At 59.5% G+C, this 57,671-nt stretch carries 50 protein-coding genes (1 of these 50 running past the window's edge); 36 read left to right on the forward strand and 14 right to left on the reverse strand.

The genetic code is table 11. From position 1 onward, the window contains the following. Positions 1–176: 176 nt before the first annotated feature. The 5 genes from rpmB to purM all read right to left on the reverse strand — a co-directional run bounded on the left by rpmB (position 177) and on the right by purM (position 3,873). Positions 177–368, reverse strand: a complete 192-nt coding sequence (gene rpmB, locus B5V00_RS00005) for a 50S ribosomal protein L28 (protein WP_085008226.1) — start codon at positions 366–368, stop codon at positions 177–179. An 87-nt stretch (positions 369–455) separates the two neighbouring features. Continuing rightward, positions 456–1,676, reverse strand: coding sequence for a hypothetical protein (locus B5V00_RS00010; protein WP_085008228.1), 1,221 nt, complete (start codon positions 1,674–1,676; stop codon positions 456–458). A 3-nt stretch (positions 1,677–1,679) separates the two neighbouring features. Then, the gene (locus tag B5V00_RS00015) at positions 1,680–2,150 is read right to left on the reverse strand and encodes a 2-thiouracil desulfurase family protein (RefSeq protein ID WP_085008230.1); all 471 of its coding nucleotides are present in this window, start codon (positions 2,148–2,150) and stop codon (positions 1,680–1,682) included. 10 nt (positions 2,151–2,160) lie between these two features. Further along, positions 2,161–2,823, reverse strand: a complete 663-nt coding sequence (gene purN, locus B5V00_RS00020; RefSeq protein ID WP_085008232.1) for a phosphoribosylglycinamide formyltransferase — start codon at positions 2,821–2,823, stop codon at positions 2,161–2,163. A 6-nt stretch (positions 2,824–2,829) separates the two neighbouring features. Beyond that, positions 2,830–3,873 (reverse strand): phosphoribosylformylglycinamidine cyclo-ligase, encoded by a 1,044-nt coding sequence (gene purM / locus B5V00_RS00025; protein ID WP_085008932.1) that lies wholly within the window; start codon positions 3,871–3,873, stop codon positions 2,830–2,832. A gap of 266 nt (positions 3,874–4,139) precedes the next feature. On the opposite strand from purM, the gene rimI reads away from it, so the two are divergent. The 18 genes from rimI to B5V00_RS00115 all read left to right on the forward strand — a co-directional run bounded on the left by rimI (position 4,140) and on the right by B5V00_RS00115 (position 23,894). Then, the gene (rimI, locus tag B5V00_RS00030) at positions 4,140–4,586 is read left to right on the forward strand and encodes a ribosomal protein S18-alanine N-acetyltransferase (protein ID WP_085008234.1); all 447 of its coding nucleotides are present in this window, start codon (positions 4,140–4,142) and stop codon (positions 4,584–4,586) included. A 182-nt stretch (positions 4,587–4,768) separates the two neighbouring features. Beyond that, positions 4,769–5,623, forward strand: coding sequence for a dihydroorotate dehydrogenase electron transfer subunit (locus tag B5V00_RS00035; protein ID WP_085008236.1), 855 nt, complete (start codon positions 4,769–4,771; stop codon positions 5,621–5,623). Then, on the forward strand, positions 5,623–6,555 hold the full coding sequence (locus B5V00_RS00040; protein ID WP_085008238.1) for a dihydroorotate dehydrogenase: 933 nt from the start codon (positions 5,623–5,625) through the stop codon (positions 6,553–6,555). Before B5V00_RS00035 ends, B5V00_RS00040 begins: the two co-directional genes overlap by 1 nt. A gap of 294 nt (positions 6,556–6,849) precedes the next feature. After that, positions 6,850–9,525 carry a CBS domain-containing protein gene (locus B5V00_RS00045; protein WP_085008240.1) on the forward strand — a complete coding sequence of 892 codons (2,676 nt, stop codon included), beginning with the start codon at positions 6,850–6,852 and terminating at the stop codon, positions 9,523–9,525. Positions 9,526–9,761: 236 nt separating this feature from the next. Continuing rightward, positions 9,762–10,445: a site-2 protease family protein gene (locus B5V00_RS00050; RefSeq protein WP_245803876.1), complete on the forward strand. Its 684-nt coding sequence runs from the start codon at positions 9,762–9,764 to the stop codon at positions 10,443–10,445. 2 nt (positions 10,446–10,447) lie between these two features. Continuing rightward, a complete protein-coding gene (locus B5V00_RS00055) occupies positions 10,448–11,218 on the forward strand; it encodes a segregation and condensation protein A (RefSeq protein WP_085008242.1) in 771 nt (256 codons plus the stop codon). Continuing rightward, complete coding sequence (scpB, locus tag B5V00_RS00060) at positions 11,205–11,798, forward strand: SMC-Scp complex subunit ScpB (protein WP_139800598.1); 594 nt, start codon at positions 11,205–11,207, stop codon at positions 11,796–11,798. The genes B5V00_RS00055 and scpB overlap by 14 nt, the downstream gene beginning before the upstream one ends. Positions 11,799–11,816: 18 nt before the next feature. Then, positions 11,817–12,527: a pseudouridine synthase gene (locus B5V00_RS00065; RefSeq protein ID WP_085008246.1), complete on the forward strand. Its 711-nt coding sequence runs from the start codon at positions 11,817–11,819 to the stop codon at positions 12,525–12,527. Positions 12,528–12,755: 228 nt separating this feature from the next. Continuing rightward, positions 12,756–14,150, forward strand: a complete 1,395-nt coding sequence (locus tag B5V00_RS00070; protein WP_085008248.1) for a glucose-6-phosphate isomerase — start codon at positions 12,756–12,758, stop codon at positions 14,148–14,150. 92 nt (positions 14,151–14,242) lie between these two features. Further along, complete coding sequence (locus tag B5V00_RS00075) at positions 14,243–16,711, forward strand: tetratricopeptide repeat protein (protein WP_085008250.1); 2,469 nt, start codon at positions 14,243–14,245, stop codon at positions 16,709–16,711. Between the two features lie 8 nt (positions 16,712–16,719). Continuing rightward, a complete protein-coding gene (locus tag B5V00_RS00080) occupies positions 16,720–17,619 on the forward strand; it encodes an ExeA family protein (RefSeq protein WP_085008252.1) in 900 nt (299 codons plus the stop codon). A 52-nt stretch (positions 17,620–17,671) separates the two neighbouring features. Next, entirely contained in the window at positions 17,672–19,477 is a 1,806-nt protein-coding gene (gene mutL, locus B5V00_RS00085) for a DNA mismatch repair endonuclease MutL (RefSeq protein WP_085008254.1), read from the forward strand. Positions 19,478–19,479: 2 nt separating this feature from the next. Continuing rightward, on the forward strand, positions 19,480–20,412 hold the full coding sequence (gene miaA, locus B5V00_RS00090; RefSeq protein ID WP_085008256.1) for a tRNA (adenosine(37)-N6)-dimethylallyltransferase MiaA: 933 nt from the start codon (positions 19,480–19,482) through the stop codon (positions 20,410–20,412). 12 nt (positions 20,413–20,424) lie between these two features. Further along, positions 20,425–20,658: an RNA chaperone Hfq gene (hfq, locus tag B5V00_RS00095; RefSeq protein ID WP_085008258.1), complete on the forward strand. Its 234-nt coding sequence runs from the start codon at positions 20,425–20,427 to the stop codon at positions 20,656–20,658. Positions 20,659–20,767: 109 nt separating this feature from the next. Further along, a complete protein-coding gene (locus B5V00_RS00100; RefSeq protein WP_245803877.1) occupies positions 20,768–22,066 on the forward strand; it encodes a DUF512 domain-containing protein in 1,299 nt (432 codons plus the stop codon). Next, the gene (locus B5V00_RS00105; RefSeq protein ID WP_085008262.1) at positions 22,063–22,845 is read left to right on the forward strand and encodes a tetratricopeptide repeat protein; all 783 of its coding nucleotides are present in this window, start codon (positions 22,063–22,065) and stop codon (positions 22,843–22,845) included. The genes B5V00_RS00100 and B5V00_RS00105 overlap by 4 nt, the downstream gene beginning before the upstream one ends. A 10-nt stretch (positions 22,846–22,855) precedes the next feature. Then, positions 22,856–23,209, forward strand: a complete 354-nt coding sequence (locus B5V00_RS00110) for a CidA/LrgA family protein (RefSeq protein WP_085008264.1) — start codon at positions 22,856–22,858, stop codon at positions 23,207–23,209. Next, complete coding sequence (locus B5V00_RS00115; protein WP_085008266.1) at positions 23,199–23,894, forward strand: LrgB family protein; 696 nt, start codon at positions 23,199–23,201, stop codon at positions 23,892–23,894. Before B5V00_RS00110 ends, B5V00_RS00115 begins: the two co-directional genes overlap by 11 nt. Before the next feature lie 110 nt (positions 23,895–24,004). Here B5V00_RS00115 and B5V00_RS00120 read toward each other — a convergent pair whose 3' ends face one another. Beyond that, entirely contained in the window at positions 24,005–24,283 is a 279-nt protein-coding gene (locus B5V00_RS00120) for a PxxKW family cysteine-rich protein (RefSeq protein WP_085008267.1), read from the reverse strand. Between the two features lie 371 nt (positions 24,284–24,654). Between B5V00_RS00120 and B5V00_RS00125 the strand changes: the two genes are divergently transcribed. Both B5V00_RS00125 and B5V00_RS00130 read left to right on the forward strand, forming a co-directional pair. Beyond that, positions 24,655–24,951, forward strand: coding sequence for a CxxCxxCC domain-containing protein (locus B5V00_RS00125; RefSeq protein ID WP_085008269.1), 297 nt, complete (start codon positions 24,655–24,657; stop codon positions 24,949–24,951). Between the two features lie 94 nt (positions 24,952–25,045). Further along, complete coding sequence (locus tag B5V00_RS00130; protein WP_085008271.1) at positions 25,046–26,467, forward strand: phosphoglucomutase/phosphomannomutase family protein; 1,422 nt, start codon at positions 25,046–25,048, stop codon at positions 26,465–26,467. Between the two features lie 100 nt (positions 26,468–26,567). On the opposite strand, the gene B5V00_RS00135 is transcribed toward B5V00_RS00130, so the two are convergent. Beyond that, the gene (locus B5V00_RS00135) at positions 26,568–26,774 is read right to left on the reverse strand and encodes a zinc ribbon domain-containing protein (protein WP_085008273.1); all 207 of its coding nucleotides are present in this window, start codon (positions 26,772–26,774) and stop codon (positions 26,568–26,570) included. A 133-nt stretch (positions 26,775–26,907) separates the two neighbouring features. Here B5V00_RS00135 and B5V00_RS00140 point away from each other — a divergent pair, with 133 nt between their 5' ends. From B5V00_RS00140 to B5V00_RS00170, 7 genes are all read left to right on the forward strand, one after another. Further along, positions 26,908–27,624, forward strand: a complete 717-nt coding sequence (locus B5V00_RS00140; protein ID WP_085008274.1) for a PTS sugar transporter subunit IIA — start codon at positions 26,908–26,910, stop codon at positions 27,622–27,624. Between the two features lie 2 nt (positions 27,625–27,626). Further along, positions 27,627–29,639, forward strand: coding sequence for a hydrogenase 4 subunit B (gene hyfB, locus B5V00_RS00145; RefSeq protein WP_085008276.1), 2,013 nt, complete (start codon positions 27,627–27,629; stop codon positions 29,637–29,639). Beyond that, the gene (locus B5V00_RS00150) at positions 29,636–30,580 is read left to right on the forward strand and encodes a respiratory chain complex I subunit 1 family protein (protein WP_085008278.1); all 945 of its coding nucleotides are present in this window, start codon (positions 29,636–29,638) and stop codon (positions 30,578–30,580) included. Before hyfB ends, B5V00_RS00150 begins: the two co-directional genes overlap by 4 nt. Positions 30,581–30,582: 2 nt before the next feature. Next, positions 30,583–31,260 (forward strand): formate hydrogenlyase, encoded by a 678-nt coding sequence (locus tag B5V00_RS00155; RefSeq protein ID WP_085008280.1) that lies wholly within the window; start codon positions 30,583–30,585, stop codon positions 31,258–31,260. Next, entirely contained in the window at positions 31,257–32,723 is a 1,467-nt protein-coding gene (locus tag B5V00_RS00160; protein ID WP_085008282.1) for a hydrogenase 4 subunit F, read from the forward strand. The genes B5V00_RS00155 and B5V00_RS00160 overlap by 4 nt, the downstream gene beginning before the upstream one ends. Then, on the forward strand, positions 32,720–34,321 hold the full coding sequence (locus B5V00_RS00165) for a hydrogenase large subunit (RefSeq protein ID WP_085008284.1): 1,602 nt from the start codon (positions 32,720–32,722) through the stop codon (positions 34,319–34,321). The genes B5V00_RS00160 and B5V00_RS00165 overlap by 4 nt, the downstream gene beginning before the upstream one ends. A gap of 217 nt (positions 34,322–34,538) precedes the next feature. Beyond that, the gene (locus tag B5V00_RS00170; RefSeq protein WP_085008286.1) at positions 34,539–35,048 is read left to right on the forward strand and encodes an NADH-quinone oxidoreductase subunit B family protein; all 510 of its coding nucleotides are present in this window, start codon (positions 34,539–34,541) and stop codon (positions 35,046–35,048) included. Here B5V00_RS00170 and B5V00_RS00175 read toward each other — a convergent pair. After that, positions 34,978–38,040: an ATP-binding protein gene (locus B5V00_RS00175; protein ID WP_172399552.1), complete on the reverse strand. Its 3,063-nt coding sequence runs from the start codon at positions 38,038–38,040 to the stop codon at positions 34,978–34,980. The genes B5V00_RS00170 and B5V00_RS00175 overlap by 71 nt on opposite strands. A gap of 483 nt (positions 38,041–38,523) precedes the next feature. Between B5V00_RS00175 and B5V00_RS00185 the strand changes: the two genes are divergently transcribed. From B5V00_RS00185 to B5V00_RS00200, 4 genes are all read left to right on the forward strand, one after another. Then, entirely contained in the window at positions 38,524–40,827 is a 2,304-nt protein-coding gene (locus B5V00_RS00185; protein WP_085008292.1) for an HD-GYP domain-containing protein, read from the forward strand. A 30-nt stretch (positions 40,828–40,857) separates the two neighbouring features. Beyond that, the gene (locus B5V00_RS00190; RefSeq protein ID WP_085008294.1) at positions 40,858–41,658 is read left to right on the forward strand and encodes a class I SAM-dependent methyltransferase; all 801 of its coding nucleotides are present in this window, start codon (positions 40,858–40,860) and stop codon (positions 41,656–41,658) included. A 338-nt stretch (positions 41,659–41,996) separates the two neighbouring features. After that, on the forward strand, positions 41,997–44,027 hold the full coding sequence (locus B5V00_RS00195; RefSeq protein ID WP_085008296.1) for a PilZ domain-containing protein: 2,031 nt from the start codon (positions 41,997–41,999) through the stop codon (positions 44,025–44,027). Between the two features lie 31 nt (positions 44,028–44,058). Next, complete coding sequence (locus B5V00_RS00200; RefSeq protein ID WP_085008298.1) at positions 44,059–45,333, forward strand: OmpP1/FadL family transporter; 1,275 nt, start codon at positions 44,059–44,061, stop codon at positions 45,331–45,333. Positions 45,334–45,413: 80 nt separating this feature from the next. On the opposite strand, the gene hcp is transcribed toward B5V00_RS00200, so the two are convergent. After that, the gene (gene hcp, locus B5V00_RS00205; protein ID WP_085008300.1) at positions 45,414–47,045 is read right to left on the reverse strand and encodes a hydroxylamine reductase; all 1,632 of its coding nucleotides are present in this window, start codon (positions 47,043–47,045) and stop codon (positions 45,414–45,416) included. A 239-nt stretch (positions 47,046–47,284) separates the two neighbouring features. Between hcp and B5V00_RS00210 the strand changes: the two genes are divergently transcribed. The 4 genes from B5V00_RS00210 (at position 47,285) to B5V00_RS00225 (ending at position 51,485) form a co-directional block, all read left to right on the forward strand. Continuing rightward, on the forward strand, positions 47,285–47,764 hold the full coding sequence (locus tag B5V00_RS00210; protein ID WP_085008936.1) for an EVE domain-containing protein: 480 nt from the start codon (positions 47,285–47,287) through the stop codon (positions 47,762–47,764). Further along, complete coding sequence (locus B5V00_RS00215; protein ID WP_085008301.1) at positions 47,761–50,184, forward strand: AsmA family protein; 2,424 nt, start codon at positions 47,761–47,763, stop codon at positions 50,182–50,184. Before B5V00_RS00210 ends, B5V00_RS00215 begins: the two co-directional genes overlap by 4 nt. 122 nt (positions 50,185–50,306) lie before the next feature. Next, complete coding sequence (locus tag B5V00_RS00220) at positions 50,307–50,648, forward strand: PilZ domain-containing protein (protein WP_085008303.1); 342 nt, start codon at positions 50,307–50,309, stop codon at positions 50,646–50,648. 159 nt (positions 50,649–50,807) lie between these two features. After that, complete coding sequence (locus tag B5V00_RS00225) at positions 50,808–51,485, forward strand: response regulator (RefSeq protein WP_085008305.1); 678 nt, start codon at positions 50,808–50,810, stop codon at positions 51,483–51,485. 17 nt (positions 51,486–51,502) lie between these two features. Here the strand turns inward: B5V00_RS00225 and B5V00_RS00230 are convergent, their stop codons facing one another. The 5 genes from B5V00_RS00230 to tmk all read right to left on the reverse strand — a co-directional run bounded on the left by B5V00_RS00230 (position 51,503) and on the right by tmk (position 57,355). Beyond that, positions 51,503–52,885 (reverse strand): TatD family hydrolase, encoded by a 1,383-nt coding sequence (locus tag B5V00_RS00230; protein ID WP_085008307.1) that lies wholly within the window; start codon positions 52,883–52,885, stop codon positions 51,503–51,505. An 83-nt stretch (positions 52,886–52,968) separates the two neighbouring features. Next, entirely contained in the window at positions 52,969–54,504 is a 1,536-nt protein-coding gene (gene metG, locus B5V00_RS00235; protein WP_085008309.1) for a methionine--tRNA ligase, read from the reverse strand. 11 nt (positions 54,505–54,515) lie between these two features. Further along, the gene (locus tag B5V00_RS00240; protein WP_139800599.1) at positions 54,516–55,685 is read right to left on the reverse strand and encodes a PSP1 domain-containing protein; all 1,170 of its coding nucleotides are present in this window, start codon (positions 55,683–55,685) and stop codon (positions 54,516–54,518) included. Positions 55,686–55,733: 48 nt separating this feature from the next. Next, positions 55,734–56,705, reverse strand: coding sequence for a DNA polymerase III subunit delta' (gene holB / locus B5V00_RS00245; RefSeq protein WP_085008311.1), 972 nt, complete (start codon positions 56,703–56,705; stop codon positions 55,734–55,736). Continuing rightward, positions 56,702–57,355, reverse strand: a complete 654-nt coding sequence (tmk, locus tag B5V00_RS00250; protein WP_085008313.1) for a dTMP kinase — start codon at positions 57,353–57,355, stop codon at positions 56,702–56,704. Before tmk ends, holB begins: the two co-directional genes overlap by 4 nt. Before the next feature lie 241 nt (positions 57,356–57,596). Between tmk and rnc the strand changes: the two genes are divergently transcribed. After that, positions 57,597–57,671 carry the 5' end (the start) of a ribonuclease III gene (gene rnc / locus B5V00_RS00255; RefSeq protein ID WP_085008315.1) on the forward strand. It continues 606 nt past the right edge of the window, so only the first 75 of its 681 coding nucleotides appear in the window; it begins with the start codon at positions 57,597–57,599; its stop codon lies off the right edge, out of view.

Genomic DNA, 57,671 nt, shown 5'->3' on the forward strand with positions numbered 1-57,671 from the left:
GAGATGTGAGATGTGAGATGTGAGATGTGAGATGTGAGATGTGAGATGTGAGATGACGCGCAAGGCAACGGGGCCAGTCCCCCTTGATGAAGGGGACTGGCCCCGTTGCCGGTGCACAAAAAAGGCGGTTCACCCCGAGGGCGAACCGCCTTTTTCAGTTTCAGCTGCCGGTTGCGTCAGCCGGCCTTGACCACCGCTCCGGAACGGATGCAGCGGGTACAGACCTTGATCGCCCGGACCTGACCGTTCCGCAGGGCCCTGACCTTCTGCAGATTCGGATTCCAGACTTTACGGGTTTTGTTATGTGCATGACTGACATTGTTGCCGGTCGTCGGTTTTTTTCCGCAGATTTCACATACCTTGGCCATCGATCGATACCTCCTCAAGATTCAGAACGCAATTTTCTAGCATGCTTCGGAAAAGAATGCAAGGGACTTTTTCAACTCACAGGACGGCTATGGTCCTTTTTTCTTCATGCCGGTCAAGGTCAGGGCGACCAGGGCTTCGCCAAGCAGCCCGAGAGCGGGATAGAGCTGTTCGGCACAGGCCTGGTAGAGAGCCCTGGCGGGCCGGAGCGCCCCGCGCTCGCCGCATGGACCGGAGGATGCGGGGGCCTGGCCGTTCTGCAGCCGGTTGAATGCGGGCTGATCTCCGGGGAACAGACAACTCAGTTCGACCGCCAGGTCCGTTGCCGGATCGATCTCCGCCGGGCAACGCAGGTAGATTTCCGGCCGGTTCTGGTTGCGTCCCAGGGCAAGTTGAAACGCTGCCGCCGGAGAATGGATCAACAATCGCGGCGCCAGCAGCTTCGATGGTTGCGTAGTTGGTCTCTGCAACTCCCATAGTGCCGGACCGCCCTGTGACTCCGGCCAACCCGGGACCGGGGGAGTCGGTCGGGCCGCCAGCAGCAGTCGATCGCAGGAGACCGTTTCCGCGCCGAGGTGACATTGGACAGTTCCCGAACGGAGGGAATTCAGACCGCTGAGCTGCTCCAGGGGGCGCCGGGTCGCACCGGTATCGGCCAGGCGCTGTTCGAGCAGTTTGTCGAGAACAGCGCCGGCCACGGACTGCCGGCCGAGCAGTTGGTCCCAGGCCAGAGCGGCTTCGGCCAGGCTCAGGTTGGTGGCTGGAATCAGGCAGACAGCGGCCAGCAGGGAGCGGCACAGCTGACGGCCTTCGGCACAGATCGGTTGCCGGGCGCACCAGTCGGCAAAGGACTGGCGCAGAAGACCGCCAGGCAGCCCCTTGCGGCGGCATGCCAGGGGCCAGCGAACCTTGTGACGAAGGTTGAAGACGGGGCTGCCGCCGATTTCGCGCAGGGTGTGTTGCAGCGTCTGCCCCCAGCGCTGCAGCTGGTCGAGCAGGGCGATGATCTGCGGGTAGGATTGCGGCAACTCCCGGCGGATCTCATCCTGCCAGGGGCTGCTGCCGTGGATTTCGATACAGGTTGTCTCGAAATGCAGTTGGATCGGGACCGTTGCGGTCAGGCAGTGACGGGCCTGCAGCTGATCGAGCAGATCGTCAAGCAGAATCGAGCTGTTCCGGAGCAGGTATTGCGGCCAGCCCCGGCCATGCAGGTGCAGGACGCGCAGTCCCCTGCGGCCGAGCAGGATTCCGGCGATGCGTGCCCCGGGGGCATCGCCGGCGATGATCAGGTCGTAATGCTGATTGGCCATGATTCATCCTTCCGGCAGGTTCTCTTCCGACCAGAGCTCGATTCCGTGCTGTTCGAGAAGGGCCGCGGCAACGCCCATTCCGGGGACAACCCGTTCTTCCAGGTAAATGTGGCGGCTGCCGCAGGAGGGGCTGCGTTCCTTGAAAATAGCGCGCCGGCAGCCGCACAGCCGGGCAATCGCCAGCGTCTGTCCGGCTCCCTTGAGGAAGAGGCTGCTGACCGGTTGCTGCAATTCGTTGCGGACCTCGCCGTCACCGTTGAGCAGTGACCGCCCGTCACCGCGGGTAAAACGGGTTTGGGGGCGCGGCGTGGGCAGACCGGCGAGCTGTTCCGGGCAGACCGGTATCGGAATCAGGTTGTGCCGCTGTAGAAAGACGCGAACGGCGCTGTTGGCTTTGCATCTGCCGTCGTAGCGGGTCGGCAGACCGAGGAGACAGCTGCTGACAAGAATCGGTTCCGCCTTGCGCTCGCTCATGGCCGTTTGGTCAGTCGTCCAGCGGGGGGTTGATCAGGCTCGCCCGCAGGGGGGAGACCGATGGGGTGATGCGGACCCTGCGGCCCTCGATCCGCAGTCGCCCTTCGGCGAACAGTTGAATGGCGCGGGGGTAGATACGGTGTTCCTCGACCAGAATGCGGGCGGCGAGGCTCTCCTCGTCGTCATCTTCCAGGACCGGAACCACAGCCTGCAGGATGATCGGCCCGGTGTCGACACCGCCGTCGACGAAATGAACCGTGCAGCCGGAAAAACGGGCGCCGTATTCAATCGCTTTGCGCTGCACGTGCAGGCCGGGAAAGGCCGGCAACAGGGCGGGGTGAATGTTGATGATGCGTCCGGGAAAGGCTTCGAGGAAGACGTCGCTGATCAACCGCATGAAACCGGCCAGGACCACCAGTTCAACCCCTGCCTGCTGCAGTGCGGAGACGACCCGGTGATCGAAGTCGGCGCGACTGCTGAACTGTCGATGATCGATGCAGAGGGTGGTGATGTCGGCGGCCGCGGCACGTTCCAGGCAACCGGCGCCGGGGTTGTTGCTGATCACCAGCGCGATGGAGGCATCCAGGCTGCCGTCCCGGCAACGGTCGATGATCGCCTGCAGATTGGTGCCGCTTCCTGAGGCCAGGACGCCGATTTTCAGTTTGCCGGACATGGCCCGTTAATCTCCGACACCATGCAGGATGACCTGTTCTTCGCCGTCTTTACAGAGGGAGACGGTACCGATCTGCCAGGCCTGTTCCTCCAGGCCGCCGAGCCGGACCAGGATGTCGTCGGCCTGCGCGGCGGGAACGATCAGCACCATGCCGATACCGTAGTTGAAGGTCCGGTACATCTCCTGCGGGGCGATGTTGCCGCCTTCGCGCAGTCGTTCAAAAATAGCCGGTTTGGGCCAGACGGTGGTGTCGATGTCGACCCGGCAGTGGCGCGGCAGCACCCGCGGGACATTTTCCAGCAGGCCGCCGCCGGTGATATGGGCCATCCCCTTGATTTCGAAATCCCGCAGCAGGTTGAGGATCGATTTGACGTAGATCCGGGTCGGGGTGATCAGTTCTTCACCGAGGGTGCCTTCCAGGCCGTCAAGGCGGGCATCGAGGGAGAGCCCCATGGTTTCGAGAAAAACCTTGCGGGCCAGGGAGTAACCGTTGGAGTGCAGACCGCTCGAGCCGATGCCGATGACCAGATCTCCGTCGGTAATGGCTGACCCGTCGATGATGCTGTTGTTGTCGACCACGCCGACCGTGAAGCCGGCCAGATCGTATTCCCCGTTGCCGTACATGCCCGGCATTTCCGCTGTTTCGCCGCCGATCAGGGCACAGCCGGACTGCACACAACCTTCGGAGATGCCGGCAACGATTTCGGCCGCCTTCTCCGGTGCCAGCTTTCCGGTCGCCAGGTAGTCGAGGAAGAAGAGCGGCTCGGCCCCCTGGACGATGATGTCATTGACGCACATGGCCACCAGGTCGATGCCGACGGTGTCGTGTTTGTCAAGCATGAAGGCCAGCTTCAGCTTGGTGCCGACGCCATCGGTCGAGGACACCAGAACCGGGTTCTGATACTTGCCGGTATTGAGCGAAAAGAGGCCTCCGAAGCCGCCGATGTCGGTCAGTACTTCGGGCCGCGAAGCTGCCTTGACCAGGGGCTTGATCAATTGCACGAAACGATTGCCGGCATCGATATCGACGCCGGCATCCTTGTAGGTCATCTGCTTGTCTCTGGACAAGGTGGAACTCCTCTGGCTGAAGCCTGAATCAGTGAGCACTTTTGTCGGCGGATAGCACAAGCAGGCCAAGCACTTGCACTCTCCATCCAACAGGAACTCACGGATTCAGGCGAAGTGGACCCTTTTTTAAATCAATGTTGCCGGGGTGTCAATGCTGAATCCGCCTCCTGCGGCCGGACAAAGAGTCTCGGACAGATTGCAACAATCCTTTACAGAGAGCTGTGGCTCAACTATCATGCTGTCTCGCCATGAACAGACTGTACATCCGCCGCCTGACGGCTGACGATCTTGAAAAGATTACCGCACTTGAGCGTCGTTGTCAGCCTCACCCCTGGAGTCAGGAGCTTTTTTGCCGGGAACTGGGCAACCCGGTGGCACGTTTCCATGTGGCGGAACTCGACGGCAGTATTGCCGGTTACCTGTGCTGCTGGCAGATCGGTGACGAACTGGAAATCCACAACGTCGCAACCGATCCCGATTATCGGCGTCGCGGGATTGCCCGCCGTCTGCTGGCGGAGGTTCTTGCCGATCCCGGAGTGGCCCGTGCCTTCCTTGAAGTCCGGAGCGGCAACCGGGGCGCCATCGCCCTCTACCGGGCACTCGGGTTCCGGGTTTCCGATTGTCGCCGGGGCTATTATCACGACGGCGAGGACGCCCTGTTGATGGACTGGCGGAGACCCGACCCGGATTGTTAGCCTTGCAGGCTGATAAAAAACGCCCATCTGCGGCGTTGTCCTTCCCCCGCGTCAACGACGTACCTTCCGGTACGCCTTATGCCGCGGGTGTGTGGACGCCTTGCATCTGGACATTTTTGCTCAGCCTGGGGAAAACACCTTGCCGGCGTTGACCCTTTTGCAAAACCAGGAGAGACTGTTTCATGTCAAACTTCAAGACCCGAATCCTGGCCAACCAGGAGATATCCCCCGGTTACTGGCGCATGCGGATTCAGGCTCCCGGTGCTGTTGCCGATTGCCGTGCCGGCCAGTTTCTGATGTTCCGGGTGCAGTTGTCGCTGCTGCCGCTGCTGCGCCGCCCCTTCGGCATCTTCCGTACCGGGTTTCAACCTTCGGATGTTGATGGCCTGCCGCCGGTTGAATACCTGGAAATTCTCTACAAAGTGGTCGGCCAGGGGACGGCCATGATGAGCGAACTGCACCATGGTGATCGGGTGGAGATTCTCGGGCCCCTGGGGCGCGGTTTCGATGGCGGCGAGCCGGGACGGCGCAAAATCCTTGTCGGCGGCGGTATCGGTCTGGTTCCTCTCTATATGCTCGCCGAGCAGCTGGTCGACGGCAGCGAAGTCAGGCTGCTGATGGGGGGGCGCACCCGTGACGATATCATCGTCGTGACCGAGTTCGAACGTCTCGGCGTGCAGACCTACGTTTCAACCGAAGACGGCAGCCTAGGCGATCGCGGCCTGGTGACCGCGGTTCTGCAGCAGCAGCTCGACGCTGATCCCGACGCCGAAGTCTTTGCCTGCGGACCGCTGCCGATGCTCGAAGCGGTTTATGGCATCTGCCGTCAGCGCCAGGTGCCGCTGCAGGTGTCGCTGGAAGCCCTGATGGCCTGCGGGGTCGGCGCCTGTCTCGGTTGCGTGGTCAAGGGTGTCGGCCATTCCGAAACCAGTCCGCGCTTTCTCTGTACCTGTAAGGAAGGTCCGGTTTTCCGTGCAGAACAACTGGCCTGGGACCGCCTGGACCGGACCGAAGGCACTTGCGAGGGATGTAAATGATGTCGCAGCAATCAACGGCCAAAGTCTCCCTGGCGGTGGAAATCGCCGGACTGCGGATGAAAAATCCGGTCATGCCGGCGTCGGGAACCTTCGGTTATGGTGAAGAGTTCGCCCCCTATCTCGATCTCAACCGGCTTGGCGCGATTGTCACCAAGGGCCTGTCGCTGCGGCCCAAGGCCGGCAATCCGACCCCGCGCATCTGTGAAACGGTCAGCGGCATGCTCAACGCCATCGGCCTGCAGAATGTCGGGGTGGATGCCTTTATCGAACACAAGATGCCCTTCCTGCGGGAAATCAATACCCCGGTGATTGCCAACTTCTTCGGCAATACCTTGGAGGAATACGGCGAGGTCGCCCGACGGCTGAACGAGATTCCCGAACTGGCGGCGGTTGAGCTGAATATTTCCTGTCCCAACGTCAAGCAGGGAGGGATTGTCTTCGGTACCGATCCGCAGGCCGCCCACCAGGCGGTCGACGTGGTGCGGAAGAATCTCGACAAACCGCTGATTGTCAAGCTGACGCCGAACGTCACCGATATTACCGTGATCGCCCGGGCGGTGGCCGATGCCGGCGCCGACGCGGTCAGCTGCATCAATACCCTGACCGGCATGTCGATTGACGTGCGCCGAAGGAAGCCGAAAATTGCCAACCGCACCGGTGGGCTGTCGGGACCGGCGATCCGCCCGGTTGCCGTTCGCATGGTGTACCAGGTGGTGCAGGCGGTCGCTATCCCGGTGATCGGTGTCGGCGGCATCAGCAGCGCCGAGGATGCCCTCGAATTCCTCATCGCCGGGGCGCAGGCGGTGCAGGTCGGTACCGCCAACTTCGTCGATCCGGATGCCATGCAGCAGGTGATCGACGGCCTGGAACGGTTCTGCATAGAGGAGGGAATCGCGGACATCCGGGAGCTGATCGGCAGTCTTGAGGTATAATTTCTTTCAGGATTTCGGCGGAAGGGGACAGTCCCCTTAGCTGAGGGGGACTTCCCCTTGTTCCCGGCGATACCTAAACCCTGAATCAGTGAGCTCCTTGTCGGCGTATAGCACAAGTCATTGATCTGTCTGAGCTTCCCAAAAATCACCAGCGAACCTATGGGTGCGCTTCAGATTTTTGCAAAGCTCATTCAGACCAAGCACTTGCACTCTCCATCCAACAGAAACTCACTGATTCAGGTAAACTGCCCAGTGCCCGGCGCCCAGTGCCCGGCGCCCGGCGCGAAGCGCCCTATGGACGTTATCACCACCCACATCAATGCCGATTTCGACTGTCTTGGCGCCATGGTGGCAGCGCGCAAGCTGTACCCGGACGCCGAGATGGTTTTTCCCGGCTCGCAGGAACGCAACCTGCGGGAATTCTTCCTGCGCAGCACCATCTACGCCTACGACTTCAAGCGCCTGCGCGACATCGATATGGAGCAGGTCGAACGGCTGATCCTGGTCGACGTCCGGCAGTCGGACCGCATCGGACCTTTCGGCGAGGTCGCCCGCCGGCCCGGTGTTGAGGTGCATATCTACGATCATCATCCGACCGGACCCGGCGACCTCCATGGGACTTATGAAGTGATCAGGCCGGTGGGGTCAACCGTTACGCTCTTCTGCCAGTTGTTCGCCGAACAGCAGATCCGTCCCGATGCCGATGAGGCGACGCTGATGATGCTCGGTCTCTATGAAGATACCGGCAGCCTGCAGTTCAGTTCCACCACCCGCGCCGATTTCGAAGCCGCCGCCTTTCTGCTCGATTGCGGCGCGGCGCTCTCCGCGGTCGCGGATTTTCTGACTCAGGAGTTGACCGCCGACCAGGTCGGGCTGCTGCACCAGTTGCTGCAGAACCGCCAGATCCTGACTGTCAACGGTCATGAGATCTGCATCAGTCAGGCGACCAGTGAACAGTATGTCGGTGACCTGGCGGTGCTGGCGCACAAGCTCAAGGATATGGAGAATCTTGACGCCCTGATCATCGCGGTGCGGATGGCGGACCGGATTTTTCTGGTCGGCCGGTCGCGTATCCCCGAGGTCCATGTCGGCGCCATTCTCGAGGAATTCGGTGGTGGCGGTCATCCCTTCGCCGCTTCGGGCACCGTGCGCGACCAGACGCTGGTTCAGGTACTTGACCGTCTGCCGCAGGTTCTGCAGCGCCAGGTCCGTCCGCGCTGGCTGGCCGGGCAGCTGATGTCCAGCCCGGTCAAGTCGGTCGCCGCCGGGGAAACCATCGGCACCGCGCGTGAATTGTTGAATCGTTACAATGTCAATGTCCTGCCGGTACTCGATGACACCGGTCAGGTTGTCGGCCTGATCAGTCGGCAGACGGTCGACAAGGCGGCCCATCACGGCCTTCAGGCCCATTCGGTCGGCAGCTACATGGATGGTTCTTTCACCACGGTCAGTCCCGAAACGCCGCTGCACCAGCTGCAGGAACTGATCGTGGCCGACAACCAGCGCCTGGTGCCGGTTGTCGAGGAGGGGCGGCTGGTCGGGGTATTGACTCGCACCGATCTGTTGCGGCAGCTGCTTTCCTTTGAACAGCACCCGCACGGGCAGGCGCTTCCGGGGCAACGCCGGATGGGCGGTCCATGGCTGAAAAAAAAGCAGCTCGGACGGTTCATGCGCGAACGTCTGCCGCGGGATCTCCAGCAGCGGCTGCGCAGTTTCGGTCGGGTCGGTGAAGAGCTGGGGGCGCAGGTCTACCTGGTTGGCGGCATGGTCAGGGACCTGCTGCTGCGGCAGGATAATTTTGATGTCGACCTGGTGGTGGAAGGAGACGGCATCGCTTTTGCCCGCGAAATCGCCGCCCGGGAAGGCTGTCGGTTGCGGACCCATCAGAAATTCGGCACCGCGGTGCTGATCTTTGCTGATGGATTCAAGGTCGATGTCGCCTCGGCGCGGATGGAGTACTACCAGCAGCCGGCGGCGCTGCCGACGGTTGAATATGCCTCGATCAAGCTGGACCTGTTCCGGCGGGATTTCACCATCAACACCCTGGCCATCGCCCTGAACGAGGGCAGTTTCGGCGAACTGCTGGATTTCTTCGGCGGCCAGCGGGACCTCAAGGACCGCGCCGTGCGGGTGCTGCACAATCTCAGTTTTGTCGAGGACCCGACCCGTGTCTATCGGGCGGTTCGTTTTGAACAGCGCCTCGGGTTCCGCATGGGGCGGCCGACCGAACACCTGCTGCGCAGTGCCGTGCGCCAGGGGTTCATCGAACGGGTCGGCGGTAATCGCCTGTTTCGCGAACTGGAGCTGATTCTACGGGAACCCGATCCCTGGCCGGCTATCCAGCGGATGGCTGATCTTGACCTGCTCAAGTACATTCATCCGAATCTGAAAGTCGATGCCCGGATGCCGGGGCTGGTGGCTGAAACCCGCAGGGTTGTTCACTGGTATCAATTACTCTACCTGCATCAACCCTGTGAACCCTGGTTGGTTTTTCTGCTCAGCCTGACGGCCAGGCTCGACGATGACAGCATGCTCGGGATGTGCCGTCGACTGAAGGTGGCCCCCCGCTTCCTGGACCTGTTGTGCGAGCAGCGTCGTGCTGCCAAGAAGGTGCTGGCCGGGCTCAGGCGCCGGGTGAGGCGCGGAACAGAACCGAAAGCGAGTGATCTGTACCGGATGCTTCGCCCGCTGGACAGCGAGATGCTGCTTTTCCTGATGGCCCTGGGCGATGACAGTATCCGCCAGTGGGTGGGACACTATCTCTCCAGCCTGCAGCAGGTCCGCTGTGAATTGAACGGCCATGACCTCGAACGGCTCGGCCTTCCTCCCGGCCCCCTGTTCCGGGAGATTCTCGATACCCTGCTTGCCGGGCGCCTCAATGGCCGTCTGCACAGCCGCGATGATGAACTGGCCCTGGTGCGAAAACGTTTTCTGCGTTGCCGTTCCGAACCAGGTGCCACCGTTGATTGACTTGTCCCGGGCGGTTTGCTAAAACCTGATGGCGTCGCAAAAACTCACCAGCAGCTGCGTTGCTGCGCTTGTCTTGCTGCTTCGACGTACGTCAGTGCGCCTCATTGCCCGACAAACGCACGCCTTGCTGCCTCAGCCAACAACATTACGTTGTTGCGAAAGCATCAAAACCTGAACAACCTTTCGCTGCCGATTGCCGGCACAGCCCTCAACCCTGTCGAGAAAGATCACCGCTTTTGGAAACCCTGATTGCCAAAATCTCGATCATGCTGGTACCGGCCCTGTTTGCCATCACCCTGCATGAGGTCGCCCACGGATTTGTCGCGGAAAAACTGGGCGACCCGACGGCGCGACTGCTGGGGCGGTTGACCCTCAACCCTTTCCGCCATCTCGACCCGATCGGCACCCTGGCCCTGGTGCTGTTCGGCTTCGGCTGGGCACGGCCGGTACCGGTCAATTTCGGCAACCTTCGCAACCCGCGCCAGGGAATGGTCCTGGTGGCGTTGGCCGGTCCGGCGGCCAACCTGTTGATCGCCGTACTCTCGGCCCTGTTGCTGCGGGTGGTTTTTCTTTACGGTGGACGTTTTGCCGGCGACATGGCCTTCGACCATGTTCTGCAACCGGTTGCCCTGATGATCGCCTCCAGTCTTTTCATCAATGTTCTGCTCGGTATCTTCAATCTCTTTCCTTTACCGCCTCTCGACGGTGGTCGGGTGATGGTCGGTCTGCTGCCGGAACGTTACGGCATGCAGCTGGCGCGGCTGGAACCGTTCGGTTTCGTTCTGGTCCTGGTCCTGATCTTCTACACCCCGATCTGGAGCGGGTTTCTCGGCCCGTTGATCTGGTCCCTGGTCGCCGTACTTTCCGGTCCGGCGGCCCCGGTGGTTCATCAGATGGCCGGCATCCTGGTTGGGCGGTAGCGATGAACCTTGATATCAAGCTGGAGAATTTCGAGGGGCCGCTTGATCTGCTGCTGCACCTGATCAAAAAGAATGAAATGGAGATCTGGGATATCCAGGTTACCCGCATTACCGAGCAGTATCTCGCGATCCTTGACGCCATGCACCATATGAACCTCGATGTCGCCGGTGAATTTCTGGTGATGGCCTCAACCCTGCTGTACATCAAATCGAAGCTGCTGCTGCCGCCGTCGGAAGATGAACTGGTCGAAGAGGAAGAGGAAGATCCGCGCGCCGAACTGGTCAGACGTCTGCTTGAATACCAGAAATACAAGGACGCCGCCCTTGATCTCGATGAGCGTGAACTGCTCGGTCGTGATGTCTTTGCCCGCAAGTTCACCGCTCCCGAGCTGGCCGTGGAAGAGGAAGATGCCGGTTTCTACGAGGTCGGTATCTATGACCTGGTCGAGGCATTGCAGGATATTCTCGCCCGGGCGCCGCGGGATGTTGCCCATGAGGTCGGGCTGGAACAGGTTTCGATTGCCGAACGCATCAACCATATCCTCGGCCTGTTGAGTGGTTGCGACAGTCTGGCCTTCAGCGATCTGTTTCAGGAGAAACCGCGCCGCAATGACGTCATTGCCACATTTCTGGCGATGCTGGAACTGGTCAAGATGCGCACCGTCAAACTGATGCAGAATGATCGTTGCGGTTCGATCTGGCTTTTTCCGATTGCCGATGCCGAGCCCCTGAATGGTTCCCTGCCGGAGGAGGACAGCCTTGGATATCACTGATCTGAAAGGAATGCTGGAAGCGATGGTGTTCGTTTCCGATGTCCCGCTCAAGGCTGACCGGTTGGCCGAACTGGTCGCCTGTGACCGCGCTCTGGTGCAATCCGCCCTGCAGGAACTGGCCGAAGAGTATCACCGGCGTGACGGTGGCATCAGGCTGGCCGAGGTTGCCGGCGGTTACCAGTTCCGCACCGCGGCCCGTCATGTCGAGGCGGTGCGACAGCTCAATTGCAGCAAACCGTTCCGGTTTTCCCGGGCGGCACTGGAGAGCCTGGCCATCATCGCCTATCGTCAGCCGGTAACTCGTGGTGATGTCGAGTATCTGCGGGGGGTCGATTCCGGCGGGGTGATCAAGACTCTGCTTGACAAACACCTGATCCGTATTCTTGGCAAGAAGGAAGTTGCCGGCAGACCCTTGATTTACGGCACCACGCGCGAATTCCTGGAGGTGTTCGGTCTGCGCAGTCTCAATGATCTGCCGACTCTGAAGGAATTCAGTGAAATTGATCTCGATCAGGAAATTGCCGATCTTCCGTTGCCGTTTACGGCCGATGATCAGGCTGCAGAGGAGTCGTCGGTCTGAGCCGGCGGTGTGATTGCCATGGCGGAACGCCTGCAGAAAGTCATCGCCGCGGCCGGTCTCTGTTCGCGGCGCACCGCCGAGGAATGGATCCGGGCGGGGCGGGTTACGGTCAACGGGGAGATGCCCAATCTCGGTTGCCGGGTTGATCCCGCCGTTGACGTGGTGCTGGTGGACGGCCGACCGTTGCCGGGAGCGGCTGAAAAAGTCACCCTGCTGCTCAATAAACCGACTGGTTGCGTGACCACCGTCAGCGACCCGCAGGGTCGGCGAACCGTCCTCGACCTGCTGCCGCCGCATCTGCCGCGGCTGTTCCCGGTGGGTCGCCTCGATTACAATACCGAAGGGCTGCTGCTGCTGACCAACGACGGTGAACTGGCCCAGCATCTTGCTCACCCGCGTCACAAGGTGGAAAAAACCTACCTGGTTCGAATCCGGGGTGCGGTGACCGCGGAGATCCGTCGCAAGCTGGAGCGTGGCGTGGCGCTTGCTGACGGGATCACGGCTCCGGCCGTGGTTCGCGTCCGGGGTAGTTCGGGGGGGCACGCCTGGCTGGAAATCACGATCCGTGAAGGACGCAATCGGCAGGTTCGCAGGATGTGTGAAGCGGTCGGTTTGTCGGTCAGCCGGTTGAAGCGCATCCGCCTGGGATTTCTGGATCTGGGCGACCTGCCGACCGGAAAAATGCGGATTTTGAATGCCGGGGAGATCGATCGTTTGAAAAGCCTTTAGAACTTGTCATAATATGAATCCTGAATCCGTGAGCCCCTTGTCGGCGGATAGCGCCAGTCATTGACCTGCCTGAGCTTCCCAGAAATGACCAGCGAACCTGTGGGTGCGCTTTAAATTTTTGGCAATCCCATTCAGGCCAAGCACTTACGCTCTCCATCCGACAGGAACCCACCGATTCGGGAAAATGATCGGATTTGATACCTAAGCTTTTCCGGAGGAGGGAACCTCATGTCGATCCGCCTTGACTACACCAATATGCTTGCTGACGCCATCGGTGAACCTTGCGGCATCAGCCCGAATGAACTGGATGCCCTGCGGAAACCCGCCCAGGCCATCCATCAGGACTTGATGCAGCGCCGTGAGCAGGGCCTGCTGCCGTTTTACGACCTGCCGTTTGATCGCGTGGTGCTGGAATCTGTGAAACAACTGGGCGACCAGTTGGCCGGACGCTGCAGCCATTTCGTCGTGCTGGGAATCGGCGGTTCGGCCCTCGGCACCCTGGCGCTCTTTCGCGCCCTGCGTCCTCTTTATCACAACCTGCTGCCTGCTGTTGAACGGGATGGGCGGCCCCGGTTGCTGATCCTCGACAATGTTGATCCGGCCGGTTTCGGTGAAGCTCTCGACCTGCTGACTCCCGATGAAACCATCTTCTGCGTTATTTCCAAGTCGGGCTCCACGGTGGAGACCAGCTGTCAGCTGATGATCGCCCGACATTGGCTGGAAACCGCTCTCGGTGACCGCTGGCGCGATCACCTGGTCGTGATTACCGATCCCGAGTCCGGCAGCTTGCGTGAATTGGCGGAGCGTGAACAGTTGACCAGCTGTGCCATCCCGAGTGGTGTCGGTGGTCGTTTTTCCGTTCTGACTCCGGTCGGCCTGTTGCCGCTGGCCGTTGCCGGGGTTGATATCGACGCCCTGCTTGCCGGCGCGGCCGAGATGGAGGAACGGGCCACCCGCTCCGATCTGCTGGAAAATCCCGCTTATCTCAATGCCGCCCTGCAGGTCCTGTCCTATCGCAAGGGGCAGCATATCTCCGTGTTGATGCCTTACAGTGACCGGTTGCGCGATATTGCCGACTGGTATCGTCAGCTCTGGGCCGAGAGCCTCGGCAAGCGAACAGCTCTCGATGGCAGCCGGGTGCATGTCGGCCCCACACCGGTCAAGGCGCTCGGAACGACAGATCAGCATTCCCAGGTACAACTCTACATGGAGGGGCCCTTCGACAAGGTGGTGACCTTTCTCGCGGTCGAAGACTATGGTCGGGACCTGGTCTTCCCGGCGTTTCCCGGAGCCGGGCATCTTGATTACCTTTCCGGACGCAGCATGACCGAGCTGATCCAAGCCGAACAGCAGGCCACGGCGGCTGCCCTGACCAGTAACGGCCGGCCCAACTGCACCCTGACCCTGGACCGGGTTTCTCCACAGAATGTCGGTGGCCTCGTTTACCTGTTCGAGGTACAGACGTTGTTCGCCGGTGGATTGTTCGGCGTTGACCCGCTGGATCAACCCGGTGTCGAGGAAGGAAAGAAGTATACATACGGGTTGATGGACCGTCCCGGGTTCGAGGACATGAAGCAACGTTTCGAATCGATTGTCGGTGGCGTAACTAGGCGCCAACTCTAGCAAAAATTGTTATTGATCGCTTGACAGATCAATGCCTGTTGGTTTAAATTTCTACTTTACTTTGTGTGTTTTTGCGATCCGAGGGATAGTCCGTGTCGAATAAAGCAAAACTTCTCGCGTCCGCGCAAAAGAACCTCCAGAAAGGACAGGTCGCCAAGGCGATCCGGGATTTCCAGAAAATCGTGGAAATCGATCCCAAGGATATCCGCAGCCGGCAGAAACTGGCCGAACTTTACAGCCGTGCCCACCAACTCGATAATGCCCTCGAAGAATATGAAGCCGTTGCCAGGTACTATTCAGAAAATGGGTTCTACCTGAAAGCGATCGCTGTTTACAAGCAGATGCAGAAGCTCGATGAGGGCCAGATCAAAATTTATCATCGGCTTGCTGAGCTGAATGAAAAGCAGGGTCTGATCGGTAATGCCCTGGCCGAATATCGCAGCCTGGTGGCTTATTATGAGCAGCACCAGATGGCCGCCGAGGCGATCAGCGTGCTGCAGAAAATGAAAGAGCTTGAACCTGAGAATCTCAATGTCCTGGTCAAATATGCCGAGTCCTGTGCCTGCAGCGGGATGCGCGATAAGGCGCGGGAGGAATTTCAGGAAGTTCTGCAACGGCTGCTGGAAAAGGATGATTTCGGTAAAATCCTGAATCTTTGCAATATGTTTCTGCCCTTTTTTCCGGAAGACCCGGAGATCCTTCTGCATAAGGGCGATGCTCTGATTCGTACCGGGCAACCGGCGGCCGGGATCGCCCTGCTCAAGCAGTTGCTGACCGGCGATGGCGAGGCGGAACAGGTGTTGCGTTGCCTTGCCCATGGTTATCGGGTGGTCGCCGACTATGACAGTGAACGCTTGACGTATCAACGGTTGCTGGACCGGAACGGCGACGATCTGGATTTGCGGCAGGCTCTGATCCAGGCTTGTCTCGACGGCGGGGATTATGAGAGGGCTCTTGATGAGTTGGAGGAATGGAAGGATGCCTTTTTCGAATCGGACCGGATCAGGGCCCTCAAGGCATGTTACGAAACCTTGAGGGAAGAACTGCCGCAGAATGAGCGGGTTATCAAAACCCTGCATGCCATCTACGAAATTTCCGGAGACGGTGACAAGCTTTTTGACCTGATGTCGAGCAACAATGAACCGGCTTCCACCTCGGAGGACGGTCTGGTTGAGGATCTCGAGACCCTCGACGATGATCTGCTGACCGATGTTGTCGGTGATCTTGAAAGTATTGAAGACAATGTGCCTGAAGGGGCGCCGCTGGAAGTGCCTTTCGAGGGTGGTGAGCCGGTTCCGGCCGTGGAAGAAAATGAGTCGCCATCGTCAGAGTTGCCCGCCGATGAAGTGCCGCTGGAATTCCTCGAAGAAGTTGCCGGCAACGACAGCGGGGAACCCGAGCTGGACATGATGTCATCGTCAGTCGTCGCCGGGGACGCCGCCGCAGTAATGGATGAGAAATCCGATCAGGAGGACGTCTCGGCGGTAGAGGTTGAACTCGAACTCGAGCTTGAGTTCGATGACGAATCCCCGGTGTCGGAGACGATGGACGATTCGAACTTCGTGTCGGCTGATGCGGTTGTTGAATCCGTAACGACCGTTCAGGGGGAGCAGGAGCCGAAGCTGGCCGAGCTTGCCGCCCGTTCTGACCGGGATTCGGAAACCGTTGCAGAAGAAGTTGTCGAGTTGGAAGCGCTCGAGGAAGTCGAGGAAGTCGAGGAAGTCGAGGAAGTCGAGGAAGTCGAGGAAGTCGAGGAAGTCGAGGAAGTCGAGGAAGTCGAGGAAGTCGAAGAAGTCGAAGAAGTCGAAGAAGTCGAAGAGCCGGCCGCGGAAACTGTCGTGGATATTCCCGCGCGTCTTGAAGAAGCCGGATTTTATATGCAGCAGGGCTTGTTGGCCGAGGCTGAGCGGGTCTGCCGGGAGATTCTCGATTTTGATGCCGTGTGTATTGAAGCACGTAATCTTCTTGCTGAAATTGCCGTCCGGCAGGGTAAAGCGGCCCCGGCTTCAACCCGGCCTGAAGAGCCTGTGGCGGAATCCCTGCCCGATGAGGACGAGAGTGCCTTTGACTGGGATGACGCCTTTCGCAGAACGCAGTATGAGGGGGCAGCGGACATGCTCCCGGAAGATGCGGAGTCCCACTATAATCTCGGCATCGCCTACAAGGAGATGGGTCTGCTGGAAGACGCCATCAAGGAGTTCGATCTCGCCATGAATCATCCTGTAAGGCGATTGGACAGCTTGTCTTTGAAGGCTCTCTGCCTGGTCGAAACGGGCAACTTTGACGCCGCTGAAGAAGTTTTCAGGCTTGCTCTGGCCTACCCCGGTATCGGTCCCGATGAACGCCTTAATCTGACGTTTGAAATCGGGCAGCTCAAGGAACGGGCCGGTATGGCGGAAGAAGCCCTGGAGTGTTTTCTCAAGGTGGCGGAATCAGACCACTTCTATCGTGATGTCGGGGTTCGCATTAAACAGCTGCGGGACCGGTTGGGGATGGCGGAAAATGATCTGGCCGGTAACGTAGGAACGGCTGGAAACAGGAAAAAAGTCACCTATCTCTAAGTGAGTTTATGAGTTATCTAGAGCAGTTCGGGCTTGAGCGTGAACCATTTTCAAATGCTCCTGATGCCCGTTTCTATTACGACACGGAACAACACAGTCAGGCCCTGTTGCGGTTGATGTACGCCATTGACTCGAACAAGGGGCTGGCGGTGCTGATCGGTGGTGTCGGCACAGGGAAGACCACCCTGGCCCGCCGGATGCTGGAAAACCTGCCGGAAGAAAAATATGAATCTTCGTTGCTGGTGATGGTTCATTCCGGGATCACCCAGGAATGGATTCTGACCCGGATCGCCATGCAGTTGGGGGTGGAGGCTCCCGCCATGGACCGGTTGACGCTGCTCAAGCAGCTTTATGACCGGCTGCTGGATATCGAGGAAAGCGGTCGCCGGGCGGTGGTGCTGATCGATGAGGCGCAAATGCTTGAATCGCGGGAACTGATGGAAGAATTCCGCGGCCTGCTCAATCTTGAAATCCCCGGCAAGAAGTTGCTCAATATCATCTTCTTCGGGTTGCCCGAGGTTGAAGACTGTCTGCGTCTTGATGAGCCGCTGGCGCAGCGGGTGGCGGTCAAGTATCACCTCAAGTCGATGCCCGTAGAGACGACCGAAGCCTATATCAAGCACCGTCTGCGCGTTGCCAAGGCCCCGCGGATGTTGTTTGACGCCGATACGGTGCCTGCCATACACCGTTATGCCGGCGGGGTGCCGCGCCTGATCAATACCATCTGTGACAACTGCCTGTTCGAGGCTTATCTGCGCAAGTTGCCGCGTGTCAATGCCCAGGTGCTCAACAGCGTTGTCGGCGATCTCGGGTTGCTGCAGCAGCCGGTGGTTGCGCCGCCGCCGCGCAGCGAGGCGGATGACCTGGCCGAGATCGAAAGCATGCTGGACAGTCTCGAAAAGAAATGATCCGCAATCGGCCGTCTGCCGCGGTTGAAGTTTCCCGCCGCTCCCTACTTTTATGACCAGCCAGATCAAAATCCTGCCGGAAAATCTGTGCAACAAGATTGCTGCCGGTGAGGTTGTCGAACGCCCCGCCTCGGTGGTCAAGGAACTGCTGGAAAATTCTATCGATGCCGGCGCCCGCGATATCACCATTGAAATCGAGAAGGGCGGCAAGAAACTGATTCGTCTTGTCGATGATGGTTGCGGCATGGACCGGGACGATATCTTCCTCTGTCTGGAGCGGCATGCCACCAGCAAGATATCCTCCGCCGACGATTTATTCAAATTGCAGACTCTCGGCTTTCGCGGTGAGGCCCTGCCGTCCATCGCCGCCGTCTCCCGCATGGTGCTGCGTTCCCGTCCGCCGCAGTGTGAAGCGGGTATGGAACTGCTCCTCGATGGCGGCGAGGTCAAACGGGCCGATGTCTGCGGAATGGCTCCCGGGACCAGTGTCGAGGTTCGAGACCTCTTCTCCCGGTTGCCCGCCAGGCGCAAATTTCTGCGCCGCGACGAAACCGAGTTGGCACACATCGGTGAAGTGGTCACCAGGACGGCCCTGGCCCATCCCGATATCCAGTTTCGATTGTTGCACAATGGTCGCGCCTTGATCGACGTGCGTCGCGCCGAAGGATTGCGTGCCCGGGTTGCCAACCTGCTTGGCAGACACCTGGCCTCAGACCTGGTGGAGATTGATGCTGCCGGACCCGACTGCCGTATCCATGGTCTGATCTCTCCCCCGCAGACCAACCGGGCCACCAGCGGGACGATCTACACGTTTGTCAACGGCCGCTATATTCGTGATCGCGTCGTCCAGCATGCCGTGCTCGACGGTTACCGGACCCTGTTGCCCAAGGGGCGGTATCCGGTCGTGGTGCTGTTCCTGGAACTTGACCCGGAACTGGTGGATGTCAATGTGCATCCGACCAAGCATGAAGTTCGTTTCCGACAGCAGAGTCAGGTCCACGATTTTATCGTCGCCGGTCTTGCCGATGCCCTGCGTGAGTCGTCCTGGGTTTCTCCGGCCGATCCCGGGCCGACGCCGGGTGCGGAGGCGTCTGGACCGGGTGCCGTCCTCCCGATGTCGGAGAAAACGCCGTCCCCGTCGGGAACTGATCGTCAGGCGGAAATTCGTGAAAGCCTGCAGCGTTATGCCCGGACGCCGTCACCGTCCCCGGATTCGCGGCCCGTTTTTGCCATGCCGTCGGCGCCCGCGGCAGAAACTGTTGAGGAGGATGCCGGCTTTTTTTCCGGGCTGCGGCTGATCGGCCAGTATCACAACAGCTACCTGCTTTGCCAGGATGGTCCGGACCTGTTGCTGATCGATCAGCATGCCGCCCATGAACGGGTCGGTTTCGAACGCCTGCGTGCCCAATGGCGGCAGGGGGGCATTGAGCGCCAGAGCCTGTTGTTCCCGCCGGTGCTGGAATTCAGTCACCTGGAACAGTGTCGTCTGCAGGAGAACCTTGAAAAGCTCGGCCGACTCGGGTTCGAACTGGAACCGTTCGGCGGCAATGCTTTTGTCCTCAAGGCGGTTCCCCAGTTGCTGTCGGGCAGTGATGCGGAACAACTGGTGCGTGATGTCGCCGCTGAACTTGCCGGTCTCGGCAGCAGTTCGCTGATCGAAGAGGCCCTGGACAAGGTTCTGATCCTGATGGCCTGTCACCGGATGGTGCGTGCCAATCAGGCCCTGACCGAGGCGCAGATCCGGGCCTTGCTGAAGGACCTTGACAGTATCGATTTCAGTGCCCAGTGTCCCCATGGCCGTCCGGTGATGCATCGCCTCAGCCTGGCCGAGGTGGAAAAGTTCTTTCACCGGATTTGACCATGACGAATGAACCGAAGCAACCGTTGCTGGTGATCTGCGGTCCGACCGCCAGCGGCAAAACCGGTCTGGCGCTGAGTCTTGCCGAACAGTTTCCTGTTGAGATCATATCGGCCGATTCCCGCCAGGTTTACCGGCGGCTCGATATCGGCACCGCCAAACCGACCGCCGAAGAACTCTCCCGGGTTCGGCATCACCTGATTGACCTGGTGGAACCCGAACAACCGTTCAGCGTCGCCGATTTTGTCGATCTGGCAAACGCGGCGATTGCCGACATCGCCGCCCGTGGTCAATGGCCGTTGCTGGTCGGTGGCACCGGGCTTTACATCCAGGCCCTGACGGCTGGACTGGCGGAGACGCCGCCGGCCGACCCCCGGCTGCGTGCCGCGTTGGAGGCCGAAGCGAGAGAACATGGTCTCGGCAGGCTCTACCGGCGGCTTCAGCAGGTTGACCCGCCGACCGCCGCCAGGCTCAGTCCCAATGATCAGGTGCGCATTGTCAGGGCCCTGGAGGTCGAGGCGCTGAGCGGTTGCCGGATGTCCGATTTTCAGGCCCGCCATGCCTTTTCCGAACATCCGTTCCGGCTGCTGAAGCTGGGTCTGCTGCAGAAAAGGGAGCATCTTTACCGGAGGATTGAACAGCGGGTTGACGCGATGTTTGCCGCCGGCCTGGTCGATGAAGTCAGGGCGCTGCTCGCCTCGGGATGTCCCGCTGATGTCAAGGGGCTGAAAACCATCGGCTACCAGGAAGTGATGGCCTATCTGCGGGGAGATTGCGATCTGCCGACCGCGATTGAGCTGGTGAAACGCAACAGCCGTCGCTATGCCAAGCGTCAGATGACCTGGTTTCGCCGGGATTCTTCCATTATTTGGGTTGACCCCGAGCGTGAGTTTGTTAGAATCACAGAGTTAATTGCCGAATTTAATGCAGCCTAAAAAGGAGCGGACATGCCTAAGACGCCATTCAACATCCAGGACCAGTATCTCAACCAGGCGCGTAAAGAGAGGGTGCGCGTTGCCATCACCATGATGTCCGGCGAAAAGCTGGAGGGATTCATCAAGTCGTTTGACAGTTTCTGCGTGCTGGTTGACAGCAGTGGTGACATCCTGCTTTACAAGCACGCGATTTCCTCCATCACTTCGAGTGACGGCAGTTTCCGCCTGCACGGCGGCCGGGACTGATTTTCATCCCAAAGTCAGACCGATAACAGGTCCCCGTTGACAACCCCGGGTTGTTACGGGGGCCTGTTGTCTTTTGGTCTGCCGCTGGTCGTTATGATCGATGGGTTCGATGCTTGAGATTATCGCCGTACACCCGGAATCTGTCGGCCGGGAACTGGACATCGAAGCGGGAGATTTTCTCCTTGAGGTGAACGGGCATGCAATCCGCGATCTCATTGACGCCCGTTTTTACCTGGCGGATTCCCCGTTGCTGCTGCAGATCGAGAAGGCCGACGGTGACCTCTGGGAACTGGAAATCGAACTCGGGGTCGAGGATGACCTGGGACTGGAGTTCGCCCACCCGGAGCCGAGCCGTTGCGGAAACAACTGTCAATTCTGCTACGTTCATCAACTCCCGCGCGGGTTGCGTTCGACCCTCTATATCAAGGACGAGGATTATCGTTTCTCCTTCCTCTACGGGGCTTATGTGACCCTGGCCAACCTGGCCGAGTCGGATCTGCGGCGCATTCTTGAACAGCGACTCTCGCCATTGTATGTTTCGGTACATGCCGTGACGCCGGAGATTCGCAACCGTCTGCTCGGCAAACAGGCGCCGCCGGTTCTGCCGTTATTGAAAAAACTGGTCAGCGGCGGGATCACCCTGCATACCCAGATCGTACTCTGTCCCGGCATCAATGATGGCGCCGTGCTTCAGGAGAGCATCTCCGCGCTGGCCGACCTGCGCCCCGGGATCGCATCGCTGGCTGTGGTGCCGGTCGGCCTGACCGGTCATCGTCAGGCATTGCCGACATTGCGCACGCCCTCTCGTGTCGAAGCGGAAAGGGTGCTTGATTTGATTGAGGATCGGCAGCGGCAGTTCCGAACTGACGGCGGACGCTTCGTCTTTGCCGCCGATGAATTCTATCTCAAGGCGCAGCGGCCGCTGCCGTCGGCTGAACACTATGAAGGTTTTCCCCAACTGGAGAACGGCATCGGCCTGATAGCCGTTTTCCGTCAGGGGACGAAAGCCGCGCTGCGGGACGCGGCCGGGTTGCCGCCGTTTCGCCTGACGACAATTACCGGACATTCCTTTCACTCCGAACTGCAGGCGTTCGCTGATCAGCTCGCCGCCTGTTCGGAGGTCGAACTGCAGGTGCTGGCCGTGCCCAGTCGTTTGTTCGGTGGTGAAATCAGTGTCGCCGGGCTGATCTGTGGTGAGGATATCCTTTCCCATCTGCGGGGCGTCGACCTCGGGGCCGGACTGCTGTTGCCCGATATCGTGCTGCGTGACGGCAGCGAGCAGTTGCTGGATGACCTGAGTCCGGCGGAGCTGTCCGTCCGGCTCGGTTGCCCCGTCACGGTGATCGACTCAACCGCGCCCGGCCTGGTGGCCGGCATCAGGTCTTTCTTATCTGGAGAAAATTTATGAACGGGACGAGTTCTGAGTTGAAGGAACAGGGGCGGCTTGCTCTTGAACGCGGCGCGGTCGAGATGGCCGAAAAGTGCCTGCGCAAAGCCCTGCAGCAGGCCGGTGACGATGCCGAAATCCCTTTGCTGCTCGCCGAGGCTCTCGCTGAAAACGAAAAATTGACGGAGTCCCGGCGGGTGCTTGAGAAGGCGGTCGCCACCTTTCCCGATGACATCGAGCTGATCTTCTCCCTGGGTGATACCTGTTTTGAACTGGGAGATGCCGCCGCGGCCCGCGGCTGCTACGAGCGGGTGATCGAGCTGGACCGGGAACAGGTGGACGCCTGGGTCAGCCTGGGACTTCTGCATTATCAGCAGGAAAATTACCAGCAGGCCCTGGTCTGCCACAAGCAGGCGCTCAACCTTGATCCGCAATCGGTTTTCGCTCTCAATTCCTACGGCGACGCCTGTTTCGCGCTGGGCGATGTTGCGGCGGCTGTTTCCGCCTATGAGAAGGTGACCGAACTGGAACCGGATGATCCCCAGGCCTACTACAACCTGGGTGAACTCTATTATGACGGCGGTGATCTGGACCGCGGCGAGAGCATGTGCCGCAAGACGCTGCAGCTCGATCCCGAGTTCGCCTTCGCCTGGCTGACGTTGGGAAATATCTGTCTTGACCGTGAGCAGGTTCGGGACGCAATCGCCGCTTTTGAAACATTCCTGCGCCTGGAGTCCGGCGATGAGGCCCGACAGATCCGTGACGAGGTGACGGCCGTGATCGCCGGTTTGAAAAGCTGAGGGAAGGAAGATGATTCATGGATTTGCCGTCCTGCTCGGATTCCAGTTTTTCGGCGAACTGCTGAGCCGCTGGAGCGGAATTCCGATTCCAGGCAATGTGATCGGTATGGCGTTGCTGCTGGCGGCCCTCGGTTGCGGCTGGGTGAAGCTGACCTGGATCGAGGAGGCGGCCGAATTGCTGTTGTCGCACCTGGCGCTTTTCTTTGTTCCGGCCGGTGTCGGGGTGATGGTCTATGGCGGCCTGATCGCCCGGGAGTGGCTGCCGATCAGTATCGCTACGGTTGTCAGCACCTTCGTGGTCATGGCGGTGACCGGTTGGGTCGCCAGCCTGCTGGACCGGGAAGGGGGCGAACATGCCGAGTGAGTTCTTTGCCACGCCGCTGTTCGGCATCACCCTGACGATTGTCGTCTACGCCCTGGCGCAGATGCTCTACCGCCGGACCGGGAGCCTTTTCTGCAACCCGGTGGCGCTCTCCATTCTCGGTATCATCCTGTTGCTGCTGGCCTGCAGGATCCCCTACCGCAGCTATGCCGTCGGCGGGCACTATATTCTCTTCCTGCTCGGTCCGTCGGTGGTTGCCCTGGCGGTTCCGCTCTACGCGCGGCGCCGTGAGATCTGGGCGCGGCGGACGCCGATTCTGGTCGGCGTTGCCGCCGGCGGCCTGGCGTCGGTGATGTCAGCATCCGGCCTGGCCTGGTTGCTCGGCGGCAGCCACGACGTGGTCCTCTCGCTGGCGCCGAAGTCGGTGACCACACCGATCGCCATCAGTATCGTCGAAAAGATCGGCGGGATCGCTCCCCTGACAGCGGCGCTGGTGGTCATGACCGGTTGTCTCGGAGCCATCTGCGGGCCCGAGTTCTGTCGCCTGATCGGGCTGCGGAACCGGGTTGCCATCGGCCTGGCGGTCGGTACCGCGGCTCACGGGATCGGTACCGCGCGGATGCTGGAGGTGGATCGTCTCGGGGGGGCGGTCGCCGGGTTGGCCATCGGTCTCAACGGGTTGCTGACTGCCTTTCTGCTGCCGATGCTGTTTCTGCTTTTTTCCTGATGTGAACCTGAATCAGTGAATTATATGACCCCGCAGATTCAGGTTGAACACAAAAAAGGCAGGCCCTTTCGGGTCTGCCTTTTTTGTCTGAAACGATTTGCGGGTGCGACTCAGTGGCCGCCGCGCTTGGAGGCCTTGAGCGGGTTGATGCGCTGCTCGACCACCTTCTTTTCAACCTTCTGATGGGTGGCGAAATTGCAGATATTGACGGCCCATTTCCTGGCCGGCGCCGGGGCGACCGAACAGACCTTGCCGATCGAACCTTCGACGACGCGTGCGCAACCTTCGCACTGCTCGACGATCTGCTGGCAGGAATTGCCTTCGAAACTGCAACCGTTTTTGCCCCAGAAGGTACACTCGGTACCGGGAAGAACTGTTTGACACTGCATGACTGGAGTCTCCTTACTTTATAGTATCAAGAGTCGTCTCTGTTTTTTCCCAAGACCCCCCTTTTACCCGATTCCGGAGTGGACTGTCAACGAAAACTTGCACCCGAATCCACCGGCTGTTTTGTGGACCGAGGGTGGCGGGACGGGTAGAGATGCAAGGCGCCATGCCGATTCGGGCGGAAACGTAGCCGAGCTACGTTGAGCACCGAATCGGTGAAGGCAACGAAGCAGATTCATCCGTAACGACACCTGAATCCCGAAATTGCCGGTGGATTTGGGTTGCAGGGCATCTGTTGACGACGGCGCCCTGATCCTTTAGCCTGAGCACAGACGCCGAACCTGAAAGTGAAGATGTTCTGAGGAGTTCCTGCATGAGAAAACATTCCCGTTGGGAGCAGATTTGTCGGCGTTGCGGCCGTTGCTGCTACGAGAAGATTGAATTCGAAGGTGAGGTTTATTACACTGATCAACCCTGTCCTTATCTGGATCTGGAAACCCGGCTCTGCACTGTCTATGATCGGCGTTCCCGGGTCAAGCCGGATTGTATGCCGCTGTCGCCGCGGGTTCTCGGCATGGGCGTTTTGCCTGATGATTGTCCCTATGTTGCCGGGCGGGATAATTACCCCGCGCCGCACCTTTGGGACACATGGGACGAGGAGGCGTCATGATGCCTGCGGGGCAGGTGCTGATATTCTTCGAGGTGGACAGGCTGACGGGCGCCGGCTCAGGCGATCCGATCGACCCGGATGAGGGGGAGGATACATGAATAAAATTGTTTTCGGGACATCCGGCTGGCGGGGGATTCTGGCCGAGGATTTTACCTTTGAAAATGTCAGGGTGGTGACCCAGGCGATCGCTGACCATCTGGTTGCTGAAGGTGCGGCTGATGACGGCGTGGTGGTCGGCTACGACGCCCGCTTCATGGGGCGGCGCTTTGCCCACGAGGCCTGCCGGGTGCTGGCCGGGTCAGGTATCCGCAGCTGGATCTGCAACCGTGATACGCCGACGCCGGTCATTGCCCACGAGGTACTCGCCCGGCGGGCCGGCGCCGCCATCAATTTTACCGCCAGTCACAATCCCTGCGAATACAACGGCTTGAAATTTTCTCCCGCTTCGGGAGGCCCGGCTCTGCCGGAGACGACGCGCGATATCGAAGAGCGCGCCAATCGCATGCTGGGACAGGTCTGTTACCGGGACATGCCGCTGGACCGGGCGGTGCGTGAAGGATTGGTGGTGGAAATCGACCCGTTGCCGGCCTATTTCGAAACCCTGCGTCGACGTATCGATTTTGCCGCCATCGCCGCTTCGGGCCTGAAGATAGCGGTCAATCCCCTCTATGGAACGGGGAGGGGCTATCTCGATCGTATCCTGCGCGAGGCGGGGGTTGAGGTGGTGACCTTCAACGATCACATCGACCCGACCTTCGGCGGCCTGCCGCCGGAACCGGCGGAGACCTGCATTGCTGATTTCATTGCCATGATCCGTTCCGACGCGGCCATCGGTCTCGGTCTGGCAACGGATGGTGACGCTGACCGTTACGGCATTGTCGATGGTGACGGCAGTTATTACGAACCGAATTATATTCTTGCCCTGCTGGCCGATTACCTGTTGCGGGTCAAGGGGGAAGCGGGGGATGTGGCCCGTTCGGTGGCGACCTCACACTTTGTCGACGCGGTGGCCCGCAGCCACGGGCGACAGGTACTTGAAACCCCGGTCGGATTCAAGTATATCGGCGAATATATCGCCGCGGGCAAGGTCCTCATCGGCGGCGAGGAAAGTGCCGGCCTGACAATCCGCGATCATGTCCCCGACAAGGACGGCATCCTCGCCTGCCTGCTGGTGGCGGAAATGGTCGCCGTGACCGGCAGGGGAATCGGTGATCTGCTGGCCGATCTTTATGAACGGGTCGGTGAGTTTTACACCCGGCGCAGCAATATTCGCCTCACTGATGATCTCGAACAGGGCTATGCCGCCAGGATGAATGCCCTGCCGGAACGTTTCGCTGACCTCGCGGTGATCGATGTCGTGACCATCGACGGGTATAAATGTCTGCTGGAGAATGGCGCCTGGCTGCTGTTTCGCAAGTCCGGGACCGAGCCGGTGGTCAGGCTTTACGGCGAAGCCCGGGATGCCGGGACTCTGGAGAGGATTCTGCAGGCGGGAGAGGCGTTTCTGACCGGCTGAAGAGGGTGTTTTTCAGTTCTGTGTAAATTAAACAAACGGCCCTGGATTTCCGGGGCCGTTTGTTTTTCCGGCCGGGTCACGCCCGGCCTTGTTTTCAGCCTCAGGTGAAGCCGGATGATTTTCCGCAGCCGGCGGCGCAGGGTGGGGCTCCCGTAGCGGTCACGCCGATTTGGCCCTTGGCCGGAATCGAGATCGCCTTGGCGGCGGTCGCGCCACAGTCGGGACAGGGGTGCTCGGTGACGTCGCTGTGACTCAGCTTCTCAAATGTTCGGTCACAGGCCGCACAGTGGAATTCATAGATCGGCATGAAAAACCTCCTCAGGTCAATTTATTCGTATTTTTGAATGAAGGGAGCAGTGAAGTCAAGTCTTGACATTTTTGCCTCGCGGTAGATAATGTCCAAAATTGTCCAATCAGGGAAATAGATAACAGGATATTTCATGAATCTTTCGGTGAAAGATGCGGCCGGTCTGCTGACGGTTTCGGAAAAGACCGTTTACCGCTGGATCAAGCAGGGCGCGATTCCGGCTTACAAGGTCCATGGCAGCTACCGTTTCAACCGTGCTGAACTGATTGAATGGGCGACCTCGCGCCGTCTCGGGGTTTCGCCCGATGCCCATGCCGATCCCGAGCAGGACGCGCGGCCATTGCCCGAACTTCGGGAGGCTCTTGAGGCCGGCGGCATCATTTACCGCCTCGATGGACGAACCCGGGACGAGGTCCTGCATTCCCTGGTCAGTCACCTGCGTCTGCCGGAGGAGGTTGATCGTGATTACCTGCGGCAGGTTCTGATTGCCCGCGAAGAGTTGGCCTCGACCGCTTTCGGCGGGGGAGTCGCCCTGCCGCATCCCCGCAGCCCCGGCCTGCTCAACCTCAGCCAGCCGAGCCTGACCCTGGCCTTTCTGGAACACCCGGTTGATTTCGGCGCTCTTGACGGTATACCGGTCGGAATTCTCTTTGTTCCCCTGGCGCCGACCCTGCGTACCCACCTGCACCTGTTGCGGCAGGTGGCCCACGCCCTGCACAACACCGCGGTGCGCGAAGTGTTGCGTCGGCAGGGGAACCGGGGAGAGATTTTCACGGTCCTGGAACAGGCTTATCCCGCAGTGGCTTCCAATTCGCCTGATTCAACGGCATCTCAAGGGGAGGGCTGTTAGCCATGCCTCTTTCTCTCGCGTTTCTTGCCGTTGGCGCCGCCCTGCTGTCCGGTCTGCTGCCCCTCGTTCGACCCGGCAGCAATGCCGTCGCCAGGCGGATTGCCTTTCCCCTGCTCGGGATCTCCGGGGTTCTCGGGATGGTCGCCGGGGGCATGGCGCTGGGCAGCGCCGAGCCGAGCCGTATTGTCCTGCCGGTCGGCCTGCCCTGGCTGCACAGCCACCTGCAGCTCGATCCGCTTGCCGGATTTTTCCTGGCGGTGGTCAGCCTGGTGACCCTGGTGGCCGCCATCTACGGACCGGCCTATGTGCGCGAATATGAACAGGGTCCACAGCCGCTGCTGCCGCTGACCCTGTTCACCGGCCTGTTCGTGGCCGGGATGCAGCTGGTGCTGCTGGCCGCTGACGCTTTTTCCTTCATGATCGCCTGGGAACTGATGTCGGTGACCAGCTATTTCCTGGTTGCCTACCAGCACCAGCATGAGGTCAACCGGCGGGCTGCTTTCATCTACCTGCTGATGGCCCAGGTCGGCGGGCTGTTCATCCTGCTCGGTTACGGGGTGCTGTCCGGTTTCGGCCATGGTTTCGATTTTGCCCACATGGCCGCCGCCACGCTCTCACCGGGTTGGAGCAGCGTGGCTTTCCTGCTGGCCTTTGTCGGTTTCGGCATGAAGGCCGGACTGGTGCCGCTGCATGTCTGGCTGCCGCAGGCGCACCCGGTGGCGCCGAGCCATGTCTCGGCGTTGATGTCGGGAGTCATGCTCAAGGTGGCGGTCTACGGCTTCATTCGTTTCAGCTACGATCTGCTCGGCGGCATTCACTGGCAGTGGGGGGCGCTGGTGCTCTTTGTCGGCAGCGCCTCGGCCATCCTCGGAGTCCTCTATGCCCTGATGCAGCATGACCTGAAACGGCTGCTGGCCTACCACAGCGTGGAGAATATCGGTATTATCTACATGGGCCTCGGCCTGTCGATGATCTTCGCCGGGACCGGGCATCCGGCGCTGGCCGCTCTTGGCCTGATTGCCGCCCTCTATCACTGTCTCAACCACGCCCTGTTCAAGAGTCTGCTTTTCTTCGGCGCCGGGGTTGTCCTGCAGCAGAGCCGTGAACATGACCTGGAAAAGATGGGCGGCCTGATCCGGCGGCTGCCGGTGACCGCCACCTGTTTCCTGGTCGGCTGCATCAGTATTTCGGCCCTGCCGCCGTTCAACGGATTCGTCTCCGAGTGGCTTACCTTTCAGACCGCGCTGCAGGGCCCGGTGCTGGAAAACAACATTCTCGGGGCGCTGATTCCGGTTGCCGCGGCAGTGCTGGCGCTGACCGGAGCGCTGGCGGCGGCCTGTTTTGTCAAGGTGTTCGGCATCTGTTTTCTCGGTCTGCCGCGCAGCGAGAAAAGTGCCGCGGCCACAGAAACCACAGCGGGGCCGTTGGCCGGCCAGATCGTTCTGGCCGCCCTCTGCCTGTTGTTCGGGGTGCTGCCGACCTGGACCGTCGGGCAGTTGGAACATATCGCCCGGCTGTTTTTCCCCGGCGGCATGCCGGAGACGACTGCCCATGGTTGGCTCTGGCTGACACCGGTGTCGTCGCAGGTCGCTTCCTACGGGGCGCCGCTGGTGCTGCTCGGCATCGGCCTGGCCTGGGTGCTGGCCTGGCTCTGGATGCATCCCCGCCGCCGCCGTTTTCCGGTGCGGAGAGTTCCGGCCTGGGATTGTGGCTTCGGCTCTCTGAACGCGCGGATGCAATACACCGCCACCGCCTTCACCATGCCGATCCGGAGGATTTTCCGTCCGGTGTGGCCGATCACGGAATCGTACCGGACACCGACCGCTGAAGAGCAGGGCGGTCGTTATCAGTTGAAGATAGGTGACTGGGCCTGGCTCAAGGTTTATGAGCCGATCGGTCGGCTGCTGCTGGCGACCGCCCGCCGCATGGCGATGATCCAGGGCGGCAATATCCGCGCCTATCTCGCTTACTCCTTCTTTACCCTGATTGTTCTGCTGCTGGTGGTGTCGCTATGAAAGGCTGGCTTCTCGCCCTTGTTCAGACCGGCCTGCTGGCCTTCGGTGCGCCGTTCCTGGCCGGCTGGGTCAAATGGATCAAATGCCGGCTGCAGTCCCGCCAGGGGCCGCCACCCTGGCAGCCCTACCGGGACTTGCTGCGGCTGTTCGGCAAGGAGGCGGTGGTTGCCGAAACCGCCAGCCCGATTTTCCGTGTCGCCCCCTATGTGGTCTTCAGTGTCACTGCGCTGGCCTGCTCGGTGGTGCCGATGGTGGCGATCGGCCTGCCGACCGCGGCGATTGCCGATGTCATCGTGCTGGTTGGATTTTTCGCTCTCGGCCGGTTTTTTCTCGCCCTGGCGGGGATGGATGTCGGCACCCCTTTCGGCGGCATGGGGTCCTCACGGGAGATGACCATCGCCTCGCTGGCTGAACCGGCGATGCTGCTGGGGGTCTTCACCCTGGCGATGACGGTGCGCAGCACCAACCTGGCGTCGATGATCGGCTACCTGATCGAGCAGCCTTTCCAGCTCTATCCCTCCTTCGTCTTCGCCGCCATGGGCCTGGTGCTGGTGGCGGTGGCCGAGACCGGCCGAATTCCGGTCGACAACCCGGCCACCCACCTGGAACTGACCATGGTTCACGAGGCGATGATTCTCGAATACAGCGGTCGGCATCTGGCGTTGATGGAATGGGGGGCGATGCTGAAGCTGATGATCTACAGTGTCCTGCTCTGCAACCTGTTCCTGCCCTGGGGGGTGGCGGTCGACTTCGCGCCGCTGTCGCTGCTGATCGGCCTCGGCGCCATCACACTGAAGTTGCTGCTGCTCGGCACGGCGCTGGCCGTGGCCGAAACCGGGCTGGCCAAGATGCGGCTGTTCCGGGTGCCGCAGTACCTCGGGCTGGCTTTTATCCTCTGCCTGCTCGGCATGCTCAGCCACGTCATCCTGGAGGTCAACTGATCATGTCCCTGACGCAACTTCCCCTGGCGGAACAGTTTGTCCTGACCCTGGCGGCGCTGATTCTCTTCACCTCCTTCCTGCTGCTGGCACAGAGCCGCATCGTCAGCCTGATCCACACCTTTGCCTGGCAGGGTGCGCTGCTGTTCATCGCCACCTGCCTGATGGCGGTGACCTCGGGACGGCATCATCTCTTCATCTCGGCGTTCATGACCCTGGCGTTGAAGGTGTTCTTCATCCCCTGGCAGCTCAGGCGGCTGGTGGTGCGACTGGATATCCGCCGTGAGGTCGAGACGGTCGGCAACGCGTCGCTGGTAATGATCGGCGGCGGGGCGCTGGTGCTGTTCAGCTACTACGTGGTTCAGCCGATTCGGGAACTCTCTTTCCTGGCAACCCGCAACACCATCGCCATCTCCCTGGCGGTCATCCTGATCGGCATGCTGATGATCATCACCCGGCGCAAGGCGGTCGCCCAGGTGATCGGTTTCATGTCGATGGAGAACGGCCTCTTTTTTGCCGCCGTGGTGGCGACCTACGGCATGCCGATGGTGGTTGAACTCGGGGTGGCCTTTGACGTGCTGGTGGCCGCCATCCTGTTCGGCATCTTCTTTTTTCAACTGCGCTCGGGGATCGGTTCACTCGATGTCGATCACCTGAACCGGCTGCACGAGGTGGATCGATGACCGCCCTTTACCTGACCCTGCTGATTCCCCTGGCGGCGACCCTGGCCTTTGCCCTGATCGGCCACTGGAAGCATGCCGGCAGCCTCAACCTGCTGGTCTGCGCCGCGACCTTCGCCACCTCGCTGAGCTGCGCGGTCGATGTTTTCAACAACGGCGCGCTGATGTCGCCCGGCAAGCTTTTCTACGTCGACGCCTTCAACGTCTACCTGGTGCTGGTCAACGCCCTGGTCGGCTTGACGACCGCCATCTTCTCGCGGCCCTACATGGCCCACGAGGTGGAAATCGGACGGGTCGATGACGCCCGCATGAGGCTCTACCACTCGATGTACCAGGGATTCCTGCTGACCATGCTGGTCGCCCTGACCACCAACAACCTGGGCCTGCTGTGGGTGGCCGTCGAGGGGGCGACACTGGCGACGGTGCTGCTGGTATCCCTCTACCGGACCCCGGAATCGATCGAGGCCGGCTGGAAATATTTCATCCTCTGCGGGGTCGGCATCGCCCAGGCCCTGTTCGGCACGGTGCTGATCTATTTCGCCGCCGAACGGGTGCTGCCCGGTTCCGAGGACGCACTGTTGTGGAGTGTGCTGAAGGACCATGCCGCTGAGCTTGAACCGACGGTGCTGACCCTGGCGTTCGTCTTCCTGCTGGTCGGCTACGGCACCAAGATCGGCCTGGTGCCGCTGCACAACTGGCTGCCGGACGCCCATTCGGAGGGGCCGACGCCGATGTCGGCGATCCTTTCCGGGCTGCTGCTCAATATCGCCCTCTACGCCGTGGTGCGCTACAAGATGCTGATCGAGCCGGCCCTCGGCAACCATCTTCCCGGCTACCTGATGATGGGCTTCGGCATGCTCTCCTTTACCGTCGCCGGCATCCTGCTGCACCGGCAGAAGGATATCAAGCGGATGTTCTCCTACTCGTCGATCGAACACATGGGGCTGATGACCCTGGCCTTCGGCATCGGCGGTCCGCTGGCGACCTTCGGCGGCCTGCTGCACATGATTGTCCACTCGCTGACCAAGTCGGCGATCTTCGTGACCGTCGGGCACGCCGCCCATGTCGCGGGAACCCAGAGCATCGACAAGATCCGCGGCCTGATCCGCACCCAGCCGAGCATCGGCTGGAGCTTCCTGCTCGGCGTGGTGGCGATTGCCGGGTTCCCTCCCTTCGGCGTCTTCACCAGCGAGTTCCTGCTCTTTTCCGCCACCATCAAGAGCTGGCCGCTGCTGGTGATCCCGCTGCTGATCGGGCTGGCGGTCGCCTTTGCCGGCCTGTTCCGTCACCTGCAGCCGATGGTATTCGGTGAACCGCCTGCCGGGCAGGTGCCGGTCAAGGCCAATATGCTGCCGGTGCTGCTGCACCTGCTGGTGGTCCTCTGGCTGGGGATCGCCATTCCCGATGTTCTCTCCCGCTGGCTCGATCAGGCGACCATCATGGTGGTCGGAAGGGGGCTGTTATGAGTCGCGTGCAGACCGTCAATGTGACCGCCGGGCGGGTTGCCGAACTGGTCGGACGCCTGGCAGTAGCCGACCTTGCCGAAATTCTCGATCCCTTGCCCGGATTGCAGGCCCGGCTGCGGATCGCCCCCGGTGACTGGGGACAGGTCGCGGATATCGCCGCCCGGCAGGGGTTGCGCTGGTCGGCGGTCTGGGGGGATCATCGCCCGCCGCAGATCCTGATCCGTTCTCTGCTGTTTGGCTGTGACGGCCATCTGCTGCTGGAAACCGCGGTCGATGAAGCTCTGCCGGAACTGACATCGCAGACCGGGGCCTACATTGCCGCCGATCGTCCGGAGCGGGCCCTGCAGGATATGTTCGGCGTCCGCTTCATTGACCATCCCGACCGTCGCCGCTGGCTGCGTCACCAGGGCTGGGCGGAAGGGGACTACCCGCTGCGGGTTGATTTTCCGGTTGCCGGTCGTCGCAGCGGCACGACGCCGCCCGACTGCAACTATCCCTTTCCGGCCGTGGTCGGGGAGGGGGTCTATGAAATTCCGGTCGGACCGGTTCACGCCGGGATCATCGAGCCGGGGCATTTCCGTTTTCAGGCGGTCGGTGAAACCATCCTGCGGATGGAGGAACATCTCGGCTATGTCCACAAGGGGATCGAGAAGATCGCTGTCGGGCGTGATCTGACCGGGCTGGCGCGATTGGCCTGCCGGGTTTCCGGTGACAGTGCGGTGGCGCACGGCTGGGCCGCCTGCCAGGCCGTGGAGCGCGCCCTGCAGGTCGAGGTGCCGCCCCGAGCCCTGGCTCTGCGGGCGATCCTGGTCGAGCGGGAGCGGATCGCCAACCATCTCGGCGATATCGGTGCCATCTGCAACGATGTCGGCTTTGCCTTTGCCCAGGTGCAGATGACCCGTCTGCGGGAACTGGTTCAGCGGCAGAACCAGGTTCTTTTCGGTCATCGGCTGCTGTTCGATCGGGTGGTTCCGGGGGGCGTGGCGGTCGATCTCGATGCCGGTCAGACTCTCTCCATGTTGGAAGAATTGCAACGGTTGCGGATCGATGTCGAAGAGCTGCTGCCGCTGCTGCTCGAATACCCGAGCCTGCAGGACCGGTTGCGCGGTACCGGCATCCTGCCGCCGGAGCAGGCCCGGCGGATCGGCGTCATCGGCTACATCGGTCGCGCCGGCAACCTGCAGGATGACCTGCGTCGTGACGCCCCCTACGCACCCTACGACCGACTGCGGGTTGAGGTTCCGGCCTGCCTTGTGGGGGATGTCGCCTGCCGGGTCAGTGTGCGCGGGGAAGAGGTGCTGGTCGCCATCGGCCTGATCGAACAGCTGTTGGCTGACCTGCCGGACGGCGTCCTGCGGGCCGACTGCCCGGTACCCGGCGGCGAGGTTGAAGGGATCGGCCTGATCGAGGGTTGGCGCGGTGAGACGGTTGCCTATGTGCGTCTGTCAGCCGCGGGGCGGGTGGAGCGCTACTTCCCCCGCGATCCGAGCTGGCTGTCATGGCCGGCGCTGGAAATGCTGCTGGAGGATGTCATCGTGCCCGATTTTCCGGTCAACAACAAGTCGGTGAATGGATCGTATTCGGGCCATGATCTGTAGGAAGGCTTTGCCTCTTTATCGCCCATGGCCTTTTTTAACGGAGAGTCGGAGAGAGGCAGAGACGCAGAGAAAATCAAAGGCCGGGTTTTGTTCATACCAGAACCCACTGATTCAGGTTATACAGAAAAAATGGTTTTTCTCTCCACCTCTGCGCCTCTCCGTTAAATAATGCTTTAGCTTTTCTTGGCGCCTTGGCGGCCCCAAAAGGATTTAAGCTATGTTTAGAATCTTCGATCGAATTCGGCGTACCGGGAAACTGACCGAGCCGCTGCCGGCTGCCGATGACGAGGCGGTCGAACTGGGGGAGGCCTGTCAGCGGGAGATCGCCCGCAAGTTCGGTCATTCGCTGGCGATCCGCATGGTCGATGCCGGTTCCTGCAACGGCTGCGAGCTGGAGATGCACGCTGTCAACAACAGCTTTTACGACATCGAACGGTTCGGCATTCACTTCGTCGCGTCGCCGCGGCATGCCGACCTGCTGCTGGTGACCGGGGTGGTCTCAAAGCACATGGAAGAAGCCCTCAAGCGAACCTATGCCGCCACGCCGTCGCCGAAGCTGGTGGTTGCCATGGGGAACTGTGCCGGGTACGGCGGGGAGTTCGGAGAGTCCTACGCCAGCTGCGGACCGGTGTCCGCCGTCCTGCCGGTCGATGCCGTCATTCCGGGTTGTCCTCCCGCTCCGCTGCAGTTGCTGCGGGGCCTGCTTGATCTGCTGCAGCGGGTTTGATTTCTTTTGTGACCTCTGCCCTGAAACGGGCCAGTTCCGACTCCAGATCGTTGCGTAGGCCGGGGATGCTGTCGAAGTCACCGGCTTTGCTTCGTTCCTCCAGCCTGCGGGCGATCTCCGCCAGGGACTGACAGCTCAGGTTGCCGGCGCTGCCCCTGATGGCATGGGCAAAACCGGCGATCGCCTTACAGTCTCCGGCCTCTGATGCCCGCTTGATGGAAACGACTTTTTCTTCCGTGTCGCGGAGAAAGATGTTCGTGACCCTGTTCAGCATCTCCTGGTTTCCCTTGAAGAGATCGAGCCGTTTCTGTTTCTCTGAGCATCTGTCAGCAGTAACCTCTTTTGTTTCTGTCAGGTCCTTTTCGCCATGTCCCTTGTCGGCTGTCCATTTGCGCACGAAAGCCAACAGGGTTTCACGTGTCAGGGGTTTGTGAAGGACATCATTCATGCCGGCAGCCAGGCATTTCTGGTGATCTTCCCTGAGGATATTGGCGGTCAGGCCGATAATCGGGACCGACTCGGAAGTGTAACCGTTGCGCCGGATAAGGGTGGTGGCCGTCATACCGTCCATCTCCGGCATCTGGATATCCATCAGGATCAGGTCGTAGCTGCCGAGGAGGGTCTTGGCCACCGCCTGGATGCCGTTGTCAGCAAAATCAACCCGGCAATCGAGGGCGTCGGTCAGATGCCAGCTGGTGATTTCGCGGTTGACCGGGTTGTCTTCCACCAACAGGATGTGGACGGGTTTCTCCACCCGTTTGGTATCGTAGTCGGACTCGGTTTCCGCCACGGCCGACACGGCTGCCGCCGCTTTTGCATAGCCGAGCCGGAACCAGAAGCAGGTTCCCTGTTCGACATTGCTTTTAACATCGATGGCTCCTCCCTGCAGTTCAACCAGGTGGCGGGCGATGGTGGTTCCGAGCCCGGTGCCGCCGTATTTGCGGGCCACGCTGTCTTCAGCCTGGGTGAACCCCTCGAAAATCCGTTCGAGTTTTTCCGCCGGGATGCCGACGCCGCTGTCCTTGACTGAAAATTTCAATGTTGCCCGGTCGGGAAGATCTTCAAGAACTTCTACACGGACCTCAACCCCGCCGCGCTCGGTGAATTTTATTGCGTTGCTGATCAGGTTCGACAATATCTGACGGAGCCTGATCGGATCGCCACGCAGCAGGTTCGGTGCCCGGTCGTCAATATCCAGCGTCAGGGCAAGCTCCTTTTTCTCGGCCAGGGATGAGAACAGCTCGATGGTCGCGGCAACGGTTTCCCGCAGGGTGAACGGAATGTTTTCGAATTCGATTTTTCCGGCTTCGATTTTTGACAGGTCGAGGATGTCGTCGATGATCCGCAGCAGCATTTTCCCCGATTCGAAGACCGTCAGGCCCTTGGCGCGCTGATCTTCGTTCAAGTTGCTTTTCAGCAGGATTTCAGTCATGCCGAGGACCCCGTAGAGCGGGGTGCGGATTTCATGGCTCATGTTGGCCAGGAAACGCGACTTCTCCCGGTTGGCCGCGTTGGCCTGGTTCGCCAGGTCGCGGGCTTTGATCAGTGCTTCGTTCAACTCCCGGGTGCGTTTCTGTACCTGCTCCTCGAGAATTTCACTGTGGCGCCGCAGTTCTTCATCCCGCGCCTTGATCTCGTCCAGTTGATTCTGCAGGGTGGTCAGCAGTTCGGCGTTGCGGATGCTGACGCCAAGTGTCGAGGCGATACCCATCAGCAGGCTTAAATCACTCTTGACCAGGACGCGTTTGGACTGGAAGTTGTCGACCGCCAGAATCCCCAACGACTGTCCATCGCAGATGATCGGGCAGCAGATGATGGACTTGACTCCCAGATCCTGGGCCAGTTTGAAACTGCGGGGCGAAAAAAGATCCTTCAGTTCGTAGATGTCGTTGGTCAGAATCGGGCGCTGCTGGTGAAAGGCGGTGATGAAAATCCCGCGCGAGGACGGATTGTCGAGGTGAAAATCGATTTTCCGGGCAAGATCCAGTTGATCCGGAATCTGGCTCAGGCCTTGTCTGAAGACCAGCCTGGTACGATCCTTGTTGGCGAGGTAGATGGCGCAACGCTGGTAGTCAAGACGCGTTTGAAATATCTGCACGATGTCGGACAGGATGGTTTCGATATCCGTTGCCCTGCTGATCGTCTGGCCTATTTCGTTGATGATCAGGGCGTTGTTGTAGTTGGTATTGATCTGCTCGAGATTCTTCTGGGAATTCTCGCGCAGTTCCATGAGGCGTTTTTTCAGGCACTTCTTTTCCAGGTACTGGAAGAAAACCAGCAGCGTCAATCCGAAAAAGATGTAACCGGGCCAGAAAAAGTCTGTGGCCCGCAATGGCGGGAAAATTGCCGCCAGGAGCAGGCCTCCGCAGTAAAGAATGCCGGCCGCCAGGCCGAAGCGACGATGTGTTGCGGTCCGCCCTTTTTTCCAGCTGATGACATAACGGCAGACCCGGCCGCCCTTGAACAGGCATTCGGAATGTTCGATGTCCGGCGGTTCAAATCCGAACAAAGTGCCGATCGCCTCGAAAAAGCCGGTTCTGTTGGCGCACTGAAAGGGTTTTTCTTCCATTCCGGGATAAGGTTGAACCGTCACCTCGTAACTGTTGCGGGCCAGTTTCCTGGTTCTATAGGTTGCGGATCGGGTCAGCTTTTTCGACGTTTGCTCGAAAATGGCGAAAAACTTGTCGAGTGACATGAACCCCAGCAGGTACTGGCGAAGCGAGCCGAGGGCTTCCGGGGAAGCGGCAAAGCGACCGGCTTCCCGGGCGATGTCGTTCTGCCCGGTCATCTGCACCAGGTTGTCATAGAAACGGTCCACCTGCCGCTGGCTGAACCAGTGTCCTTCGTCGGCGATTTCATCAGCGGAAATGCCGGTATGTTCAAGCAGTGTGTTAAGGTCGATCGAAGGATATTTCGATTTCAGGAATTTGACGTAGGTATCCAGGATTCTGCTGTTGTAGACTGGTTCGTCCTCTTGACCGGTTTGCTTCATAGACTGGGTATTTCCTGAAAACTGCCGGGTCATCTAAAAATAGCCTGAAAACAAGATATTACAAGAAGAAATCCCGGATTGTGGAGCATGACGGCCGGTTTTGAAGTGACAGCTCCTGAAAGACAGTGTCGGGCGGGGAATGGACCTGTACGTTCCTGCGTGGGCAAGGCGTTGGCGCCGTCGGCAACAAGGTGACCCTCTATCGGGAATGGTAAAATTGCTCAAGTAATTGAAATGAGAAGGAAAAATAATAATGTTGTCTGTTTTTACGGTTGACTGCGTCGTCAATGAATCCTACTATTTTTGCGACTGTAATGTAATTGTCTTTTTTGAGGGGGGCCGTTCGCTTCGAGGTTGTCTTTCGTCCCCGGTCTCGGTTTGACCGGATCTCTGCCCCATTGTCATCCCCGGCTATCGGATTGACGTGCTGGAGCAGCCGGCCTGTCAGGTCAATGAATCGCTTGAGCTTCATCCTGGATACCCATGCAATCAGCCGCCCTGTATAACAGCCGTATCATTGACACCTACCTTAAATTGCTGCGGGCGCGTTATCCGGACGTGGACTGCTCCGCGATTCTGCAATATGCCGGGATGGAGCCCTATGAGACCGCGGATCAGGGACACTGGTTTTCCCAACAGCAAATCGACCTGTTCTATGAAAAATGTGTGCAACTGACGGGCAATGAAAATATCGCCCGGGAGGCGGGGCGTTTTGCGGCTTCACCCGGAACCCTCGGGGCCATGCGGCAGTATGGTTTGAGTCTTGCCGGTCCGCTCAAGGCTTTTTCCCTGATCGGTACGTCGACCAGGAAGTTCACCCGGTCAAGCGATTATTCTTTTCGCAAGATCAGCAATACCAGGGTGGAGGTTGTTGTCACCACCCGGCCGGGAGTTGCGGAAAAACACTTTCAATGTGACAACAGGGTCGGCTTTTTCGAAGCGATTATCAACGGCTTCAATGTCGGGGCACCGAAGATTGAACATCCCGAGTGCATGTTTCGGGGAGGGCGTCAATGCCGCTACCTGATTTCCTGGAAGCATAATCGCACCACGATTCTGAAAAGGTTTCGTGACGCGGTACTTCTGAGCGTGGCGGTGGTTGTTCCGGCGACTTTCGTTGTTGCGCCCGGTGCTCTGAAAACAGTGCTTGCCGCCGGATTGATTGCCGGGCTGTTTGTCAGCTGGCTGGTTGAGCATGTCCGGGCCCGGGACCTGGAACAGGGGATGGCCCAGCACTGGGAAACCTCTGATCAGCTGGCCGATCAGATTGAACAGAATTATCGCAATACGAAGATGGCGGCCGCGGTAGGTGATGTCATTGCCAACCGGACCAGTATCAGCGAGGTCATCGATTCGGTGGTTCATGCGCTGGAAAAAACCCTTGATTATGACCGTGGTCTGATTCTGCTGGCCAATGAGCAGACCGGACGACTTGAGATCTGCGGCGCCTACGGTTATGTCGAACAGTTCATGGACCTTCTCACCGGGATTTCCTTCAATCTCAACAACCCCGACAGCCGCGGTATGTTTGTCGTGTCCTTTCGGCAGCAGAAACCGCTTCTGATCAACGATGTTGACAAAATTCAGGACTCTCTTTCCCCCAAGTCCAGGGAGTTCCTGCAGGCGCTGAAAACCCGGAGCTTTCTCTGTGTCCCGATCGTTCTGGAGGGCAAGTCGATCGGCATCCTGGCGGTTGATAACCTGGAATCGAAAAAGCCGCTGCTGGTGTCCGACGTCAACCTGCTGATGGGAATTGCCCCTTCGATTGCCCTCAGTATCCAGAATGCCCGACTGCTTGAAACCCGGGCGGCTCAGTTCGATTCAACCCTGCAGGTTCTGGCCGATTCGATCGATGCCCGCGATTTTCTTACCGCCGGCCATTCGGAAAAGGTTGCCGAGTATTCCGTCGGTATTGCCCGGGAGATGGGATTGAACGAAGAATACTGCCATGTTATCCGTCGCGCGGCTCTGCTCCATGACTACGGTAAAATCGGTATTCCCGATTCCATTCTGAAAAAATCCGGGCCGCTCAGCGAGGAGGAAAGAGCGGTTATCAGAACCCATCCGACACGGACCCGGCAGATCCTTGAAAAGGTCGCTTTCGAGGGACTGTACGCCGACATCCCGGAAATTTGTCATGCTCATCACGAAAAGTGGGACGGTACCGGCTATCCCAATGCCTTGAAGGGAGAAGAGATCCCGCTGGGTGCCAGGATTATTGCCGCCGCCGATTTTTTCGAGGCCATCACCGCGGATCGGCACTATCGGGAACCGATGGATATTTCCACCGCCCGGGAAATTTTTCTCGCTGAATCGGGAAAGCACTTTCAGCCCGAGGTCGTTTCTGCCTTCATTCGCTACCTGGAGCGGGTTTCATTGTGCATGCTTCCGGAAGAGCAGGGGAAGGTTCCGGTTTCGCGGCATCCCTGGGGACATCTCAAACAGCGAAGAGCCGGTTACCGGACCGAGGTTTCGGTCAAGGTGGCGCGCAAGGTGATCACCGGAACCAGCGTTCATATCGGTCCGGAAGAAATTTACATCAACAGCCACGAAGTTGGAAAACTGGCAGAAAATGACGAAGTCGCGGTCACCTTCGCCCTGCCGGCGCGACAGGGACTGATCCAGCTTCACGGCAAGGTGGTTGTGATCAATTCCGAGCCTCGTCCGGACCTGTTGCTTCCGGCAGGTTTTACGGTTCATTTCTCCAGCCTGGATTCAAAAACCAGGCAGGTCTTGAGTCATTATGTTGATGGGCATCCGGCGTCGAGATCCGGCCCATCTCTCTGAAACCCGTTGATTGATAAAGGATGTCGACTGATGAATTATCTTATGGAACACCCGGAAGAAGCCGCTCGCCTGGCAAAAAAAACCCGCTCGGAGCAGGTTGCCCGCCAGGCGTCCTGGGCCGGAATAAAGCCGGGGATGCGCGTGCTTGACGTCGGTTGTGGAGTTGGGAAAACTACGGCTGTGCTGAAGCAGGTCGTCGGTGAAACCGGCCACGCCACCGGGCTGGATCTGTCACCTTCACGCCTGCAGGAGGCGGCTGCCTCCTTCGCTGCTCCCGGGCTGGAGTTCGTACAGCATGACATTCGACAGCCCTACGTGTCCCCGGTGCAGTTCGACGCGGTCTGGATAAGGTTTTTGCTGGAATACTTTCGTGAAGACCAGTTGATGGTTGTCCGCAACGCGGTCCACAGTCTCAAACCGGGCGGGCTGCTGGTCGTCGGCGACCTCGACAATAACTGCCTGCTCCATTACGGTCATTCGCAGCGGATGGAAAACACCATCCAGGATGTGCTGCGCTGCCTGCAGGAGAACCATGATTTCGACCCCTACGCGGGGCGCAGGCTGTTCGCCCACATGGTGGATCTCGGGTTTGAGGCCATCGATGTGGCGGTTGAGGCCCATCATCTGTTTTTTGGTGAACTGAACCCGGTGGATGGTGAGAACTGGTTGAGTAAAGTCGAAGTCGCGGTCAAAAATTCCGGCTGTCGCTTTGCCGAATATGATGGTGATTTCGAGGCCGCCCTGACCGAATTCAAAGAGCATCTGTTCAATCCGCGGCGCTTTATCTACACCCCCCTGATCATGGTTCGGGGAACGAAGCCCCTGGGCTGACCTCGATCAGAGCTCGCATGACCTGAATCGGGGTGCTTGTGCCCGTCGGTTGTGCGCGTGAGTCCGGTCAGAATGCGGAACCGGTTTTGCCGTCTGCGGTAATGAGCCTTCTGCTTCGGACTTGACTCAGTGGGCCCCTTGTCGGCGGACAGCACAAGTCTTTGATCTGTCTGAGTTTCCCGGAAATCACCAGCGACCTATGGGAGCGCTGCAGATTTCTGGAAACCACATTCAGACCAGGCGCTTGCACTATTCATCCGACAGGAACTCACTGATTCAGGTCGAATACTATTCAATCCCGGTCATCGGCCGGGCCTGCTACCGTTAGGTAGGTTCTTATGACCATGGTTGCGGCTTCAGAAAATGTGTCCAGACAGGAGAACACCAGACCCGTTTCCCAGCGACAACTGGCTGATCGGGTGAACCGGCTGAACTTCCTTGAGGAACTGATCCTGGTTCAGTTTTCACATCTCAAGTACGGGCAGATGGTGACCGTTACGGCTGCTCCGTTGCCATGTGACGGGACCGCTCTTGAGGCCGGCTGGCGTTCTGAGCTACCCGAGAACTGCTCGCAATATGTCATCTCCGGGATTATTCTGCCCGGGACCCCGCGAGCCTTCGCTTTCGCGGTCGAGGATGCCCGTATCACGGCAGACGGGTTGGTTTGTCAGTTGCCGAAAAAGGGTCAGGCTCTGCCCAAGCGGCAATACTCCCGCATGCGTCCTTTGGCGGGGATCAAGGCCACCTTGTTTCAGCATGGGATCTGTTTTCAGGGAGTCCTGACCGATTTTTCCGCCCACGCGCTGTGTGTTGAGGTGGGGTTCGATACCCCCAACAGCCGCTACTGGATCATGCCCGACCAGGTCGTTCATCTTTCGCTGCAGAGTGACAAAGGGGTCATCTATTCCGGGGAGATGATGGTGATTCGCAGCGAGAACGGGGCCGACACCCTGTTGTTTGTCCTCGCCCCGGTCAACACGAATACCCCCAGGTTTCCCACCAAGAAGTATCGGGGACATCGGGCCTGCCTGCTGCCGGAACCGAGTCTGGCCTTCCGCCACCCGTTGACCGGGCGTTACCTTGAACTGAACGTGGCCGACCTGTCCGGCCTGGGAGTCTGTGTCGAAGAGGCACCGGAACGGTCGATGCTGATTGCCGGCATGATTCTTCCGGAGATGTGCATCAAGTTGGGAGCCGGTTTCGAAATCCCCTGTCGTGGCCAGGTTGTCTACCGGAATGAGTCGGATGACGGGGCCGGGGGGGCGCGGTGCGGCCTGACCCTGCTCGATATCGAAATTCAGGACCACCTGCTTCTGCTTTCGCTGCTGCAGCGGGCCCGCAACAGGCATTCTTATCTGAATCCCTCGGTCGATATCGAATCTCTCTGGGAGTTTTTTTTCGAAACCGGCTTTATTTACCCCTCCAAATACCTGTTGCTGGCCAAGCGTAAAGCAGGATTCCAGGAAACCTTCCGCAAGACCTACCTGGAGCAGACACCGATCGCCCGCCACTTCACGTTCCAGGTTGAAGGACAGATCGAGGCGCATCTTTCGGCCATCCGTCTCTATGAACAGACCTGGTTCCAGCAGCATCACGCGGCCCGGCGGTCCGGTAAACACGCCATCGGCTTCGAAGTTATCCAGCAGCTGGCTGAATATTTCTACAACGCCTGCTTCCTCAGCCGGGACAAGATCGGTTATGTCGCCGGCGTTTATCGGCCGGAAAACCGTTTCCCGCGAAAATATTACCGGGCGATCGTCAGCCAGCTGAAAAACAAGAAAGCCGCCAGTCTGGACGCATTTGCCTATTTCAAAACCATTCCCGAGATTGAAGATCAATGGGCCTGGGCCAAGGTCCCGCCCGATTGGCACGTGGCCCGAACTACCAGGGGCGACCTGGACGAATTGGCGGGGTTTTACGAGCAGATTTCAGGCGGCTGTATGATCGACGCGTTGGACCTGCAGCCGAAGATGATCGGCCGGACGGTGCTTGAGAAGGAATATCGGAACCTCGGCATGATCCGTCGTCGGCATCTTTATTCCATCAAGCGGGGCAGGGAACTGATGGCCGTGGTTGAACTGCATCAATCGGATACCGGCCTTTCTCTTTCCCGGATGGACCGGGTGATTTTCTGTTTCGTTCTCGGAGAGGATCTGCCCCCGGGGTTGTTGACGACCCTGGTCAGGGGGTTTGCCGATAAACTGGGATTGGATCACCCGCCGATGATGGTTTATCCCCGGGATTATGCCGACCGGCACGAACTTGAGGTTGACAAAACCTATGAAATGATGATTCTGAATGTTTATCACGGTGAAGAATATATGCAATTTCTCGATGATTTTATTGCGGCGCACAGTTCTGTCCGGTGATGAAGGACTGACTGAAACGGGGAGACATACAATGAAAAAGGTTTATCTGCTGTTGATTCTGCTGTTTGGAAACGTCGGGGATCTGCAGGCCTCCGGGTTCGGTGTTTTTACCCAGGGGGCTGCGGGACTGGGACAGGGAAATGCCGTTGTCGCGCATTCGCCGGGTCCTTCGAGTCTTTATTTCAATCCCGCCCTGCTGACCGAGGTGCCCGGAACCCGGGTTGAGGCGGGGACAACCCTTGTCTATGCGGACCGGGATTTCACCAGTGACCTCACTGGTAACCGGGAGCCGGGTGACGACGCGCTGCAGTTCCCGAGTACCTTCTATGCCACGCACCAGTTCGATGACCGTTGGAGCGCCGGGTTGGGGCTGTTTTTTCCGTTCGGTCTTGCGACCGAGTGGGATGAAAGCTGGGAGGGACGTTATATCGCCACCCGGTCCGACCTGTTCACCTTCAATATCAATCCGGTTCTTGCCTGCCGACTCAGTGACCGGGTTTCCATTGCCGCCGGGCTTGATGTCCTTTATCTTGACGCCGAACTGGAACGGCAGATCAATTCCACCGGGCTCGGCATTATCCTCAATCCTCCGGGCGGTTTCGGCCCCCTGACGGATGCCGGTCAGCAGTTTTCCGGCGATGGCTGGGGGGTCGGCTATAATATTGGCCTGTTTGTCAGGGTGAGCGACCGGGTGAATTTCGGCGCAACCTTCCGCAGCCATATCGATGTCGATGTCGATGGCAACCTCAACTTTTCCATTCCCCCTGACGCGGCGATGCTGGCCTCGGTCCTGACCGATACCAGTGGGCATGCTGATGTCCGTCTGCCCCGCCAGGCGACTTTCGGTCTGGCCTGGGAGGCGAGCGGACAGTTGACGCTGGAGGTCGGTGGGCGCTGGGAAGACTGGAGTTCGACCGACGAGTTGCGGGTCGATCTCGACCAGCCTGTTCTGGGACAATCAAGCGATGTCATGCCGCGTGACTGGGATGATACCTGGGCCTTCAACATCGGTGGGGAGTATCAGCTGAACGATACGGTGGCTCTCAGGGCCGGTTATCTCTACAGTGACAATCCGGTTCCGGCATCGACCTTCGACCCCTCCGTGCCCGACGCCGATGCGCAACTGCTGACCCTTGGGGCCGGTTTTTCCCTGGATCGCTGGACCCTTGACCTGGCCTATGGCTTTGAGCATCACCGCAGCCGGAATAAAAACAATGCGGTGGGGGCGTCAACCGGGTTCGCGGCCAATGGCAAGTACAGCACCGATCTGCACCTGGTCGCCGCCAGTCTCGCTTACCAGTTTTGAATAACTGATCTTGCAGGGGGCAAAAAAGCGGGACCGCCGATTGGCGGTCCCGCTTTTTTTGCGTGTAAGCAGGTGGCTTGTCAGCCGAGAATCTGCTTCAGGTCTTCTTCCGGGGTGCTGATCGGGGCGATGTTGAAGTTCTCGACCAGGAAGTTCAGCACGTTGGGAGTGATGAAGGCCGGCAGTGTGGGGCCGAGTTTGATGTCTTTGATTCCCAGGTGCAGCAGGGTCAGCAGGATGGCGACCGCCTTCTGTTCATACCAGGAGAGGATGAAGGAGAGCGGCAGGTCGTTGACTCCGCAGTCGAAGGCGTCCGCCAGGGCGACTGCGATCTGCACCGCCGAGTAGGCGTCGTTGCACTGACCGATATCGAGCAGTCGCGGGATGCCGCCGATGTCGCCGAATTCCATCTTGTTGAAGCGGTATTTTCCGCAGGCCAGGGTCAGGATGACGGTGTCCTTGGGAGCTTGTTCTGCAAACTCGGTGTAGTAATTGCGGCCCGGTTTGGCGCCGTCGCAGCCGCCGACCAGGAAGAAGTGCTTGATCGCGCCGGACTTGACCGCCTCGATCACCTTGTCAGCGACACCGAGTACGGCGTTGTGACCGAAACCGGTGAGAATCTCCTGCCCCGGGTTGTCCTCAAAACCTTCACAGGCCAGGGCACAGTCGATCACTGCGGAGAAATCCCAGCCTTCAACATGCTTGATGTCGGGGAACTGTACGCGTCCCCAGGTGAAGAGCCGGTCCTTGTAGTTCTCGGCCGGGCGCTGAATACAGTTGGTGTTGAAAATGATCGCGCCGGGGAAGGCCTGGAATTCCTTGTGCTGGTCCTGCCAGGCACCGCCGTAGTTGCCGACCAGGTGAGCATATTTCTTCAGCCCCGGGTAGCCGTGTGCCGGCAGCATTTCGCCATGAGTGTAGATGTTGATGCCCTTGCCTTCAGTCTGGATCAGCAACTCCTCCAGGAAGCGCAGATCATGACCGGAAACCAGGATCGCCTTGCCGGCCTTGGTGCCGAGTTGCACCGGGGTCGGTACCGGATGTCCGTAGCGGTCGGTGTGGGCCTTGTTGAGCAGTTCCATGGTGACCAGGTTGATACGGCCGGTTTCCATGGCAATGCCGACGTAGTCCATCAGGCCGAGGCTGTCGTCGAGCAGTTGGGAGAGGGCCTTGTGGGTGAAGGCATAGATTTCATCGCTCTCACGTTCGAGGATGATGGCGTGGTCGGCATAGGCTGCATAGCCCTTGATGCCGAACAGGATGGTGCTGCGCATCGACTGTACATCGGGATCGATGGCCGGATCCTTGACGCCGTGCAGCTGGGCAAGGGCGAGCTGGGCGGCCCGGTCGGCGGGGAAGTCCCATGCCTGCGCGGCCGGCGGAACCTGACCGTTGTAGGCGCCGCCGTTGGCTTTTTCGAACAGAGCCTGGGCCTGGTTGCGGTACGCGACGGCTTCACTGACGACCTTGGCGACCGAGTCATCATCGAAATCGACGTTGGTGACGGTGGTGAACAATGCCTCGATGACGAAGCGGTCGATAGCGGAATCTTTGGCCCCTTTTTCGCGGGCAAGGTTGGCCCAGAAGCTGATGCCCTTGACGGTGTAGACCAGCAGGTCCTGCAGATCGGAGGTGGTCGCCTGCTTGCCGCAGACACCGACCTTGTCGCATCCGGTTCCCTTGGCGGCGGTTTCACATTGGTAACAGAACATAATGGTTTTCTCCTTTTGGGTGTTTTGGGGTTTGACCCGTCTAGTGCTATCGTATTTTTTCAGGATGTCAATTGTCCGGAACCATCGGCAGCTTCGGTACGCTATAATGATTTCCGTCCGATTGAACTGGCGTCACCTTAGCGCCGTTTTGTCCACCTCAACCTTGACGCAAATCAAAGCCACTGATTTTTTTGAGGAGATTTTTCATTTTGACTGTTCCTGACCGCAACTACTGGCTGATGAAATCGGAACCCGGCTGTTATGGATTGCAGACTCTGAAGGATGAACCGGAGCAGATCACCTGCTGGGACGGAGTTCGCAACTATCAGGCCCGCAATCTGTTGCGGGATCGGATCCGGGTCGGCGACGGGGTTCTTTTCTATCACAGCAACATCCGGTGGCCGGCCGTGGTCGGACTGGCCGAGGTGGTTCGTGACAGCTATCCCGACCACACCGCGCTCGACCCGAACGCCGATCATTTCGATCCGAAGTCCAGTGTGGACAACCCGGTCTGGTATATGGTCGACATCCAGTATCGGGCGACGCTGCCGCGGCCTCTGACCCGGGTCGATCTGGCCGGCCACCCCGTCCTGTCCGGCATGGGGGTGCTGAAAAAGGGCAATCGTCTTTCGGTTCAGCCGGTCAGCGCCGCCGAGTGGCGGGCGATCCTTGAGCTGAGCGGTCTGCCCGATCCGCTGACAGGAGGACGCCGCCCGTGAAACCTGCCGTCAAGATTATCGGCTGGGGGCTGGTTCTGCTCTGCCTGGGAGGACTTGCGCTCTTTCTGCTGGCCCGGGTGTTGATCACGCCGGAAAGAGTCCGGCAGGCGGTGGTGCCGGTCGTGGAACGGGTGTTTGAACGTCCGGTCGAGATCGGGATGGTCGATATCGATCTTTTCAGCGGCATCACTCTGGATAAGCTGGTGGTTCCGGCCAAGGGGGGGGAGCCGTTGCTGCAGGTCGATCGGGTAGTGCTGCGGTACCGTTTCTGGGCCCTGTTGACCGGGCAGCTGATGATTGACCGGGTTCGCCTTGAACATCCGGTCGCCCGCCTGCAGCGTACCGCTGCCGGTGCCTGGGTTTTTGCCGGTCTGCCGGCATCCGCTGAGCAGGATACCGCCGTTGCTCCGCAAACATCGCCGGTTCCGGCCCCGGGTGGCAGCGACCGGGATGACGGATTGCCCTTCAAGCTGCTGATACGGGCCGTCGATGTGACCAACGGGCAGCTGGACGTGACCGACCGACGGCTCAACCCCAGGGCACCGTACCGGTTTGTGCTTCAGAATATCAATCTCCGGGTGCAGAATCTCTCCCTGGAAAACCCCTTCCCGATTGCTGTCGCGCTGGAACTCAACGGCGGACGGGTCGAACTGGACGGTCTGCTTGATCCGCAACGCCGCAAGCATGATCTGCAGCTGCGGTTTACCGACTTCGACCTGGCGCCGCTGGCTCCTTACGGCAAAGATCTGCTGCCGGGAATTTTCAGTCGCGCGCAACTGCAGGGGACGCTCCAGTTCGCCGGTAACAGGAAAGATTTCAGTCTCGGCGGAGAGCTTCGCCTGCAACAGGTTTATCTTGAACTTGATGCGTTGCGCAACCTGCCGATTCAGAATGCCGTCCTGGTCATTGCTCCCGATCTCAATGTCAACAGGACCACCGGGCTGGTCACGTTCGGTCCGACCATGATCAGCTACAACGGGATCAGTGTCAGGATCCAGGGCAATCTGGATCATCTGGACAAGGTGCCGCGAGCCGAATTGCGGCTCAGTTGGCAGGACCAGGATATGCGGGCTATTCTCAACGCACTTCCGGCCGGTCTGCTGCCGCAGCTGGGGCAGCTTGATCCCGCCGGGAAGATATCCGGATCGCTGGGGTTGCGGGGACCGCTTGATGATCCGGCTTCGCTGCTGCAGGCGGGAGAACTGACGCTTGATGCTGTTCAGGTCAATCTTGGCCGTCTGCGGCCCGCCCTGAGCGGAACCCTGCAGCTGGTGGGACACGGTCTGGCGAGTCGGAAACTGCAGTTGCGGATCGGCGATGAAACCGCCCTGCTGCAACTGGCGGTCAAGGATGTTACGCAGAAGCCGTTGCAGCTGCAGAGCCGGTTTTCGGCTGAGTCCTTCAATTTCGACAAGGTTTTCCCCGCGACATCGCTGCCGGATGATACGGCCGCTTCCGGGGATGGCGGGGCGGGTGCGGTTGTGCCTGTTGACCAGAGAACGCGCCCGGTTGTGTCCGGCAGTGATGAAGAACCCGGCCCCATCGAAATCCCCCTGGTGGCGGATGGTTCGGTTGCTGTCGGCGCCGGGGTGATTTCCGGTCTTGAAATAAATAATCTGCAGATGGACTATCATCTCGCCGACAACCGGTTGCAGATACGCCGGCTGAGCGCGGATTTGGCTGACGGAAAGATCAACAGCAGCGGAGAGATCGACCTGGGCAAAAAGGGGTTCGCCTATCGAACGGACCTGCAGCTGCAGAACGTGGCGGTCGCGCCTCTGCTGCAGGTCCTGTTGCCGGACATGGCGGGCAGTCTCAGCGGTCGATTGTCACTGCAGGGCACCCTCTCGGGGAGGGGCGTGACCCGGGCTTCTTTGCAGCGCAAACTGCAGGGACAGGGGAGGCTGTCTCTGCAGGACGGGATTGCCGACGGGACCAGGTTGAGCCGTGGCCTGGTGGCGTTGCTGGGGCTTGATCAACTGCGAAAAATCGAGATGCATCAGGCCGACGGAACGTTCAAAATCGTCGCTGGAAAGGCCCTGGTCAAAGGGGTGATCGCCGGTCGTGACCTGCGCATGGCGCCGGAGGGAAGCATCCGGTTCGGCGGCAGGGTCGACCTGGCGTTGCCGACCAGCCTCGCTCCCGCGGTTGCGGCGAAGCTTGATCGTCGCGGGCTTTTCGGCCGACTGATCAAGGATGAACAGGGTTGGACCCTGTTGCCGCTGAAAGTAGAAGGGACTTTTGATGACCCGAAGGTGGGGCTCGACAGCCGCAGGTTGGGCCGGATGGCCGAGAAACAACTGATACGCAAACTGGAAAAAAAGCTGCAGAAAAAAAACAACTCATCCGATACGACGGGGGGTGGATCCCTGCCGGAAAAATTGCTCAAAGATACGTTGCGTGGTCTGCTCGGAGAGTGACGGTCCGGGATGGTCTGCCGAGAGGCGGCGGCACGGTTGTTTTGACAAAAAGGTTTTTTTTCATTATAAACAGCTGAATTTATGGACTCAACTGATTCAGGTGATAGTCAAGGAGGGGTCGTTTGGCAGAGAATCGTAATCAGCCTCGTCACCGTAAACGGATTCAGGTGAAGTATGGGGTGGAAGCACCCTCCCGGGTCGGTTTCACCGAAGACATTTCCGACGAAGGTTTCTTCATCAAGTCCGCCATTGTCCTGCGCCCCGGGACGATCCTGCAGGTTGAACTGAGAACTCCCGACGGAGAAGTCATCAGCATCGAAGGCCGCATTCGCTGGGCGAAAAAAGTCCCGCCGAATCTTCTTCACCGGGTCAAGGGTGGCATGGGCATCAAGATCCGGCGATTCAATTCCGGCCAGGATGCCTATCGGCGCTTCTGTGTCGAATTGCACAAGCGCTATGCCTGATGGCGTCGCAAAAACCTTTTGTGTTCTTGGGAAAGCATCATGCCTGATGCTTGTCGTACCAAAGCAAATGAGGACTTTCTGGAGTGCAGATGCCAATTGAGCAGAACATGGTAAACTTTCATCAATGTTACTCTTGCAGCCGGAGAACTGAAAGTGGCCATGGCAAAACTCAAAATCCTCGTTGCCGACGACCATAGTGTGGTTCGGGAAGGAATCCGCCGGTTGCTGGAAAGAGAGGCGGATATCGAGGTTGTCGCCGAAGCGGAAGATGGCCTTGATACCCTGAAAAAACAGTCACGACATCGACCCGATCTCGTCATCCTCGACCTCGAGATGCCCCGATTGAACGGGACCGAGGTGACCAGGCAGCTCTGTGCCGCGTCCCATCCTCCCCGGGTGCTGATCCTCTCCGGTTTTTACTGCGATGATTCCCTGCGGGCGGTCCTCAACGCCGGCGCGCGTGGCTATCTGCTCAAGGGGGGCGGGGCCAAAGATCTGCTGCCGGCGGTCAGGGCGGTTGCCGCCGGTCGTTATTTCTTCAGCCGGCAGTTGCAGTCTGATGTGGTCGGCGCCTACCTGGACAAATCTTCCCGGGCGGAAAAGTCCTCCGGTATTCAGCAGCTCAGTGACCGCGAACGGCAGGTTTTTTTACTGATCGTCGAAGGATACAATACCGGCAGGATCGCTGATATGCTGAGCATCAGTCCCAAAACCGCCGAAAAACACCGCGCGTCAATTATCCGCAAACTTGGCGTCAATACCCCGGTCGACATGGTTCGCTACGCCATCCGCCATGGCGTTATTCAGGCCGAAAGTTGGGGGCGCAGACAGGCCTGACCTGTTTTTGTCCGTGATCATCCCACCTCGTTGTAATCCCGTTTACGAAAATCGACTCCCAGTTCGGCGGCAATCCGCTCGCAGGCGGCAATGTCGATTCCCGGCAGAGTGACCGCGGTGGCGATCACTTCGGGGATGCAGTCCGTGGCCAGACGGAGAAAGTCCTTGACCGCCTGGTAGCTTCGTTCGCCGAACCCCGATTGACACCACTGCTGATAGGTTTCGGCATCGGCCGCGTTGAGCGAAACCGAGAGGGTATCGACCAGGCCTGCCAGGTCCGGCAGGATATTGCGCCCATGGACCAGGTTGGCCTGGCCGTCGGTGTTGATGCGAACCTTGACACCGTTCTCTTTCAGCCAGGCGGCAACGGTGCGGACCAGGTCGAGACGCAGCAGCGGTTCCCCGTAGCCGCAGAAGACTACTTCGCTGAAGCGGGATGGGTCGCCGATGGCGGCGATCACCTCGGCGGCGTCCGGTTCGTGATCAAGCTTCAGCTGGTGGCCCTTGACGTTGAAGTCCTTGAACTTGGCGCAGAACCGGCAACGGTTGGTGCATCGATTGGTGATGTTCAGATAGAGGGAGTCACGGATCTGGTAGGCAATTTTGCTGCTCTGGTCGATTGTACCGATACCGAACAGCCGATGGGCGTTAAGCTGCGTGATGCGTGACAGATCCTCCAGGCTGATCCCCTTGAGTTCGGCGACTTTTTCGGCCGTCAGCCGGACATGGGCCGGCTCGTTGCGTCGGCCGCGAAATGTCTGCGGCGCGAGGTAGGGGCAATCGGTTTCGACCAGCAGATATTCGGTGGGAATGGTTTTGACCACCGCGCGCAGGGCGTCGTTGCGCGGGTAGGTGACCGGTCCGGCAAAGGAGATGAAAAAACCGAGATCAAGACAGGCGCGGGCCAGCTCGGCGTCACCGCTGAAGCAGTGCAGAACTCCGCGCAGTTCATTCCCCCCGGCCTGCCGCAGCAGGGCCAGGACATCCTCATGGGCGTCACGGTCATGGATGATGACCGGCAGTTCGAGTTCGCGGGCCAGGTTGAGCTGCTGGAGAAAAGCCTGGCGCTGAACCTCCCGGGGCGAATGGTCACGATAGTAGTCGAGGCCGATTTCTCCAATGGCCACCACCTTCTCTTGACCTGCCAGTTTCCGCAGCTCCGCCAGACTCTGATCGTTGACAGCGGTTGCGTCATGAGGGTGAAAGCCGACGGCGGCATAAATGAAATCATGCGCCGCCGCCAGCTCACAGCTTTTCCTGGAACTTTCGAGATCACAGCCGATGGTGATGATGTGGCTGATCGCGGCTTCTTCGGCCCGCAGCAGGACCTGGTCGAGATCATCGCCGAACTGGCTGCTGTCGAGGTGGGCGTGGGTATCGATAAGGGGGGCAAGCGCCATTTTCAACTCCCGTGTCAAACCGAATGGGGCGCTTGAAAAAGCGCCCCGAATTGCGGTCGATCTATGTGCGGCAACCTAGTATTCTACGCTATCTCAACCCGCGGGAACAGGGGCGGGGCCTTGGCGATGGCTGTTCCGGCCGTGAGTCCGCCCCAGCCGTCCTTATCGACCAGGCCGGTCTGTTGTGGATCACATCCCAGGGTGGCGAGAATGGTTTCCGCGGATTGCGGCATGAAGGGGGCAACCAGCAGGGCGATCAGGCGCTGCAGTTCCATCAGGTTGTACATGACGGTAGCGAGACGCGGCTGCAGCGCGGGATCCTTGGCCAGGGTCCAGGGAGCGGTGTCGTCGATGTACTTGTTGCCGGCGGCGATCAGGCCCCAGATGGAAATCAGTGCCTTGTTGAAGGCCAGGGCGTTCATCTGCTCATCGACCTGGGCGATGGTCTGCGGCACCAGTTCCTCGATCAGGCGGCGATCGATCTCTTCAAGTTCCCCGGCAGCCGGCAGGATGCCGGCGAAATACTTGTGCACCATGGAACTGGTGCGGCTGAGCAGGTTGCCGAGGTCGTTGGCGAGGTCGGAATTGATGCGATGAACCAGCGCCGAATGAGAGAAATCTCCATCGAGACCGAAGGGAACTTCACGCAACAGGAAATAACGGATGGCATCGACCCCGTACTTGTCGATCAGCATGTTCGGCTCGACGACGTTGCGCAGGCTTTTGCTCATTTTCTGCCCTTCGACGGTCCACCAGCCGTGGGCGAACACTTTTTTCGGCAACGGCAGCCCTGCCGCCAGCAGGAAGGTCGGCCAGTAGACGGTGTGAAAACGCAGGATGTCCTTGCCGATCACCTGCACGTCGGCCGGCCAGAATTTCTTCACCTTGCCATCCTCGTCCTGCGGATAGCCGAGGGCGGTGATGTAGTTGGAGAGTGCATCGAACCAGACATAAATAACATGCTTGTCATTGCCGGGAACCGGGATGCCCCAACTGAATGTGGTCCGGGAAATCGAAAGATCGCGCAGGCCTTCCTTGACGAAGTTGAGAATTTCGTTGCGGCGGCTGCGCGGTTGGATGAAATCGGGGTTCTGCTCGATATGTTCCAGCAACTGCTGCTGGTACTTGCTCATACGAAAGAAATAGGATTCCTCCTTGAGCTTGTCGGTCGGTCGGCCGCAATCGGGACAGTTACCGTCCATCAGCTGGGTTTCGGTCCAAAAGGTTTCGCAGGGGGTGCAGTACCAGTCCTCGTACTCCCCGAGGTAGATGTCTCCCTTGGCCTCTATCCGTTCGAACAGCCGGCGTACGCCTTCCTTGTGCCGCTCCTGGGTGGTGCGGATGAAATCGGTGTTGGCGATGTTCAGCTTTTCCCACAGTCCCTGGAACCGCTGCATGACCCGGTCTGCCAGTTCCAGCGGGGTCTCTCCCTGGGTCAGGGCCGCCTTCTCAACTTTCTGACCATGCTCGTCAGTGCCGGTGAGAAAGAAAACCTGGTAACCGCGGGCGCGCTTGTAGCGGGCCAGCACATCGCAGGCAAGGGTGGTGTAGGCGTGCCCGATATGCGGCACGTCATTGACATAATAAATGGGGGTCGTGATGTAAAAACTTTTCGACATGAATCGGCTCCCTATTCCGTCGTCTGCGGTTTACGCCGCCTGCGCCGCCGCCGGCGTTTGGGCTTGCCGTCGCCCGGTTGCGGCTGCTGCTGCGGTTTTTGTGGTTGGTTGCGTTGCGGCTGATGTCTGTCCTGCGGTCTGCCCTGTGACCGATCGCCGGTTGTTTTTTGTTTGTCCCGGGGCTTTTCCCGCTTCTGTTCCTGTTTGTTGTCTCCGCCCGATTTCGCCTGGCGACGGTCTCCATCGCCGCGGCCGCTTCGGCGTTTATCACCGCTGCGCCGTTCACGCCGGTCCTGGCGTCCCGCCGAATCCCGATCCGGCCGGGACTGTCGGGAATCTTCCCGGGCCGCCCCGGTCAACTCCTCGATTTCCCCGGAGGCGAGCTGCTCTCCGGTGACCTTGATTTTTTTGCCGTCTCCGGTGCCGAGCAGAACTTCCCGGGAGAGGACATTGACATCCAGAACCTGAACCTTGCAGCCGCAGACCTCGATCTTTTTCCCGCATTTCGGCAGCCCCTTGCGCAACTTGCAGTAGGTTTCAAATTCGTAGCTGAGACAGCAGAGCAGACGGCCGCACTGGCCCGATATCTTGTTCGGATTCAGCGCCAGCCCCTGTTCCTTGGCCATCTTGACCGAGACCGGGGTGAAGTCGGTTAAAAAGGTGCAGCAACAGAGTTCCCTGCCGCAGACGCCAAGGCCGCCGACCAGTTTGGCTTCATCACGAACGCCGATCTGGCGCATTTCAATCCGGGTATGAAAGTGGTGTGCCAGATCCTTGACCAGTTCGCGAAAATCGACCCGCCCGTCGGCGGTGAAAAAGAAAATAATCTTGGATCCGTCAAACAGGTATTCCGCCTTGACCAGCTTCATTTCCATGCGCCGTTGAATGATACGCTGCTGGCAGAATTTGAGCGCTTCCTGTTCGCGGGTGGAATTGACCGCGGCCAGTTTGAGATCCTCCTCGGTCGCCAGGCGAACCACGCTTTTCAACTCTCGGGGACAGTCATCTTCGCTCCGCTCTTCGACCGGCGTCACCACTGTTCCCAGGGCGCGCCCGCGGTCTGTTTCGACAACCACCCGCTGACCGACTTCGAGGTCGAAATCCTGGGCGTTGAAATGGTAGCGTTTTCCGGCGTCGCGGAATTTTATCGTTACGATATGCATACGTCGTTTGTCTTCCATTGAATGTTGATGCTTTCGCAGAAGAAGGGCATCAATGTGGCCATGTGGTCAGGCCGGCGCCAGTCGCTGCAGCAGAACTTCCATCGCCAGTTGCCGGTTCACATTGCGTTCCAGCTGGAGACGCGTTGCCGCCAGGGCGTCCAGCTTCAACAGCAGGCTTTCTTCCGTTTCCAGCCGGGCGACACGTTCAATTTTTTCACGCAGGTCAAGGTTGACCCACTCGTTTTCCGGACGGCCATGTTTGTGCAGCAGCAGATCCCGGAAAAAAGTTTGAAAGATCCCCAGTATTTCCTGCAGCTGTTCCTTCTGGCCGGCCAGTTTCTCCGCGAATTCGAAACGCGGCAGGATCGAGCCGCCGGTGAGTGCCGTCAACTCACGCAGCAGTTCCCGGCGCTGTTCCAGGTAGAGTCGGCGATCTTTGCCGAAAGCTTTTTTAAAGCTTCCTTCGGCCAGGGCGGAGAGGACATGGCTTTCCGCGTCCCCGATACCGAGCTGCTGCTGCAGAACCTGTTGCAGCACGTCCCGTTGCAGACGCCTGAAGGGCAGCCGCTGGCAGCGGGACCGGATGGTGCTGAGCAGGCGGTCCGGGTGGGCCGACAGCAGGATGATCAGCGCGTCTCCGGGAGGCTCTTCCAGAGTTTTGAGCAACGCGTTGCCGGCTGCCGGGTTGAGATACTCGGCGCCGTTGATCAGGCAGATTTTCTTCTTCGCCTCCAGCGGCCGCAGCGACAGGCTGCGCTGCAGCTCGCGTATCTGGTCTATTTTGATGCTGGTCCCTTCAACCTCGAGCAGATGCAGGTCCGGATGGTTGTGATGGTCGACCTTGCGGCAGGCGACGCAATCCCCGCATCCGGTTCCCCGGCTGCAGAAGACGGCCCTGGCCACGCCCAGCGCCATCAGGCGTTTGCCGATACCTTCCGGTCCTTCAAACAGGTAGGCATGGGCCAGTCGGTCGGATGCCAGCGCCCGGCGCAGGATCTCCTTCTGGCTCTGATGACCAAGAATCTGTTCAAAAGTCATGGTCGATCAGGGGCCGGCAGCGGCAATCGCCGGTTGAGGGCTTGTCGCAATCTCATTTGAACTTCCTCGATGCTGCCACGGGCATCAATAACCGATATCGATTTATCTTCGGCGGCGAGTTGAAGATAACCATCGCGAACCCGGTTGTGAAAATCCTCATCCTCGGCTTCGAAACGTCCCTCGTTTTCTCCCTTGTTCACCCGGTTTCGCTGCCGGGCCCGGGCGACGCCGGCGGTTGTCGGGTAGTCGAGCAACAGGGTGAGATCAGGGCGCGCAGTCCCCACGGCCAGCTTGTTCATGGTCCTGATCAGGTCGAGGTCAAGCCCTCGGCCGTAGCCCTGATAGGCCAGGGTGGCCGCGGTATAGCGGTCACAGATGACGATCTGACCCCGGGCCAGGGCGGGGCGGATGACCTCGGCTACGTGCTGGGCGCGGGCCGCCGCGTAGAGCAGCAGTTCCGCGTCGGCCGCCATCCCCTGATGGGCGGGATCAAGCAGGATGGCCCGTATCCGGTCGGCGATGAGACAGCCTCCCGGTTCACGGGTTCTGAGGACCTCGTAGCCGTTTGATTCCAGCCAGATGGACAGCAGTTCGGCCTGCGTGGTTTTGCCGGAGCCTTCGACCCCTTCGAGTGTGATGAAAAACGCCATGAATTCACTTGATTGAGGTATGACTCCTGAAAGAGAAGCATTATAGAGAACCGCTCCTGAAAGAATCAAGAGATTTAACCCAAATCCACCGGCTGTTTTGCGGAGCGAGGGTGACGGGACGGGTGAATCCCGAAATTGCTGGTGGATTTGGGTTTCACCCGGGGTGATTGCTTCGAGAAGGCAAAACAGCTATACTTCAGCCCGTTTTGACCGCCAATCCACCAACTATTGGAACCCTTTTATGGATACCCTGCAGCAACGACTCGGACACCGGTTTGTCGATCAGGCCCTTCTCAGCCAGGCTTTGACGCACAAG

The sequence above is a fragment of the Geothermobacter hydrogeniphilus genome (assembly GCF_002093115.1).
Taxonomy (GTDB): domain Bacteria; phylum Desulfobacterota; class Desulfuromonadia; order Desulfuromonadales; family Geothermobacteraceae; genus Geothermobacter_A; species Geothermobacter_A hydrogeniphilus.

Excerpts from the sequence above, each read along its gene's own strand:
- B5V00_RS00035 (WP_085008236.1), top strand. The coding sequence starts at position 4,769 with ATGTCAAACTTCAAGACCCGAATCCTGGCCAACCAGGAGATATCCCCC.
- B5V00_RS00115 (WP_085008266.1), top strand. The coding sequence starts at position 23,199 with ATGCCGAGTGAGTTCTTTGCCACGCCGCTGTTCGGCATCACCCTGACG.
- B5V00_RS00150 (WP_085008278.1), top strand. The coding sequence starts at position 29,636 with ATGAAAGGCTGGCTTCTCGCCCTTGTTCAGACCGGCCTGCTGGCCTTC.
- B5V00_RS00225 (WP_085008305.1), top strand. The coding sequence starts at position 50,808 with ATGGCAAAACTCAAAATCCTCGTTGCCGACGACCATAGTGTGGTTCGG.
- B5V00_RS00165 (WP_085008284.1), top strand. The coding sequence starts at position 32,720 with ATGAGTCGCGTGCAGACCGTCAATGTGACCGCCGGGCGGGTTGCCGAA.
- B5V00_RS00045 (WP_085008240.1), top strand. The coding sequence starts at position 6,850 with ATGGACGTTATCACCACCCACATCAATGCCGATTTCGACTGTCTTGGC.
- B5V00_RS00070 (WP_085008248.1), top strand. The coding sequence starts at position 12,756 with ATGTCGATCCGCCTTGACTACACCAATATGCTTGCTGACGCCATCGGT.
- B5V00_RS00010 (WP_085008228.1), bottom strand. The coding sequence starts at position 1,676 with ATGGCCAATCAGCATTACGACCTGATCATCGCCGGCGATGCCCCCGGG.
- B5V00_RS00055 (WP_085008242.1), top strand. The coding sequence starts at position 10,448 with ATGAACCTTGATATCAAGCTGGAGAATTTCGAGGGGCCGCTTGATCTG.
- rimI (WP_085008234.1), top strand. The coding sequence starts at position 4,140 with ATGAACAGACTGTACATCCGCCGCCTGACGGCTGACGATCTTGAAAAG.
- B5V00_RS00065 (WP_085008246.1), top strand. The coding sequence starts at position 11,817 with ATGGCGGAACGCCTGCAGAAAGTCATCGCCGCGGCCGGTCTCTGTTCG.
- tmk (WP_085008313.1), bottom strand. The coding sequence starts at position 57,355 with ATGGCGTTTTTCATCACACTCGAAGGGGTCGAAGGCTCCGGCAAAACC.
- B5V00_RS00200 (WP_085008298.1), top strand. The coding sequence starts at position 44,059 with ATGAAAAAGGTTTATCTGCTGTTGATTCTGCTGTTTGGAAACGTCGGG.
- purM (WP_085008932.1), bottom strand. The coding sequence starts at position 3,873 with ATGACCTACAAGGATGCCGGCGTCGATATCGATGCCGGCAATCGTTTC.
- hfq (WP_085008258.1), top strand. The coding sequence starts at position 20,425 with ATGCCTAAGACGCCATTCAACATCCAGGACCAGTATCTCAACCAGGCG.
- hyfB (WP_085008276.1), top strand. The coding sequence starts at position 27,627 with ATGCCTCTTTCTCTCGCGTTTCTTGCCGTTGGCGCCGCCCTGCTGTCC.
- B5V00_RS00240 (WP_139800599.1), bottom strand. The coding sequence starts at position 55,685 with ATGGAAGACAAACGACGTATGCATATCGTAACGATAAAATTCCGCGAC.
- B5V00_RS00130 (WP_085008271.1), top strand. The coding sequence starts at position 25,046 with ATGAATAAAATTGTTTTCGGGACATCCGGCTGGCGGGGGATTCTGGCC.
- mutL (WP_085008254.1), top strand. The coding sequence starts at position 17,672 with ATGACCAGCCAGATCAAAATCCTGCCGGAAAATCTGTGCAACAAGATT.
- B5V00_RS00105 (WP_085008262.1), top strand. The coding sequence starts at position 22,063 with ATGAACGGGACGAGTTCTGAGTTGAAGGAACAGGGGCGGCTTGCTCTT.
- purN (WP_085008232.1), bottom strand. The coding sequence starts at position 2,823 with ATGTCCGGCAAACTGAAAATCGGCGTCCTGGCCTCAGGAAGCGGCACC.
- B5V00_RS00040 (WP_085008238.1), top strand. The coding sequence starts at position 5,623 with ATGTCGCAGCAATCAACGGCCAAAGTCTCCCTGGCGGTGGAAATCGCC.
- B5V00_RS00155 (WP_085008280.1), top strand. The coding sequence starts at position 30,583 with ATGTCCCTGACGCAACTTCCCCTGGCGGAACAGTTTGTCCTGACCCTG.
- metG (WP_085008309.1), bottom strand. The coding sequence starts at position 54,504 with ATGTCGAAAAGTTTTTACATCACGACCCCCATTTATTATGTCAATGAC.
- B5V00_RS00210 (WP_085008936.1), top strand. The coding sequence starts at position 47,285 with ATGAAATCGGAACCCGGCTGTTATGGATTGCAGACTCTGAAGGATGAA.
- rpmB (WP_085008226.1), bottom strand. The coding sequence starts at position 368 with ATGGCCAAGGTATGTGAAATCTGCGGAAAAAAACCGACGACCGGCAAC.
- B5V00_RS00100 (WP_245803877.1), top strand. The coding sequence starts at position 20,768 with ATGCTTGAGATTATCGCCGTACACCCGGAATCTGTCGGCCGGGAACTG.
- B5V00_RS00140 (WP_085008274.1), top strand. The coding sequence starts at position 26,908 with ATGAATCTTTCGGTGAAAGATGCGGCCGGTCTGCTGACGGTTTCGGAA.
- B5V00_RS00185 (WP_085008292.1), top strand. The coding sequence starts at position 38,524 with ATGCAATCAGCCGCCCTGTATAACAGCCGTATCATTGACACCTACCTT.
- B5V00_RS00135 (WP_085008273.1), bottom strand. The coding sequence starts at position 26,774 with ATGCCGATCTATGAATTCCACTGTGCGGCCTGTGACCGAACATTTGAG.
- B5V00_RS00175 (WP_172399552.1), bottom strand. The coding sequence starts at position 38,040 with ATGAAGCAAACCGGTCAAGAGGACGAACCAGTCTACAACAGCAGAATC.
- B5V00_RS00195 (WP_085008296.1), top strand. The coding sequence starts at position 41,997 with ATGACCATGGTTGCGGCTTCAGAAAATGTGTCCAGACAGGAGAACACC.
- B5V00_RS00160 (WP_085008282.1), top strand. The coding sequence starts at position 31,257 with ATGACCGCCCTTTACCTGACCCTGCTGATTCCCCTGGCGGCGACCCTG.
- B5V00_RS00230 (WP_085008307.1), bottom strand. The coding sequence starts at position 52,885 with ATGGCGCTTGCCCCCCTTATCGATACCCACGCCCACCTCGACAGCAGC.
- holB (WP_085008311.1), bottom strand. The coding sequence starts at position 56,705 with ATGACTTTTGAACAGATTCTTGGTCATCAGAGCCAGAAGGAGATCCTG.
- B5V00_RS00080 (WP_085008252.1), top strand. The coding sequence starts at position 16,720 with ATGAGTTATCTAGAGCAGTTCGGGCTTGAGCGTGAACCATTTTCAAAT.
- miaA (WP_085008256.1), top strand. The coding sequence starts at position 19,480 with ATGACGAATGAACCGAAGCAACCGTTGCTGGTGATCTGCGGTCCGACC.
- hcp (WP_085008300.1), bottom strand. The coding sequence starts at position 47,045 with ATGTTCTGTTACCAATGTGAAACCGCCGCCAAGGGAACCGGATGCGAC.
- B5V00_RS00125 (WP_085008269.1), top strand. The coding sequence starts at position 24,655 with ATGAGAAAACATTCCCGTTGGGAGCAGATTTGTCGGCGTTGCGGCCGT.
- B5V00_RS00120 (WP_085008267.1), bottom strand. The coding sequence starts at position 24,283 with ATGCAGTGTCAAACAGTTCTTCCCGGTACCGAGTGTACCTTCTGGGGC.
- B5V00_RS00170 (WP_085008286.1), top strand. The coding sequence starts at position 34,539 with ATGTTTAGAATCTTCGATCGAATTCGGCGTACCGGGAAACTGACCGAG.
- B5V00_RS00015 (WP_085008230.1), bottom strand. The coding sequence starts at position 2,150 with ATGAGCGAGCGCAAGGCGGAACCGATTCTTGTCAGCAGCTGTCTCCTC.
- B5V00_RS00110 (WP_085008264.1), top strand. The coding sequence starts at position 22,856 with ATGATTCATGGATTTGCCGTCCTGCTCGGATTCCAGTTTTTCGGCGAA.
- B5V00_RS00190 (WP_085008294.1), top strand. The coding sequence starts at position 40,858 with ATGAATTATCTTATGGAACACCCGGAAGAAGCCGCTCGCCTGGCAAAA.